The sequence below is a fragment of the Halomonas sp. 141 genome, from assembly GCF_002810305.1.
Classification (GTDB): Bacteria; Pseudomonadota; Gammaproteobacteria; order Pseudomonadales; family Halomonadaceae; genus Vreelandella; species Vreelandella stevensii.
This window is the reverse complement of record NZ_PINZ01000028.1, coordinates 1-41,397: the sequence shown is the minus strand read 5'-3', so window position 1 is coordinate 41,397 and position 41,397 is coordinate 1. Positions and strand designations below refer to the sequence as shown.

35 protein-coding genes are annotated in these 41,397 nt (G+C 61.9%); 30 read left to right on the top strand and 5 right to left on the bottom strand.

The window, feature by feature from the left end:
* Positions 1-38 precede the first annotated feature (38 nt).
* Positions 39-824, bottom strand: coding sequence for a cache domain-containing protein (locus CWI66_RS12300; protein WP_269799710.1), 786 nt, complete (start codon positions 822-824; stop codon positions 39-41).
* Between the two features lie 195 nt (positions 825-1,019).
* On the opposite strand from CWI66_RS12300, the gene CWI66_RS12295 reads away from it, so the two are divergent.
* The 7 genes from CWI66_RS12295 to CWI66_RS12265 all read left to right on the top strand — a co-directional run bounded on the left by CWI66_RS12295 (position 1,020) and on the right by CWI66_RS12265 (position 6,701).
* Entirely contained in the window at positions 1,020-1,886 is an 867-nt protein-coding gene (locus CWI66_RS12295; protein ID WP_100731835.1) for an MBL fold metallo-hydrolase, read from the top strand.
* A gap of 34 nt (positions 1,887-1,920) precedes the next feature.
* Positions 1,921-2,382, top strand: coding sequence for a YeeE/YedE family protein (locus tag CWI66_RS12290; RefSeq protein WP_100731834.1), 462 nt, complete (start codon positions 1,921-1,923; stop codon positions 2,380-2,382).
* Positions 2,379-2,801 (top strand): DUF6691 family protein, encoded by a 423-nt coding sequence (locus tag CWI66_RS12285; protein ID WP_081138184.1) that lies wholly within the window; start codon positions 2,379-2,381, stop codon positions 2,799-2,801. Before CWI66_RS12290 ends, CWI66_RS12285 begins: the two co-directional genes overlap by 4 nt.
* Positions 2,802-2,946: 145 nt before the next feature.
* Positions 2,947-3,648: a response regulator gene (locus CWI66_RS12280; protein ID WP_016913284.1), complete on the top strand. Its 702-nt coding sequence runs from the start codon at positions 2,947-2,949 to the stop codon at positions 3,646-3,648.
* A complete protein-coding gene (locus CWI66_RS12275; RefSeq protein WP_081193619.1) occupies positions 3,645-5,000 on the top strand; it encodes an ATP-binding protein in 1,356 nt (451 codons plus the stop codon). The genes CWI66_RS12280 and CWI66_RS12275 overlap by 4 nt, the downstream gene beginning before the upstream one ends.
* Before the next feature lie 22 nt (positions 5,001-5,022).
* A complete protein-coding gene (locus CWI66_RS12270) occupies positions 5,023-5,685 on the top strand; it encodes a c-type cytochrome (RefSeq protein WP_016913286.1) in 663 nt (220 codons plus the stop codon).
* Positions 5,682-6,701: a c-type cytochrome gene (locus tag CWI66_RS12265; protein ID WP_016913287.1), complete on the top strand. Its 1,020-nt coding sequence runs from the start codon at positions 5,682-5,684 to the stop codon at positions 6,699-6,701. Before CWI66_RS12270 ends, CWI66_RS12265 begins: the two co-directional genes overlap by 4 nt.
* 821 nt (positions 6,702-7,522) lie before the next feature.
* Here CWI66_RS12265 and dsbG read toward each other — a convergent pair.
* From dsbG to CWI66_RS12250, 3 genes are all read right to left on the bottom strand, one after another.
* Positions 7,523-8,305, bottom strand: coding sequence for a thiol:disulfide interchange protein DsbG (dsbG, locus tag CWI66_RS12260; protein WP_100731833.1), 783 nt, complete (start codon positions 8,303-8,305; stop codon positions 7,523-7,525).
* Positions 8,306-8,369: 64 nt separating this feature from the next.
* Positions 8,370-9,185, bottom strand: a complete 816-nt coding sequence (locus CWI66_RS12255; RefSeq protein WP_100731832.1) for a TlpA family protein disulfide reductase — start codon at positions 9,183-9,185, stop codon at positions 8,370-8,372.
* Positions 9,186-9,286: 101 nt separating this feature from the next.
* Positions 9,287-11,050, bottom strand: coding sequence for a sugar phosphorylase (locus tag CWI66_RS12250; protein ID WP_100731831.1), 1,764 nt, complete (start codon positions 11,048-11,050; stop codon positions 9,287-9,289).
* 282 nt (positions 11,051-11,332) lie between these two features.
* On the opposite strand from CWI66_RS12250, the gene nrdR reads away from it, so the two are divergent.
* The 13 genes from nrdR (at position 11,333) to CWI66_RS12185 (ending at position 28,399) form a co-directional block, all read left to right on the top strand.
* Entirely contained in the window at positions 11,333-11,845 is a 513-nt protein-coding gene (gene nrdR / locus CWI66_RS12245; protein WP_040460675.1) for a transcriptional regulator NrdR, read from the top strand.
* Entirely contained in the window at positions 11,842-12,993 is a 1,152-nt protein-coding gene (gene ribD, locus CWI66_RS12240; RefSeq protein WP_100731830.1) for a bifunctional diaminohydroxyphosphoribosylaminopyrimidine deaminase/5-amino-6-(5-phosphoribosylamino)uracil reductase RibD, read from the top strand. Before nrdR ends, ribD begins: the two co-directional genes overlap by 4 nt.
* Before the next feature lie 72 nt (positions 12,994-13,065).
* Complete coding sequence (gene ribBA, locus CWI66_RS12235) at positions 13,066-14,232, top strand: bifunctional 3,4-dihydroxy-2-butanone-4-phosphate synthase/GTP cyclohydrolase II (protein ID WP_016913293.1); 1,167 nt, start codon at positions 13,066-13,068, stop codon at positions 14,230-14,232.
* A gap of 4 nt (positions 14,233-14,236) precedes the next feature.
* Positions 14,237-14,725: a 6,7-dimethyl-8-ribityllumazine synthase gene (gene ribH, locus CWI66_RS12230; protein WP_016913294.1), complete on the top strand. Its 489-nt coding sequence runs from the start codon at positions 14,237-14,239 to the stop codon at positions 14,723-14,725.
* Complete coding sequence (gene nusB / locus CWI66_RS12225; protein WP_016913295.1) at positions 14,722-15,225, top strand: transcription antitermination factor NusB; 504 nt, start codon at positions 14,722-14,724, stop codon at positions 15,223-15,225. The genes ribH and nusB overlap by 4 nt, the downstream gene beginning before the upstream one ends.
* 34 nt (positions 15,226-15,259) lie before the next feature.
* A complete protein-coding gene (thiL, locus tag CWI66_RS12220; RefSeq protein ID WP_100731829.1) occupies positions 15,260-16,237 on the top strand; it encodes a thiamine-phosphate kinase in 978 nt (325 codons plus the stop codon).
* Complete coding sequence (locus CWI66_RS12215; protein WP_100731828.1) at positions 16,234-16,707, top strand: phosphatidylglycerophosphatase A family protein; 474 nt, start codon at positions 16,234-16,236, stop codon at positions 16,705-16,707. Before thiL ends, CWI66_RS12215 begins: the two co-directional genes overlap by 4 nt.
* Before the next feature lie 55 nt (positions 16,708-16,762).
* Entirely contained in the window at positions 16,763-18,016 is a 1,254-nt protein-coding gene (locus tag CWI66_RS12210; RefSeq protein ID WP_100731827.1) for a DUF945 family protein, read from the top strand.
* A gap of 149 nt (positions 18,017-18,165) precedes the next feature.
* Complete coding sequence (lon, locus tag CWI66_RS12205) at positions 18,166-20,637, top strand: endopeptidase La (RefSeq protein WP_100731826.1); 2,472 nt, start codon at positions 18,166-18,168, stop codon at positions 20,635-20,637.
* Between the two features lie 174 nt (positions 20,638-20,811).
* Entirely contained in the window at positions 20,812-22,953 is a 2,142-nt protein-coding gene (locus CWI66_RS12200) for a methyl-accepting chemotaxis protein (protein WP_100731825.1), read from the top strand.
* A gap of 190 nt (positions 22,954-23,143) precedes the next feature.
* The gene (locus tag CWI66_RS12195) at positions 23,144-25,294 is read left to right on the top strand and encodes a methyl-accepting chemotaxis protein (protein WP_100731824.1); all 2,151 of its coding nucleotides are present in this window, start codon (positions 23,144-23,146) and stop codon (positions 25,292-25,294) included.
* 130 nt (positions 25,295-25,424) lie between these two features.
* The gene (ilvD, locus tag CWI66_RS12190) at positions 25,425-27,269 is read left to right on the top strand and encodes a dihydroxy-acid dehydratase (protein ID WP_100731823.1); all 1,845 of its coding nucleotides are present in this window, start codon (positions 25,425-25,427) and stop codon (positions 27,267-27,269) included.
* 74 nt (positions 27,270-27,343) lie between these two features.
* The gene (locus tag CWI66_RS12185; protein WP_100731822.1) at positions 27,344-28,399 is read left to right on the top strand and encodes an oxidoreductase; all 1,056 of its coding nucleotides are present in this window, start codon (positions 27,344-27,346) and stop codon (positions 28,397-28,399) included.
* A 665-nt stretch (positions 28,400-29,064) separates the two neighbouring features.
* Here CWI66_RS12185 and nudE read toward each other — a convergent pair.
* On the bottom strand, positions 29,065-29,679 hold the full coding sequence (gene nudE, locus CWI66_RS12180; protein WP_081138206.1) for an ADP compounds hydrolase NudE: 615 nt from the start codon (positions 29,677-29,679) through the stop codon (positions 29,065-29,067).
* 70 nt (positions 29,680-29,749) lie between these two features.
* On the opposite strand from nudE, the gene yrfG reads away from it, so the two are divergent.
* From yrfG to rsd, 10 genes are all read left to right on the top strand, one after another.
* Positions 29,750-30,397 carry a GMP/IMP nucleotidase gene (yrfG, locus tag CWI66_RS12175; RefSeq protein ID WP_100731821.1) on the top strand — a complete coding sequence of 216 codons (648 nt, stop codon included), beginning with the start codon at positions 29,750-29,752 and terminating at the stop codon, positions 30,395-30,397.
* A gap of 78 nt (positions 30,398-30,475) precedes the next feature.
* A complete protein-coding gene (gene hslR / locus CWI66_RS12170; protein ID WP_016913307.1) occupies positions 30,476-30,865 on the top strand; it encodes a ribosome-associated heat shock protein Hsp15 in 390 nt (129 codons plus the stop codon).
* Positions 30,866-30,919: 54 nt separating this feature from the next.
* Entirely contained in the window at positions 30,920-31,795 is an 876-nt protein-coding gene (gene hslO / locus CWI66_RS12165; protein WP_100731820.1) for an Hsp33 family molecular chaperone HslO, read from the top strand.
* A 313-nt stretch (positions 31,796-32,108) separates the two neighbouring features.
* Positions 32,109-33,665, top strand: coding sequence for a phosphoenolpyruvate carboxykinase (locus tag CWI66_RS12160; protein WP_100731819.1), 1,557 nt, complete (start codon positions 32,109-32,111; stop codon positions 33,663-33,665).
* 264 nt (positions 33,666-33,929) lie between these two features.
* Positions 33,930-35,282: an NADP-specific glutamate dehydrogenase gene (gene gdhA, locus CWI66_RS12155; protein ID WP_100731818.1), complete on the top strand. Its 1,353-nt coding sequence runs from the start codon at positions 33,930-33,932 to the stop codon at positions 35,280-35,282.
* Positions 35,283-35,416: 134 nt separating this feature from the next.
* A complete protein-coding gene (gene rnk, locus CWI66_RS12150) occupies positions 35,417-35,830 on the top strand; it encodes a nucleoside diphosphate kinase regulator (RefSeq protein ID WP_016913314.1) in 414 nt (137 codons plus the stop codon).
* An 89-nt stretch (positions 35,831-35,919) separates the two neighbouring features.
* On the top strand, positions 35,920-38,274 hold the full coding sequence (locus tag CWI66_RS12145; RefSeq protein WP_100731817.1) for a Tex family protein: 2,355 nt from the start codon (positions 35,920-35,922) through the stop codon (positions 38,272-38,274).
* Positions 38,275-38,413: 139 nt separating this feature from the next.
* Positions 38,414-40,054, top strand: a complete 1,641-nt coding sequence (gshA, locus tag CWI66_RS12140) for a glutamate--cysteine ligase (protein ID WP_100731816.1) — start codon at positions 38,414-38,416, stop codon at positions 40,052-40,054.
* Positions 40,051-40,572: a disulfide bond formation protein B gene (locus CWI66_RS12135; RefSeq protein ID WP_081138231.1), complete on the top strand. Its 522-nt coding sequence runs from the start codon at positions 40,051-40,053 to the stop codon at positions 40,570-40,572. Before gshA ends, CWI66_RS12135 begins: the two co-directional genes overlap by 4 nt.
* A 114-nt stretch (positions 40,573-40,686) precedes the next feature.
* Entirely contained in the window at positions 40,687-41,175 is a 489-nt protein-coding gene (gene rsd, locus CWI66_RS12130; protein ID WP_016913318.1) for a sigma D regulator, read from the top strand.
* The last annotated feature ends 222 nt before the right edge of the window (positions 41,176-41,397 follow it).

Sequence of the window (41,397 nt, the reverse complement as noted above, 5' to 3'; positions counted from 1 at the left end):
GGAAGGCAACAACCAGGGAATCCCCTTCCTTTCCGTCGTCAGACGGCAGCGCAAGCTGAGGGAGGGGAGGAGGTCAAGTCGAACAGCAGGCTGCTGTGGTCACTGCTTTTCAGCGTGGCGGCCTGGGTCAGGTCGCCATCGGCAATATGACGCACTACGCTGGCGGCATAGCGTGGGTCACCGCCCAGCCGACCCGCCACATCCCTGATCACCCAGCCCATCAGCAGCGTCACGGGTAGACCAATGATCAGCAGAATGACCGCCGAACGCACCAGCCCAGTGACAAAGGCAGCATCGATATCGTCCACATAAACACCCGCCGCCATGGACCAGCCCCATTCGGGTAAGTGGGCCACATAGCTCACCTTGGGCGATTGCTCTTCCCCCGAGATGCGTCGCGAGTAGTAGTCCACGTGGCCACCGCCCGCCTGGGCCACGTCACGCAGTACGCTGTAAAGGCGCATACCACTGGCGTCCTGGAAGTTGGTCATGTCTTCGCCACGGGGGCGGTTGGGGTGTGACACGATGGCCAGCTGGTTGTCGAACGCAAACACGTACTCGCCGTCACCAAAGCGTACGCTGGCAAGGTTGTCGATGGCCCGCTGCTGCGCTTCATCGACGCTCAGTTCACCGCTGGCGGCACGGGCCTGCAGATCGGCGAGCTGACCGTGAACGCTGTTGACGATGTACTGGATGCTGTCGCGGCGTTCATTGGCGATGGTCTGGCGGTTTTCCCACGCCAGCCAGCCCACCAAAAGCAGCATGGCCACCCAGATGATGCCCAGCGTGCTCCAGAGTTTCTGTGTTGTGGTCAGGTTGTTCATGGCGTCCTTATATCAAACGAGTTCAGTGAGTAAGCCTTCACTTTTATCGGCCATGGTGCATGCAACCTTAGTAGAAAATCTTCATTTCACTAAATTTTACAATTGATAATTCTAAAAGGTAATAAACATATAATATTTTGTGCGCTACACTGGGTGAAATGCCTAACGCATGCGGTCAACTGCTGGAGGTCCATCATGCAACGCCCCGTCGTCACGCCCTTTTTCGATGAGCCAACCAACACGTTCAGTTACGTGGTGAGAGACCCCGATGGCACCGCCTGCGCCATCATCGACTCCGTACTCGATTTTGATTACGCCGCTGGGCGAACCGATACCCGTTCAGCGGAGCAGATCATCTCGTTCGTGCGCCGTGAAGGGCTAAACGTGGCCTGGATACTGGAAACCCACGTCCATGCCGACCACCTTTCGGCGGCCCCCTATTTGCACGCCCAGTTGGGCGGCAAGACCGGCATTGGAGCGCACATCGTCGAGGTACAGGAGATCTTCGGCAAGGCCTTCAATGCGGGCACCGAGTTTGCTCGGGACGGTAGCCAGTTCGACGCGCTGTTCCAGGAGGGTGATACCTTCATGATTGGAGCCCTGGAGGCCAGCGTGCTGCATACGCCTGGCCACACGCCCGCCTGTTTGACCTATGTGGTGGGGAATGCCGCGTTTGTCGGCGATACGCTGTTCATGCCCGACTACGGCACCGCCCGCTGTGATTTTCCCGGTGGCGATGCCCGCACTCTCTATCGTTCGATTCAGAAAGTGCTGGCCCTGCCTGACACGACACGGCTGTTTTTGTGCCACGACTACAAGGCCCCGGGGCGTGACGTGTACCAGCACGAAACCAGCGTTGCCGAGCAGCGCCAGGCCAACGTTCATGTGCATGAGGGCATTAGTGAAGACGCCTTCGTGCGTATGCGCACCGAGCGAGATGCCACCCTGGGCATGCCTCGGCTGATCATCCCGTCGGTGCAGGTCAACATGCGGGCTGGGGAGCTGCCCCCCGAGGAAGACAACGGTCAGGTGTATCTCAAGGTGCCGCTCAATCGTTTCTGAATCTTTTCAACCCACGTAATACGAGGAGCAGACGGTGGACGTAATGGCAAGCCTGCAAGGGCTGGTGGGGGGCGTGTTGATTGGGCTCTCCGCCGTTTGGTTGATGGGGGCGCTGGGGCGTGTTGCCGGCATCAGCGGGATCATTGGAGGGCTGGTGCTTCAGCGGCCCAAGGGCGATAGCGCCTGGCGGGTGGCTTTTTTGGCGGGCCTGGTCAGCGGCCCGCTGCTGGTCATGGCGCTGGGCGGAGGCCTGGGCAATGTGGCTGGCAACCCCGGTGCAGTGATTGGCGCGCCTGCCGGTGGCGTCTCGTTGATGCTGTTGGCGGGCCTGCTGGTGGGGCTGGGCACCGGGCTGGGCAGCGGCTGCACTAGTGGCCACGGCGTATGTGGTTTGGCGCGCTTGGCGCCGCGTTCCATGGCGGCCACGGGCATGTTTCTGGTGACCGCCATCGCCACGGTGTATGTGGTTCGTCATGTCATTGGGGGTGGCGTATGAGCCGGGCCGCGTTGAAAACGGCAGCGGGCTACGTGGCCGGGCTGCTGTTTGGGTTAGGGCTGGCTATTTCCGGCATGACCGACCCAGCGAGGGTGCTGGGGTTTCTGGACATCGCGGGCGCCTGGGACCCCACGCTGATGTTCGTGCTGGGGGGCGCGGTGTGCACCACGTTTGTCGGTTACCGGCTGGTGTTTGCTCGGGGGCAGCCGCTGTTGGCCGGTGGCTTTCAACTGCCCACGCGCCAGGAGCTGGATGGCAAGCTGCTGGGCGGTGCGGCGCTGTTTGGAGTGGGTTGGGGGCTGTCCGGCTACTGCCCAGGGCCTGCCATTGCTTCTTTGGGCGGCGTCACGCTGCCGTTACTGGCCATGTTGGCGGCCATGATGTTGGGCTGGTGGGGGGCTGCACGCCTGTCTCGCTAGCACCACCGAACCAACGCGGCATGTTGTCGCCCTTGCCTCTGTCGGCAGGGGCGTTTTTTTTGATCTGCGGCAAGGGTTTTCGACCGGCGCTTAACGCTCGGTTAATACGCTTTTGTCATGCTGCTTCCATAACAAGGAAACCGCTATGCACGTCCTATTGATTGAAGATGACCCGCTGGTGGCGTCGGGTATTCGCGCCGGACTGATGATGTATCACTTTGTGGTCGAGCACGTGACGTCGTTACAGGCAGCGCGGCAGGCCATGCAGAGTGTCGCCAGCGACGTGGTCATCCTCGACCGTGGGTTACCGGATGGCGATGGCTTGACCCTGCTGCAAGCCTGGCGTGACGAGGGGGTCACCACGCCGGTGCTGGTGCTTACGGCCAGAGATGCCGTGCGTGACCGGGTGGATGGGCTGCAAACCGGTGCCGACGACTACCTGATCAAACCCTTCGACCTGGATGAGCTGGTCGCGCGCCTGCATGCGCTGTTGCGGCGTGTGGCAGGACGCAGCCAGGGCTTGACCGTGCACGGCACCCTGACCCTGGACCCGGCTGCCCGAGAAGTGAGAGTGGCCGATCACCTGGTTGCCCTGTCGCGTCGTGAACTGGTGCTGCTGGAAGCTTTCCTGCATGCGCCGCGCAGCGTGCTTTCCGCCGACCAGCTCAAGGATAGCCTGTATGGCTTGAGCGACGATGTCGAAAGCAACGCGCTCAATGTGCACATTCACCACCTGCGGCGCAAATTGGGCAGCGGCATCATCGAAACCGTGCGTGGGTTGGGGTATCGGTTGGGCAAGCCCGAGGCGGTCCAGGTGCCCGGCCAGCGGCCCAAGGGGCAGCGATGAGCCTGCGCGCACGGCTACTGTTGACGCTGGGCATCACGCTGGTGCTGCTCTGGGGCGTGGCTGCCGCGTGGCTGTTGAACGATTTGCAGGCGTCTTTCGTGCGCACCCTCGACCAGCGGCTGGCCCAGTCGGCGCGCATGGTGGCTGGGCTGGTTCATCAGCTGCCGCCAGAGGTGTGGGAGCAGAACATGACTGCCGCGCTTTCCATTCCACCCATTGAAGGGCTGGCCTGCCAGGTGCACTCGCCACGTGGAGAGATCATTGCACGGACCCACGCCAATATGGAGGCCGTGTTGGCTCCCGGTCAGCACGGCCATAGCTACCGTCAGGAAGGGGAGACCACCTGGCGTGTGTTCACCTACGAGCGAGGTGGGCTGATCATCACCACGGCAGACCGCATGGATGAGCGCAACCTGCTGCTGGGCGGCATCGTGCGGGTGGCTGTGGTGCCGTTCGTGGTGGCGCTGGTGGGTAGCCTGGTCGCCCTGTGGATTGGGGTATGGCGTGGGCTGGCGCCACTGTCACGTTTGCGCGCCTCCCTGGCCAGCCGCCATCCGGAAGCGCTGGCGCCGGTGTCTACCTATGGTGTGCCCAAGGAGATCAAGCCGCTGATCGACACGCTCAATGGGCTGTTGGTGCGCGTTCAACAGACGCTGGTGCGCGAGCAGCGCTTCACCAACGATGCCGCCCATGAGCTGCGTACGCCGCTAACGGCTATCAAGACCCACCTTCAAGTGGCGCAGCGGGCAGAAGGCCCGCTGGCACGCGAAGCCTTGAGCCACGCCGAAGAAGGCGTGGTGCGGCTGGCCGATACGCTGGATCAGCTGCTCACCCTGGCCCGGGTGGAAGGGCGCATGCGTTTCGACGATGGCGAACCCTGCAGCGTCGTTCCGGTGGTCGAGCTGGCCGTCACCGATAGCGTGGTCGACCCAGCACAGTGCCGCGTGCCTGAGGCATTACCCGATGTGCAGCTGGCCATGCCTCGTGAGCTGGCGATTACCGCGCTGCGCAATCTGCTGGACAACGCTGTACGCCATGGGCCTGCCAACGCGCTGATTCACCTGAGCGTGCAGCGTTTGGGTGGTCGGGTCACGTTCACCGTGGCCGACGAGGGGCCAGGGGTGGATGACGCCACGCTGAAACAGCTAACGCAACGATTCTGGCGGGCCAGCAAGCACCAGGGCAGTGGCCTGGGGTTGGCCATCGTGGCCGCCATCGCCGAGCGCTTTGGCGGCAGCGTTCACTTTGCCAATGCACCCACCGGAGGTTTCCTGGCCCACCTCACGGTGCCCGAAGTGCTACCACCACACGCGTCATCACCAACGACGACATTACTGCAAGACCCAACATAACAAGCAATGCCAAGGGGGAAGAATGCCATACATCCAATCGACGCACGTCGGCCTGCTGGCGGGGGCCTGCTTGCTGGCAAGTGCTGCCATGGCCCAGGCGGGAGACCCGGAACGGGGGCAAACCGCCGCCGCCACCTGTGTTGCCTGCCACCAGGCAGACGGCAGCGGCATGAACATTCCGGGCGGCGAGTCCTGGCCGCGCCTGGCGGGGCTGGATGCCGACTATCTGGCCAAGCAACTGCACGACTATCAGTCCGGTGAGCGGCAAAACGCCACCATGCTGACCTTTGCCAACATGCTCAATGACCAGCAAATCGCCGATGTGGCTGCCTACTACAGCCAACTGCCCGCGACACCAGGCCAAGGCGGCGACGTGGAAGACAGCTTGCTGGCGCGTGGCCAGCAGCTGGCCGAACGTGGCGACTGGAATGCCTACATCGTGTCGTGTCAAAGCTGCCATGGGCCCGGCGGCTACGGAGTGGGCAGCGACTTTCCCGGGATTGCCGGGCAGCATGCAGGCTATATCAGCGCCCAATTGCACGCATGGAAAAACGATACCCGTCATAACGATCCACAACACCTGATGGGCGCCGTGGCCAAGCGCATGAACGATGACGACATTGCCGCCGTCTCGGCCTGGTACGCCGCTCAACCCCCTCAACGCGACCAGGAGGCTAGCCAATGATGACGCGTCCAACGACCTTGACGTTCACCTTGTCGGGCGGCCTTCTGGCCTCGGCAGCCGCGCTGGCGCTCTATGCAGGCGCGGTGTCGGCCCAGCAGCCGCGTGCCGATGACGCCCTGGACATGCTGGTCCACGAGCCGCCCACCATGGACGACCTGGAAGCCTCCGATCTGCACCCGGAGCTCAAGAAAGTCATTCGCTACGGCTACGACCTGTTCACGGATACCCAGCAGCTGCGCGGTGAGTACGTGTACAACGATATGAACTGCTCCAGCTGCCACCTGGGAGAAGGGCGCGTGCCGTTCAGCGCGCCGGTATGGGCCGCCGCCATCACGCTACCGGATTTTCGTGGCAAGAATCAGCACGTCAACAATCTGGAAGAGCGCATTGCCGGATGTTTTGCCTACTCCATGAACGGCACACCGCCGGCGTACGGCAGCGATGAAATGCTGGCGTTGAGCGCCTACCACCAGTGGCTGGCCACGGGGGCGCCCATGTACCCCGACAAGCCCATCTATGGGCGAGGCTTTCCAGCCCCCGAGCATGAAGAAGCGCCCAGCTATGCCCGAGGGGAAACGGCCTACCTGGAAAATTGCGCTCTGTGCCATCAGTCCGACGGCTCAGGCCACTACGAAAACGGGGAATACGTCTTTCCACCGCCCTGGGGCGATGGCTCCAACAACTGGGGGGCCGGCATTGTTCGGGTAGAAACCATGGCAGGCTTCATCTATCAGAATATGCCGCTGGGCCAGCCACGCTCGCTCACCGGCCAGCAAGCCTGGGACATCGCCTACTACATCAATAGCCAAGAGCGCCCCCAGGACCCACGCTACACCGGCGATATCGCCGAAACCGCCGAGCGCTTCGGCCCCACCTTCCACAACCGTTCGCTCTACGGCCACACCCGTGAGCATGACGGCCACGTCCTCGGCGACCACGACAACTACGGCGAAAACGGTAACATCCAACCCTGGAACGTCGGCGCCCCGCGTTTTCAGCACCTTTCGGAGGAGTAGCAGCTGTGGGGTGGGCGGCGGCTGCCCGTAACGATGAGGCCGCCGCCACGTTCGGTGGCCCCATCGGCAACGCTGGCGCGTTGCTTCGCGGGTGCGCTCCGCTTACGCCGCGCTACGGGTACATCGCCAACATCACTCCCAATACGTCACTACGTCAAATCGCGGCACCTCTGTAGCGCGGCGTAACGATTGAGCGAGAGCAACGAGCGAAAGAGGCACCCGCGGAGGCGGCGCCAGCCGCCCTGATGGTGCCACAGCACCCACAGCATCCTCGAATGACAACATGCCACCGCCACCCCCGGTGCCTTCATCGGCAACGCTCTCCGCGTTGCTTCGCGGGTGCGCTCCGCTTACGCCGCGCTACGGTATGTCGCCAGCATCACCCCCAATACGTCACACGTCAAATCGCGGCACCCCCGTAGCGCGGCGTAACGACTGAGCGAGAGCAACGAGCGAAAGAGGCACCCGCGGAGGCGGCGCCAGCCGCCCTGATGGTGCCACAGCACCCACAGCATCCTCGAATGACAACATGCCACCGCCACCCCCGGTGCCCTCATCGGCAACCCTTTCCGCGTTGCTTCGCGGGTGCGCTCCGCTTACACCGCGCTACGGTATGTCGCCAACATCAATCCCAATACGTCACCACGTCAAATCGCGGCACCCCTGTAGCGCGGCGTAACGATTGAGCGAGAGCAACGAGCGAAAGAGGCACCCGCGGAGGCGGCGTCAGCCGCCCCGGTGGCGCCGGAGTCATTACCCCAACACGATATCTCTAAAAGCCACAGCCACCTTGGGCGTGGTGGCTAGTCTGGCCTCCATGCTTACGGTGCTTCGCTGCCCATCATGTCCAGAAGGCGGGCTTCGTTGGGCATGCCCTGGATGCGGTCGATGCGTAGCAGGCCTGTGTCGGTTTCGCGTTGGTAGGCGCTGGTGGGGGTGGCGTATAGGCCCAGTTCGTCGAAAAGCTGGTTATTGGCATAGACCTGCTCTTCGATATCGCGAGGTTGCGCACTGGCGCTCAGGGATTCGCCTTCGCTATGGCGGTGCAGGGCCTCGGCGGGGTCGTCGGCACCGAGGAGGGTGGCGGCGAGGGCGGGGCTGTTTGGCGCCAGAATGCCTACCATGATGTGGCGTAACTGAACTTCACCGGCTTCCACCCAAGGGCGAGCTTGTTGCCATAGCTGGCGGCAGTAAGGGCAGTTGGCGTCGGTGAAGGTGTAAATCACGCGGGGGGCGTCCGGGTTGCCGTCTTGAATCCAGTGGCTCTCTTCCAGCAGTTGCCAGGTTTCGGCTTCGAGCGGGACGCGCACATGTTCGTCCAGCTGCGCTTCGGTCAGGTCATTGCCCGCGCTGTCCATCAGTGTGCCGACAATGGCGTGTTCGCCGTCGGCGGTCAGGTAGATGGCCATATCCTGGCCTTGCACGCTGGCGCCGTAGCCGCGCATACCGCCGGGGGCCTCGAACTGCCCGTGAATGCTGATGCCCTGGTCGGCCAGGGCTTGCACCGGGGCGGGTAGAGCATCGGCCTGGCTGGTAATGGCAAAGCCGCTCAGCGCAGCCAGCATGGTCAGACGGCCCGTCTGAATGGGAAACATCCGTTGCATCACTTTATCCTCAAATAGGCCGCACTCGCGGCAGCGGGTAACTCATGATTACGCTGTAGAAGGCTTAACGAATACGTGATAGCCCATCGTTCAGGGTGGCTCGGGAAAGCTCGCCAAAGTGGGTGCTGACCAATTGGCCCTGGGCATCATAATAAAGCGTGGTGGGCATGGCGTGGGCACCTGTCACTTGACCCAGCGCATTGCGCGGGTCTTGCCAGACGTTGTCGAGCTGAAAGCCATGTTCTGCCATGAAGCGGTTGATCTGTGGAAGACTCTCCCCCTGATTGATGAACACGAACGTCACGTCCTGCTCCTGCTGCTGAGCCGCTTCGAAGACCGGCATTTCGCGAATGCAGGGCGGGCACCAGCTGGCCCACAGGTTCACTACCATGGGTTGGCCCTGTTGCTGAGCCAGCTCCGGGAGGCTGATGGGGGTGTCTTCCAGGGTGCTGAGCGGGGTGGTGGGCAGCGGCCGGGTCTGCTGTTCGATGAGCAGGGTGCTGCCCAGCGTGACGCCCCACACCAGACCGCCGGTGAGCATGGCCGCGCCCAGCGGCGCGCGTTGACGCGGCGAGCGCCACAGTGCCCAGACGCCATACCCTATCCCGGCCAATGCACCGGCCAGCAGATCAAAGCCACCGTCACGAATATCCAGCCGCGCGAGCAGGCCGTCGTATTCCCCCCAGTAACGCACGACGAATACCAGCCTGGCCGCCAGCAGGGCGACCATCAGCAGGGTAAACAGGGTATCGCTGACCGAAACCTGCTGGCGCCTGCCCAGCAGGGCGCCTACCAACAGGGCGAGTAAGAAGGCAAAACCGATGATCAACTGATGCAGGCTGAACCCCATGGGGCCAATGGCCAGGCTTTGTTGCAACATAAACGCTCACGTATCCACCGTCGAATTGGATGGACAGTGTCGCAGGAAAGGATTATTAAAGGATTATCTTGTTCTGTCCTGAGACGTTATGTCGCAAGGCGTCAGGCGTTAGCCACCAGCCAGAGCACGGCATAGGGAGGCAGGGATGCCGGCGGGTGAAGCGAAGACGAGGTATCCAGCGGCTGCCAGGCGTGCTGCTGCAGTCGCTGAGTCAATGCCTCGCCGCCCTGGTCGAGGGCTATGCGGCGGTCGGTGACGTTGAACAGGGCCAGCAAGCGTCGGCCATTGGCCAGCGGACCGCGCTCGATGGCCAGCAGCTCTGCTGGCGTGCTGATGACCTGCTGGGGCACGTTGGGGTGAAAGCAGGGCTCCTGACGGCGAAGGTCCAGCAGCCGACGCAGGGCATGGAAGACATCGTGGGTGGGGGTGGAGGGGCTTTCCAGCAGCAGCTCCAGTTCGTCCAGCGGCCAGCGACGCCGGTTGATGGAGCGCAGCCGACCGCTGCGCTCGACACCTTCGACATCGTTGAGCGTGCCGGTCAAGGTGTGCAGGTAAAGCGCAGGAATGCCTTGCAGGCTGAGCATGATGGCCTGACTGCACAGGAAGCGCGCAATTTGCCAAGGGTCGGGGCCGCGCCGGGTGCCGCGCATGGCCTCGAACCAGGTAATGTTGATTTCGTAGGGTGTGTCGCTGCCGTCCGGGTTGCTGCGCATGCTGACGAAGCCACCGAAGCGGTGCATCAGCTCCAGCAGGGCGTCCCGTTCGTGGTCCGGCAGCAGGCCCTCCAGCGGGCGTACCCCGATGCCGTCGTGGCTAGCGGTAAAGTTGAGGTAAGTGCAGTGTTCAGGCAGCACCGGCAGGCTGGCTAGCCAGCCTTGCAGGGTGCTGGCCTCCCCACGGGTGAGGGTGTGCAGCAGCAGCGGGGGCAGCGCGAACTGGTATACCATGTGCGCTTCGTCCGGCGGGCCTTCCGCCAGGCGTTCGAGGCCGAAATAGCTGATGTTTTCGGCGTGGGGCACGTTGGTTTCGGTGATGATCAAGGTGCCGGGGGCGATCTCATCGACGATGGCGCGTAGCAGGCGCACCACGGTATGGGTTTCGGGCAGGTGAATACAGGCCGTGCCCAGCCGCTTCCACAAGAATGCCACGGCATCGAGGCGGATGATCCTCACTCCCTGCTGCAGATAAAACAGCAGGATGCCGACGAATTCCAGCAGGACATCCGGGTTCTCGAAATTCAGGTCGATCTGGTCTTCCGAAAACGTGGCCCACAGGTGGCGTGTGCCCCGGCGGGTGGAGACAGGCACGAGCAGCGGGCTACTGCGTGGCCGCGTGACCTGAGAAACATCGGTGTCAGGGTCCACCTCGATAAAGTAGTCCCGCCCCGGCAGGCTGCCGGTCAGGTAATCCACGAACCACAGCGATTCACGGGAAACGTGGTTGAGCACCAGGTCGCCCATCACGTCATAGTGGCTGGCCAGGTCACGGATATGCGACCAGTCTCCCAGTTCGGGGTTGACCTCCCGGTAATGGATGACCGAAAAACCGTCGTCGCTGCTCCAGGGGAAGAAGGGCAGCACGTGCACCCCGCTGATCGTCTCGCCCAGGTGGCGCTGCAGAAAGTGGTTCAGTACGCCCAGTGGGGGCGTGCCGTCTGCCACGATGGAGTCACCATAGCTGATGACCCACTGATCCTTTTCGCTCCATGTTGGTGCAATGCCGCTCTGCTCAGCAGATAAAGGCGCCGCTGGAAGCAGCGGTCGGAAGTGTGCCAAATGCTGTTCGAGGCGCCGCTGTACTTCCCCTGCGCGCTCGCCGTACAGGTGGGTCAAGTAACGCTGTAGCCTGAGCTCAAATGCCGTCATGGGTGCCTCCTTTCAATCAACCTTCGACAAACGCTGCAGCTTGTGTGCCAAATCGTTACAATATAGGAGAATACTGTGCGAAATGACGTACAAGTCATGAGTACGCCTGCTTTTGCAGGCACGACAAGCGGTAGTGGGATGGTTTACCCAACGATCCTTGAAGAGTTCTTAAAATAGCTTACAAAACAAGAGATAGCAGGCGGCCCGTTGGCACGGCTGGTATCTACGGGGCTGACACGCTGAGCGCACTTGAGGGTGCGTGCCGACAATAGGTTGACTGCCATGCATTGTCCTTTTTGTGGTGCAAACGATACGCGAGTAACGGATTCACGCCTGGTGGCCGACGGTGACCAGGTGCGTCGCCGTCGCCAGTGTGCAAGCTGCCATGAGCGCTTCACGACCTATGAAACGGCGGAGCTGATCATGCCCAGGGTGGTGAAGTCGGATGGCTCGCGGGAGACCTTCAGCGAGGCTAAATTACGAGCTGGCATGCTGCGGGCGTTGGAAAAGCGCCCGGTCAGCGCGGAAGCCATCGAAGCCGCCGTGGAGCGTATCCGCCAATCCCTGCGCGCCCGCGGTGACCGCGAGGTGAATGCCCGTGACGTGGGCGAGGCCGTCATGCAGGCGCTACGCAGCCTGGATCAGGTGGCGTATATTCGCTTTGCGTCGGTGTATCGTAAGTTTCAGGATCTGGACGAGTTTCGGGCTGAAATCGACCGGCTGTCTCAGGAACCTGCTCAAGAGCCTGGCGATGACGCTGCCAGTGGGCCCGCGTCGAAAGAGGCTGAAGGATGAGCCTGTTCTCTGTTGCAGACCACCGTTTCATGGCCCGCGCCCTGAAACTGGCCCGCCAGGGCCTGTATACCACGGACCCCAATCCCCGCGTGGGGTGCGTCATCGTCCGCTACGATCGTTCGGCCGAAGGGCAGGTCGTGGGCGAAGGCTACCACTTACGCGCCGGTGAGCCGCATGCCGAAGTGCATGCGTTGGCAGCCGCAGGGGAACAGGCCCGTGGCGCCACGGCCTATGTGACGCTGGAGCCCTGTTCCCATACCGGGCGTACCGGCCCCTGTGCCGTGGCGCTGGCCAATGCCGGTGTAGGGCGCGTGGTAGTGGCCATGGGGGACCCCAATCCGCAAGTGAGTGGGCGGGGGATAGAGCATTTGAGAGCTGCCGGTATCGAGGTTCACGTGGGCCTGCTTGAGCAGGATGCACGGGCGCTCAATCCCGGGTTCGTGTTGCGCATGCAGTCACGGCGTCCGTTCGTGCGCTTGAAAATGGCGATGAGCCTGGATGGTCGAACGGCCATGGGCTCAGGGGAGTCGCAGTGGATCACTGGCCCGCAGGCGCGCACCCAAGTGCAGCGCCTGCGGGCACGCTCCAGCGCGATTCTCAGTGGCGTGGAGTCCATGATCATGGACGATGCGCGGCTGACGTTGCGGCCCGAACAGCTGGCGCTACCCCAGGCCGAAGAGATCGTACGGCGCCAGCCGCTGCGGATCATTCTGGATTCTCGGTTGCGGCTGCCGCTGGCGGCGGCCTGCCTGCGTGAGCCGGGGCGCACGCTGATCATCACCACCGACCAGCACAGCCCCGACAAGCGTCAGCGACTGGAGGCGGCTGGTGCCGAGATTCAGGTGTTGCCCAGCGACGCCGGCGGGCGCGTCGAGCTTGCTGACATGCTGCGCTGGTTAGCCGATAATGAGCAGGTAAACGAACTACTGGTAGAGACCGGTGCGACGCTGGCCGGGGCACTGCTGGACGCGCAGCTGGTCGATGAGTTGCAGCTGTTCGTCGCTCCTACACTACTCGGGGGCGATGCCCGGCCGCTGTTCGAGTTGCCGGGGATCACCCGAATGGCGGATCAAAAGCGCCTGGTGATCAAGGAGTTTCGCCAGGTAGGCCAGGACTGGCAGATTATCGCGACCCCCCGGGTCGACTAGCGCAAGCGGCCATAGCAAGGTACCCTGACGCCCGAAATCGCATCCCATGCGACCACTTTTTTTGGAGATTCCATGGCGCACTCCGCTTCTGAGGGCCTGTCCCCTATCGCCGAGCTGGTGGAAGACATTCGCCAGGGCAAAATGGTGATCCTCATGGACGATGAGGATCGCGAAAACGAAGGCGATATCATCATGGCGGCCGAACTGGTCAAGCCAGAGCATATCAACTTCATGGCGCGCTACGCCTGCGGTCTGATCTGCATGCCCATGACCCGAGAACGCTGCGAGCAGCTTAACCTGCCGCTCATGGTGCGCGACAACGGGTCCGGTTTTGGCACCAAGTTCACGCTGTCCATCGAGGCAACCGAAGGCGTGACCACCGGCATCTCTGCCGCTGACCGCGCACGCACGGTGCAGGCCGCCGCCGCACCCAATGCCAAGCCCACGGATATCGTGCAGCCCGGCCATATCTTCCCGCTGATGGCCGAGCCGGGTGGCGTACTGCGCCGGGCAGGCCACACCGAAGCGGCTTGCGACCTGGCGGCGCTGGCAGGGCTCGACCCCAGCGGCGTGATCTGTGAAATCATGAACGACGATGGCAGCATGGCGCGCCGCCCCGAGCTGGAAGCCTTCGCCAAGGCCCACGGTATCAAGATCGGCACCATTGCCGATTTGATCCACTACCGGATCGTCAACGAACAGACTGTCGACGCCATCGAGACCAGTCGTGTGTCCACGGTGCATGGCGAGCTGGCGCTGCATGTGTTCCGTGACCGTATCCAGGGGGCTCACCACCTGGCGCTGGTGAAAGGCCAGCCCACCGCCGAGCAGCCCACCACGGTTCGTGTACACTTGGCCGATACGCTGCGCGACGTGCTGGGGCTGATGAAAGGCGAGCAGTGCCGCTGGGATGCCCACCGTGCCCTGCGTGAAATCGCCGAAGCGCCCGCCGGTGTGTTCGTCCTGATCGATGACGGGCGCCCACATCAGGATCTGAAAGACCAGCTGGACATCTTCCTGGATCGGGTACGCCAGCCGCGTACCAACGATTCGGACGGTGCCGGCAACTATTTAACCATTGGTACGGGTTCGCAAATTCTGCGCCATCTGGGCGTCGGCAAGATGCGGCTACTCAGCTCCCCGTGGAAATTCTCGGCGCTTTCCGGGTTCGATCTTGAAGTGGTCGAGCGTCTGGGGCCCAATGACACGGCGTATGAGCCCACTACTCAGCAGGAATAAATCGATGCAATCCCTTTCGCAAGTTGAAGGCACTTTTGTCGACGTCGATGGCCGTTATGTCATCGTGGTGGGGCGATTCAACCATCACGTGGTCGATAGCCTGGTAGAAGGCGCGGTGGATAGCCTGACCCGCCACGGCGTCGATGCCGAGCAAATCCATATCGTTCACGTGCCGGGTGCCTGGGAACTGCCGTTGGCGGTCAAGCGTGTGCTCAGCGTCATGAAGCCGGATGCCGTCATCGCGCTGGGCGCGGTCATTCGTGGCGGCACGCCGCATTTCGAGTACGTGGCGGGCGGCTGCAACACGGCCATCAATCACCTGCAGCTGGAGTTCGACACGCCGGTCGCCAATGGCGTGCTGACCGTGGAATCCATTGAACAGGCCATCGAACGAGCGGGCACCAAAGCAGGCAATAAAGGCACCGAAGCCGCCATGGCCGCCATGGAAATGGTGTCGCTGCTGCGCGCGCTGCCCGCAGGAGATACCCAATGAGCGAGCGACGTGAGCGCAAGTCCTCTGCGGCACAGCAGGGACGCCACGCCGCAAGGGAGTTGGCGGTACAAGGGTTATATCAATGGCACATGACCGGCAAGTCGATCTCGACCATCGAAGCCGAGTTTCGTAGCCAGAAGGCGGACGACGACCTGGAAGACCACGAGAACTGGGTCAAGGTCATGGAAATCGCCGACAAAGCGCTGTTTCATGAGCTGCTGCACAACACGGTGCGCTTCAAAGCCGAGCTGGATCGTGACATTGCACCGCTGCTGGATCGTCGTCTGGAAGACCTGGACGCGGTAGAGCTGGCCATTCTGCGGCTGGGCGCTTACGAGCTCTCGCGCCGCATGGAAGTGCCTTACCGCGTGGTCATTAACGAAGGCGTTGAGCTGGCAAAATCGTTTGGCGCCACCGACGGCCATAAGTACGTGAATGGCATTCTCGACAAGCTGGCCAACCGCTTGCGAAGTGCCGAAGTCAGCGCCCGCCGCTTGTAAGCGGGCGACCTGATCAAGCGTTTAAGGGGCCTTTGTGCTTGCCGAATTTGATTTGATTCGACGTTTCTTCATGTCGCCGCAGGAGGCGAAAGCGACGGATGGCGTTGCCCTGGGATGCGGCGATGACGCCACCTTACTGCTGCCCCAAGCGGGGCAGCAGCTCGTGGTCAGTGTGGACACCTCCGTGGTGGACGTGCATTTTCCCCATGATGCGCCTGCTCATGCGGTCGGCCATCGCGCCTTGGCCGTGGCGCTCAGCGACCTGGCGGCCATGGGGGCACGCTCCCGCTGGTGCTTGATGGCGCTGACCCTCGACCAGCGTGCGTTCCCCGGCAGTGCGGCCGCCGAGGCGTGGCTATCGGGCTATGCCGATGGCTTTCATGACCTGTGCTGTCGGCACGAGACTACGCTGGCGGGGGGCGATGTCACTGCAGGAGCGCTAAGCATTGCCGTGACGGTGATGGGCGAAGTGCCCTCCGGTGAAGCATTGACCCGCTCCGGGGCTCGTGTCGGCGATGTGATTGCCGTCACGGGCGCGCTGGGCGGTGGTGCGGGCGGGCTAGCGCTGTGGCAACAGGGTGAAAGAGACATGCAGCACCCGTTGCTCCAGCGCTATCTGTTGCCCCAGCCGCGCCTGGCAGCAGGCATGGCCCTGCGTGGCCTGGCCAGCGCGGCGCTGGATATCTCCGATGGCCTGCTGGCGGATCTCACGCATCTTTGTGAAGCTTCCCAGGTGGGGGCTGCGCTGGAGGCAGAGCAACTACCGCTGGCGGAAGGGCTGGAAGCCTTTCTGGGCGCGCAAGCAGCCCAGCGCGCAGCGCTTTCCGGAGGCGACGACTACGAGCTGCTGGTCACGCTCCCCCCGTCGCACGTTTCCCAGGCCAGGCAACGGCTGGCAGAGCAGGGGATCGCGCTCAGTGTGATTGGCCAGTGCACCGATGCGCCTGGCATTACCGGCGTGGCGCCGGTGGCCGAGTCTGGCTGGCAGCACTTTCGTGGGGGTGTCCAATGAACCGCGCACCGGCTAGCGTCTGGCGACGCCCCACCCACTTCTTCGCCTTTGGCTTGGGGAGTGGCACGGTGCCCTGGGCGCCGGGCACCTTCGGTACGCTGGCGGCAATTCCCTTCTATTGGATGATGGCGGACCTGCCGCTGGTCTGGTATCTCAGTATCGTGTTCGTGGCCTTCATCGTCGGTGTCTGGCTATGCGATAAAACTTCCCATGATCTAGGGGTGCACGACCACTCCGGCATCGTGTGGGACGAGTTCGTCGGTTACTGGATCACCATGGCCGCGGTGCCCTTTTCCTGGGAAGCTGCCCTCTGGGGGTTCATCGTCTTTCGTATTTTCGATGTGTTCAAGCCCTGGCCCATCCGTTGGGCCGACCGCCGAGTGGCGGGGGGCTTTGGCATCATGATCGACGACGTCATGGCAGGCATCTACGCCTGGAGTACCATGCACTTATGGTTCTGGCTCCACTAGTCGACGCCCGATAGCAGGCGCTGCGCTTTGTCAGGAGGCCATACAAGGAGATAGCATGCGCAAGGAACGTTTAATCGTGCCTATCCTCTCGGTGATTGCCGTGATATGGATGGTCGCGCAACTGCTATCGAGCATCCTGTTCGAACGGAGCCTGCGTCAGGGGCTGGAAGACCTGGAAGCCCGAGGTGAATGGCGGGTAGAGCGCCTGGATAGCCGTCAGGGCTGGTTGACATCACGCGGGCAACTGGTGCTGTCGCCCTTATTGGGCCGCCCTTGGCAGTTGGAGCTGACCTACGACGCCCGCCATGGATTGCTGTCTACCGATGTGCAGGGCACTCTGCTACCCCGGCTGGACAATGTGCTGCAAAAGGCCGTGGGCGATGTGTCTGCCCCCTCCGTGCCGCGTTGGCAGGGTCGCTATCAGACGCTGAGTGGTCGCACCGAGCTGCGGCTGGCGCTGGCCCCCTTCGTGATTCAGCAGAATGGCCGTGAGTTGGAGGTGCGGGGGGCTCGCGTGCGCCTGGAGGGCATGTTTGGCGACTGGCGCTTGCGGGGGTTGTTCGATCAGTTGACGCTGACCGATGGCTTGTCCCAATTGACGCTGGGGCCCACCACCCTGGAAAGCCGCTACACCTACATCGACGATGCCTACCACTTCACCCAGCGTGACCACCTGCGCATCGACCGCCTGTCGATGCACTACCCCGCCTACGATATCCAGATCACCCCGCTGGATCTCTACAGCCAGATGACGCTGGATGAAACCGAGCTGAGCATTCAGGGAGAGCTGGTGCTGGGCGAGGTGCTGGTGCCTAGCGAAGCGCCGGAGACACCGCTGCTGAGCGGTCGTGTCGCGGCCGAACTGTCGCGGCTGAACGGTGATGCCATGCGTCAGGTGATTCGTCGGCTGCGCCAGGAAGCTGCCTGGGGGGATACCGCGCTGCCCATGGCCGAAGGCCTGCTGGCGCGGCTGGAACCTGATCTGCTGCAAGTATTGAGCGACTCTCCACGGCTCGATGTCACCACCATCGAACTCGATAGCCCGCTGCTCGGCCTGCAAGTTGCCGCAGACGGTGCGCTGTTTTTCGATGGCCGACAGTTGGATAGATTGCGCGTCGTGTCGCTGGACAAACCTGAAGAGCAGGCGCGCTGGCGGGCACGTATCGACGGCGACTTCATCTGGCATGACGCGCCCACCGTGGCAGCGCTATGGCTGGGGCTGCCCCTCGGCACCCGGGAGCTGCAGTTCGACGTGGTACGTGGCGTTTGGCGCGTCAATGGCCGCCCCATGCCGTCCCTGTGGCCCTGATGTTTAGCCAATAAGTACGCTGTTAAATGGCGTTCAGGGTTGAAGTTTTCGCTGGCTGCCCACATCCCATTAACCATACGAAGCGGCGACAGTGACGGGCAAGCCCCTTGCTGGTCATTGCTGCTGGTTACTGTTGATGGGGAGGGCGCATGAGCGACCAGGATTACGACCGCGATCACGAACACCTCGATTGGCTCGCTGCAGGCGAGCATTCGGACCGTCACCAAGAACACCACGCAGAACACCAGAACGAAAACGATCACCGCTCGGATGGTGAGCGCACCCATTCACTGGTGCCTGCCAGCGATATGCTGCCCGAGCGTATCTATCTGCTGCCAATTCACAACCGCCCGTTCTTTCCCGCCCAGGTACAGCCTCTGGTGATCAATCGTGAGCGCTGGGAAGAGACCATGCGCCGCGTTGGCAACACGCCACATCACACCATTGGGGTAGCGTTCGTCGGAGAACAAGGGGTGCACTCCCTGGATCATGACGGCTTCCCCGAGATCGGAACGGCCGTCAAGGTGCACAAGCTGAAAAACGAAGAGCAGCAGATTCAGTTCATTGCCCAGGGTTTGCAGCGTTTCAAGATTCAGCGCTGGCTCTCCAAGGAACCGCCCTATCTGGTGGAAGTGACCTACCCGAAAGAGCCGGTCAATGCCGAGGATGAGGAGACCCGGGCCTACGCCATGGCGATCATCAACGGCATCAAGGAGCTGCTGCCCATCAACCCGCTGTACGGGGAGGAGTTGAAGCACTACCTCAACCGGTTCAGCCCCCATCAGCCTGGGCCGCTCACCGATTTTGCCGCTGCCATCACCTCGGCGAAAGGCCCTGAACTGCAGGACGTGCTGGCCACGCTGCCCGTAGCGGAGCGTATGCACAAGGTGTTGCCGCTACTGCGCAAGGAGATCGACGTTGCCCAGCTGCAAAGCGAAATCAGTGAGCAGGTCAACGCGCAGATGCAGGAGCGCCAGCGTGAATTCTTCTTGCGTGAACAGTTGAAGGTGATACAGCGCGAGCTGGGTATTTCCAAGGGCGACCGCGAAAACGACGTGGATACGTTCAGGAATCGCCTGGCGTCACTGGTGGTGCCGGAGCGTGTTCAGGCCCGCATCGACGAAGAGCTCAACAAGCTCAGCGTGCTGGAGACCGGCTCGCCGGAGTATGGCACCACGCGCAACTATCTGGACTGGCTGACATCGCTGCCCTGGGGTGTCACCAGCCAGGACAAGCTGGACCTTGGCCATGCCCGCGCGGTGCTGGACCGAGACCACGATGGCCTGAAAGACGTCAAGGAGCGCATCATCGAGTTCCTGGCTGAAGGCACGTTCAAAGGCGATGTGGGGGGCTCCATCGTGCTGCTAGTGGGGCCGCCGGGGGTGGGCAAGACCTCCATCGGCCGCTCCATTGCCGAGGCGCTGGGGCGTGAGTTCTATCGTTTCTCGGTAGGCGGCATGCGCGACGAAGCCGAGATCAAGGGCCACCGACGCACCTACATCGGTGCCATGCCCGGCAAGCTGGTGCAGGCGTTCAAGGAAGTGGAAGTTGAAAACCCGGTCATCATGCTCGATGAGATCGACAAGCTGGGCCAATCCTTCCAGGGGGACCCGGCCTCGGCACTGCTCGAAGTGCTGGACCCCGAGCAGAACGTGGATTTCCTGGACCACTACCTGGACGTGCGCATGGACCTTTCCAAGGTGCTGTTCGTATGTACGGCCAATACTCTGGACAGCATCCCTGGCCCGCTGCTGGACCGCATGGAGCAGATCCGCCTGTCCGGCTATATCGCCGAAGAGAAGCTGGAGATCGCCAAACACCACCTGTGGCCCAAGCTGCTGAAGCGCGACAACCTGCCGAAAAAACGCATCAACCTGACCGATGCCGCCCTCAAGCAGGTCATCGATGGCTACGCCCGCGAGGCGGGGGTGCGCCAGTTGGAAAAACAGCTGCACCGCATCGTGCGCAAGGCGGCGGTCAAGTTGCTGGAAGAGCAGGTGGAAACGGTCAAGATTTCGGTCAATAACCTGGAAGAGTTCCTGGGCGCGCCGCTCTTCCGCAAGGAGAAAGTACTCAAGGGTGAAGGGGTCGTGACCGGCCTGGCCTGGACCTCCATGGGGGGCGCTACGCTGCCCATCGAGGCGGGCAAGATCCATTCTCTGGACCGCGGCTTCAAGCTCACCGGCAAGCTGGGTGAGGTCATGAAAGAGTCGGCCAATATCGCCTACAGCTACACTCTGGGGCATTTGGCCGAGTTCGGTGCCGATGCCGACTTCTTCGACTCCGCGTTCGTGCACCTGCACGTACCAGAAGGGGCAACACCCAAGGATGGCCCATCGGCGGGGGTCACCATGACCACGGCGCTGCTGTCGCTGGCCAAGCACCAGGCCATCAATCGCCCGCTGGCCATGACTGGGGAGCTAACCCTGACCGGGCAGGTTCTGCCAGTGGGCGGGATACGCGAAAAAGTCATTGCTGCCCGGCGCAGCGACATTTTCGAAGTGATCCTGCCGGAAGCCAACCGCCGTGATTACGATGAGCTGCCGGAGTACCTGAAAGAAGGCATGACCGTACACTTCGCCAGCCGCTACCGGGATGTGGCCAATGTAGTGTTCCGGTAACCTGGAATATGGCTATGTAATGACTTGGTGTGTCACGTGACGTCAAACCTTGCGATTAGCGCCGCTCTTTGAAGAGCGGCGTTTTTTATGTGGCTATTCAACGATTAATCACGATTGAGTAGGGTAGATAATGAAATCACTAAAAAAATATTGAATCACCCCTGGGGAGCAGCGATGCGTAACAACCAGCCTGTGACACAGCGCGAATACGTGCTGGATGAAGAAACCGTGCTGATTTCTCGTACGGACCTGAAAGGCAACGTGACCTACGCCAATGCGGCCTTTGTGGAGGTCAGTGGCTACAGCCGTGAGGAGTTGGTGGGCGCGCCCCACAACATGATCCGACACCCGGACATGCCCGAGGCCGCCTACGCCGACTTCTGGAAAACCATTCAGGCCGGCGGTACCTGGCAGGGCACGGTCAAGAACCGCCGCAAGAACGGCGACCACTACTGGGTCATTGCTACCGTGGCGCCGCTGCGCGACGGCGAGCGGATCGTGGGCTACACCTCGCTGCGCCGCAAGGCGTCTGCCAAGCGTATCGCCCGGGCCGAGCAGGTATATGCCGAGATTCGTGCCAAGGGCAAGTCACGCCGCTACCGCTTACACCAGGGGGCACTGATTCGGCGTGGCCTGGGTGGGCTCCTTGCTCGCTTTCAGTTCAGTAGTTTAAAAGCCAAGCTGACGGGGATGGTCATTACCGCGCTATTGTTGCTGGGCATGGCGGGTGGGCTTGGCGTCTATGGGCTGATGGTGTCGGGAGGGCGGTTGGATACGCTGAACCGCTCGGGACTCGAAGCGATTGCCAATCTGCAGCTGATGGAGCGCCAGGTGGGGCTCGCCGTCGAACAGCTGGAACCCGCAGTGCGCAACCCGCGCCGAGTAAGTCTGGAGGTACTCGACGCACGCCTTCAGGAAATCATGCAGTCGGTTCAGGACCTTTGGGAGGATTACTCGACCGATAGCGCAGCGGCTGCCGAGGTGTTGGAAGCCGCCGAGCAATCTCTCGACGTCTGGGCCTCTGGCGTGACCAGCGCCATGACAGCCGTTAGCCAGGCCAATGGCTTCGCGGCGTTCGAGGCCTTCAATGAAGCCGTGCAGCCCGCCACTGAGCAGTTGCGACAGTTGAGCGATCAGCTCGTCGATGCCGAACGGGAAGGCGCCCATGCGCTGGTGGCTCAGGCGCATCAGGGGCGCCAGCAGATGCTGGTGGCGCAACTGGTGCTGATGGCCGTAGGACTACTGGTGATGATCGGCTTGAGCGTGATGATCCTGCGCTCGGTGATGCGCAGCCTGGCGGGCGCGCGCTATATGACCTTCCAGATTGCCGCAGGTAACCTGGCCGCCCGCGAACGCCGACAAAGCAACGATGAGCTGGGAGAGCTGCTATATTCGCTGGACACCATGCGTTTCAGCCTTTCCAGTATCGTCAGCGAGGTCGAAAACCGAGTGGCGGTGGTGACGCCCGCGATTCAGCAAATCGCTGCTGAAAACGAAGAACTGGCGTCACGCACTGAACAACAGGCCTCCTCGCTGCAGCAAACGGCCTCCAGCATGGAAGAGATGACCTCTACCGTGCAGCAGAATACCGACAACGCGCGCCAGGCCACCGAACTGGCTCAGCAAAACGCCAGCAGCACTCAGGAAACCCGCCAGCAAATGGAGCAGCTGGTAGAGCGTATGCAGCGTATTGCCCAGCGCGCCGAGAAGATGACCGAAATGATCGGCGTGATTGATGGCATTGCCTTCCAGACCAATATTCTGGCGCTGAACGCCTCCGTCGAGGCCGCCCGGGCCGGAGAGCATGGTCGCGGCTTTGCCGTGGTGGCCAGTGAAGTGCGCACCCTGGCCAGCCGCAGTGCTGATGCTGCCCAGGAAATCCGCAAGATGATCGACAGCACCACTCAGGAAGTCAGCGGTGGGCGCAATGCCGTGGAGCAAGCCGAAAGCGCCATCGAGAACGTCGTCCGCCAGGTCAACCAGGTGAGCGAGCTGATGGCCTCGATCAGCACCGCTTCCAGCGAGCAGAGCAGTGGAATCGGCCAGATCAATTCGGCGATTGCGGAGATGGACAACGTCACACAGCAAAACGCTACCAAGGTGCAGTCCATTGCTGCCTCCGCAGACAACCTGACCCTGGAAGCGTTCGAGCTGGCCAACGTGGTCGATGCGTTCCGCCTGGAAGGTGCCCAGGAAGAGAGTATTGCGGCAGCGCGGGAAAAACTGGCACGTGTGAAGAAAGCCGTTCCTCAGCAGCCTGATGCGTCGGCACGCCATGCGCTGCCCCACCAGGACGAGCCTTGGGAAACCTTCTGACGGAGTGCTGTGCTCAGCATCAATGAAAACCCACGATGTGTTTTGCCTATGCCACCCCCGGGTGGCATATTTTTTGCCTGTTTTTCATAACGACGGCTGCATATCAATGCGCGTCACCAGGTCGGCTTGGTAAAAGGAAGCGCTGGGTCATCAGGCGAAACATGCCTTTCAAAAAAATACAGGGGACTTCATGAGCACATCTAGCCAGGCAACCCTTGAGCTGACAGACGATCAGGTGCTGATTTCACGCTCCGACCGCCAGGGTAATATCACCTACGTCAATCAGACGTTCATTGAAGTAAGCGGCTATTCACAGGCTGAGCTACTGGGCGAACCCCATCGTATTTTCCGTGATCCCGAGATGCCTGCCCAGGTCTTCAAGAACATGTGGGCCACCATCGAGCAAGGCAACACCTGGCAGGGGGTGGTCAAGAACCGCTGTAAGAACGGCGATACTTATTGGGTGCATACCACCGTGGCGCCACTGCTGGACGGTGAGCGGGTGGCGGGTTACACCGCCATTCGCCGCCGGGCATCGCACAAGGCCGTCACACGTGCTGCCAAAGGTTATAGCGCCATGCAGCAGGGGCGTGCCAGAGGGTTTATGCTCCATCGTGGTGCATTACGTCGCACCGGGGTGCGTGGTTGGGTGCAACGCTTCAGTTTCAGTAGCATGCAGGCCAAATTGATGGGCATGGTCGTCGCTGCGATTCTACTGCTGACGGTGGCAGGGGCCGCCGGTGTCTATGGCTTGACCAGTTCTGCCGAGCGGCTACGCACCCTCAACCAGACCGGCCTGGAAGGCATCGCCGACTTGCAACAGATCGAGCAGCGTAGCGCCCAGTTACTGCAGGTGTTGGAGCCTGCCGTGCGTAACCCTCGCCGCGTGGACCTCACTCAGCTCGATGAGCAGCTGGCATCCCTTCAGGAGCAAATCGAGCAAACCTGGCAAGGCTTTACCGAACAGCGTCAGCAGGCCAGCGGTGTGCAGCAAGGGTTGACCGCCCATTTGGCGACGTTTCTTGGTGGCTCGACCACCGCCATGACGGCGATTCGCGAGGGCAATGGCTTTGCGGCCTTCGAAGCCTTTAACGATGTCGTCAGGCCCACTTCCGAGAGTATCAGTGCCACCATCAATCTGCTGGTCGATAACGAGCGCGCGGCAGCTCACAGCCTGATGGCCGATGCCGAGCGGCAGCAGCAATGGCTGCTATGGGGGCAAGTGGGCGTGCTGCTGTTCGGTATTGCGCTCATGGTCGGGCTCAGCGTGGCGGTGTTGAAATCACTGCTGAAGTCGCTCAGCGAGGCGCGGCGTGTCACCTTTCAAATCGCTGCGGGCAACCTGGCCAACCGTGTCACCTTGAAGCGGGACGACGAACTGGGCGAACTGCTGGCCTCGCTGGAAACCATGCGGGCCAGCCTCTCAGGGCTGATTACCGAAGTGGGCAACAAGGTCGAAGTGGTCACGCCTGCGTCCGAGCAGATCAAGCAGGAAAACGAAGACCTCGCCTCACGTACCGAGCAGCAGGCTTCGTCGCTGCAGCAGACGGCGTCCAGCATGGATCAGATCACCGCCACGGTGCAGCAGAATACCGAAAATGCCCGCCAGGCCAACCAACTGGCCATGCAGAATGCTGCCACCAGCCGTGAAACCGGCGAGCACATGCAGGCGCTGGTGAAACGCATGGAGCGCATTGCGGCCAGCGCCGACAAGATGAACGACATCATCAGCGTCATCGATAGTATTGCCTTCCAGACCAATATTCTGGCGCTGAATGCCTCGGTGGAGGCCGCCCGTGCCGGAGAGCAGGGGCGTGGTTTTGCCGTCGTGGCCAACGAGGTGCGCAATCTGGCGGGCCGCAGCGCCGACGCAGCAGGCGAAATTCGCCGCTTGATCGACACCTCTACCCAGGAAATCGCGGGTGGGACCAGTGCGGTAAAGCAGGCCGAGCAGGCCATCGAACAGGTGGTCAGTCAGGTCATGCGCGTCAGCGATATCATGGAAGAGATCAGCACCGCGTCCGACGAGCAGAGCAGCGGTATTGCCCAGATCAACATGGCCGTCTCCGAGATGGATCACGTGACCCAGCAAAATGCCACCAAGGTGCAGTCCATTTCCAGCGCTGCTCAGCGGTTGACCAATGAAGCCTTGGACCTTGCCAACGTGATCGCGGCTTTCCGCCTGGAAGGGGCCGAGGAGGAGAGTAGCGAAATGGCGCGGATTCGTGTGGCGCGTGCTGGGCAGTCGGCCAGCTTGCCGTCACCCTCGGCCACTCCGTCAGCGCCGCTCAAGCGTCCGGTGGCGAAGGCCCGTGCCGAGGAGGAGTGGGCAACCTTTTAAAGCGTGTCCGGTATTGGTTGTTCTCTACGTCTAGTCTAAGCGGGTCGCTCATGCCACAATCGAAAGCCGCTGGACTTACCCGCCTGCTGCCTCGCATGTGGCAGGCCATGATAAAGATGTAGAGGACACCATGCCCCAGTACCGCTCCCGTACCACTACCGCTGGCCGCAACATGGCAGGCGCTCGTGCCCTTTGGCGTGCCACCGGCATGAAGGATGACGACTTTCACAAACCGATCATCGCGGTAGCCAACTCGTTCACCCAGTTCGTGCCGGGCCATGTGCACCTCAAGGACATGGGCCAGCTGGTCGCCCGCGAAATCGAAAAAGCGGGCGGCGTCGCCAAAGAGTTCAATACCATCGCCGTAGATGACGGTATCGCCATGGGCCACGACGGCATGCTCTACTCGCTGCCTAGCCGCGATATCATTGCCGACAGCGTCGAGTATATGTGCAACGCCCACTGTGCCGATGCGCTGGTGTGCATTTCCAACTGCGACAAGATCACCCCCGGAATGCTGATGGCCGCCATGCGGCTCAATATTCCCGTCATTTTCGTCTCCGGCGGCCCCATGGAAGCTGGCAAGACCAAGCTGCTGAATCACGGCCTGGATCTGGTCGATGCCATGGTCATGGCCGCAGACGACAGCGTCGACGACGAGACCCTGGCAGAAGTCGAGCGCAGTGCATGCCCCACCTGTGGCAGCTGCTCGGGCATGTTCACCGCCAACTCCATGAACTGTTTGATGGAGGCGCTGGGCCTGGCACTTCCCGGTAACGGCACCGTGCTGGCCACCCACGCCGATCGCCGTCGCCTGTTCGAAACGGCGGGCCATCGTATCGTCGAGCTGGCCAAGCGCTACTACGAAGGCGAAGAGGCACACCTGCTGCCCCGCGCTATTGGCAACAAGGCCGCCTTCAAGAATGCCATGACTCTGGATATCGCCATGGGCGGTTCCACCAATACCATCCTGCACCTGCTGGCGGCGGCTCAAGAGGCAGAAGTCGACTTCACCATGGCGGATATCGACCGCCTTTCTCGTGAAGTGCCCCAGCTGTGCAAAGTGGCGCCCAATACTCAGAAATACCATATCGAAGACGTGCACCGCGCGGGTGGCATCATGGCCATTCTGGGCGAGCTGGACCGGGCGGGAGTATTGGATACCTCGGTGCCCACTGTATACGGTGACAGCCTGAAAGCCGCGCTGGACGAGTGGGATATCATGCGCTCGCCCAGTTCAGAAGTGGTCGAGTTCTTCAAGGCCGGCCCGGGGGGCATTCCGACCCAAACCGCGTTCTCCCAGAGCGCCCGTTGGCCAAGCCTGGACGGCGACCGTGCCACCGGCTGTATCCGCGACCTGGAGCACGCCTTCTCCCGTGAGGGTGGCCTTGCCGTGCTCTACGGCAACATCGCCCTGGATGGCTGTGTGGTCAAGACCGCCGGTGTAGACGACTCCATCCTGGTATTCGAGGGCAAGGCTCACGTGGTGGAGTCCCAGGATCAGGCAGTGGCCAACGTGCTGGATGGCAAAGTCAAAGAGGGCGACGTGGTGGTCATCCGCTACGAAGGCCCCAAAGGTGGCCCCGGTATGCAAGAGATGCTGTACCCTACCTCCTACCTGAAATCCAAAGGGTTGGGCAAGGCGTGCGCGCTGCTGACCGACGGCCGTTTCTCCGGGGGTACCTCGGGTCTGTCGATTGGTCACGTATCACCTGAGGCCGCCGCCGGGGGCGCCATCGGGCTGGTCGAGCAGGGCGATACCATTCTGATCGACATCCCCAACCGCACCATCAACGTACAGCTGAGCGATGCCGAGCTGGCCAAACGTCGCGAGGCCATGGAGTCGCGTGGCAAGGACGCCTGGAAGCCCGTCGAGCAGCGCCCACGCAAGGTGACGCCTGCCCTCAAGGCCTATGCCCTGCTGGCCACCTCCGCCGACAAGGGCGCAGTACGCGACCTCTCCAAACTGGATTGATCGGCGTATCTCACAGCCCGCGCAAGCGGGCTGTTTTTTTGTGGTATATCACCCAACACCTATCGAGGAGCGTCATGAAGGCGACGATCAATGTGGGCCTGGTCGGCTATGGTTTTGCGAGTAAAACGTTTCATGCGCCGCTGATTCAGGCGGTACCGGGGTTGGAGCTGGTGGCGGTATCTTCCAGCGATGCCAGCAAGGTGACTGCCGACTTTCCCCAAGTGGCGGTCGAGCGCGAGGCCCTGGCGCTGTGTCAGCGCAAGGATCTGGATCTGATCGTCATCCCAACGCCCAATGATACTCACTTTCCCCTGGCCAAGGCTGCGCTGGCGGCGGGCAAGCATGTGGTGGTCGACAAGCCCTTCACCGTCACGCTGTCGGAGGCCAGGCAGCTCAAGGCCCTGGCGGCGGATAAAGAGTGCCTGCTCTCGGTGTTTCACAACCGACGTTGGGACAGTGACTTCCTGACCGTCAAGGCACTGCTGGCCGAAGGCACGCTGGGGCGAGTGACGGGCTTCGAATCCCGCTTCGATCGTTTTCGTCCGGAGGTGCGCGACCGCTGGCGTGAAAAAGCCGCGCCTGGAGGCGGCATCTGGTACGACCTGGGGCCTCACCTGCTGGACCAGGCCTGCGAGCTGTTTGGCATGCCCCACGCCATCCTGCTGGAGATCGGCGCGCGCCGAGACGCCGCCCATGCCGACGATGACTTCCTGGCCCTGCTGGAGTACGACGACTGCCGTGTTAGCCTGAGTGCAGGCACCCTGGTGGCCGAACCCACTCCCCGCTACCGCCTGCATGGCACGCTGGGCAGCTATGTGAAGATGGGGCTCGACCCACAGGAAGCGCGCTTGAAAGCAGGCGAGACCCCCACGCCGCACTGGGGGCAGGACATTCCCGGCACACTCACCCTACGCGAAGGGCAAGGTGAAGATGCCCCGCTGGTCAGCCACGAACACCCCACGCTACCCGGCGACTACCTCGCCTATTACCAGGGCGTTGCCGACGCCATCCGCCAACAAGCCCCCCTCCCGGTTTCCGTCGAGGACGCCCTGCGCAGCATGACCTTGCTCGAAGCCGGCCTCGACAGCCACCGCCAACGCCGCTGGATATCGTTGAAGCCGCACGCATAAAGCTGCCCGTGTATTAAATGCCTGCCTGAATGTGGAGCGGCAGGGTGGTTTCGTGGCCTCACCGGGGCGGCTGGTGCCGCCTCCGCGGGTGCCTCATTTGCTCGTTGCTCTCGCTCAATCGTTACGCCGCGCTACGGGAGGCTGCATGTGCTTGGGGGCGGTATAACCGTAGCGCGGCGTAAGCGGAGCGCACCCGCGAAGCAGCGCGGAGAGCGCTGCCGGTGTGGCCACATGGGTGGGCGGTGACATGGTGGGTAATGGTGGCCTCATCGGGGCGGCTGGCGCCGCCTCTGCGGGTACCTCATTTGCTCGTGCCTCGCAAGATTCGTTACGCCGCGCTACGGGAGGCTGCATGTGCTTGGGGGGCGGTATAACCGTAGCGCGGCGTAAGCGAAGCGCACCCGCGAAGCAGCGCGGAGAGCGCTGCCGGTGGGGGCTCGGGGGTGGGCGGTGGCGCGGTTGGTGGTGGTGGCATGATCGGGGCGGCTGGCGCCGCCCTCCGCGGGTGCCTCATTTGCTCGTGCCTCGCAAGATTCGTTACGCCGCGCTACGGGAGGCTGCATGTGCTTGGAGGCGGTATAACCGTAGCGCGGCGTAAGCGAAGCGCACCCGCGAAGCAGCGCGGAGAGCGCTGCTGATAACGGCGCAGGAGTGGTTGAACGGCACTAGAGCAAATCAATGCCGTTGCTGCGCTGCTCTTCGCGTAATCGGTCACGTGCGATGTAGAGGGCGGCGATGGCGCGTGCTTCGTGGAAGTCGTCCCTTAGCAGCAGCGCGGGGAGCTCTTCGATGGCGTGGGTTTCCACGATCAGGGGCTCGGGCTCGTCGCCGGGCAGGCGTTTGGGGTAGAGGTCGGTGGCGATCAATACCTGCATGCGGTGTCGCATGTAGTTGGGGGCCAGCGAGAGTTCCACCAGCGGCTCGATGCGGTGGGCGCCAAAGCCGCACTCTTCCATGAGTTCACGGTTGGCAGCGGCCACGACATCCTCGCCGGGGTCTACCAGGCCTTTGGGCAGGGTGAGTACGTAGTCTTCGAAACCGGCCGCATACTCACGAATCAGCAATACGTGTTCCGGGTCCGGCATGGCGATGATCATTACGGCGCCACGGTCGGCACCGGTGAGGCGCTCGAACTGGCGCTCCTCTCCGTTTGAAAAGCGCAGGTCCAGCGCCTCGATCTGGAACAAGCGGCTTTGGGCCACGGGGTGGCGAGCCAGAATCGTGGGCTTGCGCGGGTAGCGCTCTGTGGCGTCGCTGGTGGTGGAATCGTCGCGGTCCATCATGCCTCCGTGGCTGCAAAAAACGGGTTACGCTACAATAGCACGCTTACTCTCAAAGACTGGAGTGGCCATGATTGATTGGCGCGAGATCGACACGGTGCTGTTGGACATGGATGGCACGCTGCTGGACCTTCACTTCGACAGCCACTTCTGGCTGGAGCATCTGCCACGCCGCTACGTCGAGCTGCACCAACTGGATCAAGCCAGTCAGGAAGCGCTGAAGAGCCGCATCATCGGTGAGCAGGGCACTCTGAACTGGTACAGCCTGGCCTATTGGAGCCGCGAGCTGAACGTCGATATTGTGGCCCTCAAGCGTGAAGTACAGCACCTGATTGGGTTACGTGGCGATGCACTGGATTTCCTTGGTTGGCTCAAGCAGGCCCATCCTCGTGTGGTGCTGGCCACCAACGCCGACCGCGCCAGTCTTGCACTGAAATTACCGCTCACCGGGTTGGAAAACTACCTGGATGCCATCATCTCCTCGGAAGACGTTGGCGCTGCCAAGGAGGAGCAGGCCTTCTGGTTCGCGCTGCAGGAGCGAGAACCCTTCGACCCCGCACGCACCCTGTTCATCGACGACAACGCTCGGGTGCTTGAAAGTGCCAGAGAGTTCGGAATCAAGTACTTGCTAGGCATCAAGCAGCCCGATAGCCAGCGGCCCGAAAAAGAGCTGCAGGAGTTCGTGGCCCTGGACCGATTTGCCCAACTGTTGCCATGAGTGCGGCCTGGGCATCGGCCACTGAGTGATCCGCCAGTGGCGGCCTTCAGGGGCAGCCAATAGATGAGGAGAGTGCCAATGAGCGACAGCGTTCGCCTGGACAAGTGGCTATGGGCTGCACGGTTTTTCAAGACCCGCGCCTTGGCCAAGAAAGCGATAGAAGGCGGCAAGGTTCACTACAACGGTGAGCGTGCCAAGACCAGCAAGAACGTCGAACTGGGGGCGCTGATTCGCGTGCCCCAGGGCTGGGACATTTACGAGGTGGAAGTCACGGCGCTTTCAGACCAGCGCAGGGGCGCACCTGAAGCACGCACTCTGTACGCCGAAACCGAGGCCAGCGCCCAGCGTCGTGCCAAGGAAGCCGAGGCGCGTCGGCTCACCAACGAAGCGATGCAGCATCCCCTCAAGCGCCCCGATAAGAAGCAGCGCCGCGATATACACCGATTTCAACGCCAGCAGGGCGAGTAGCGTCGCTGACGCCTGCCTTGCCGACGTTCCCCTTTCTCACTTCATGGTTTCACTATGTCTGATCAGATCCAGCGTTTCCTGTTTGACCAAACCAACGTGCGTGGCGAAATCGTCACGTTGAGCACCGCCTATCAGGAAGTGCTCGACCGTCATGCCTACCCACCTGCGGTCAATGCCCTGCTGGGCGAGCTGCTGGCAGCGGTGGCCCTGCTGACCGATACGGTCAAGCTGGACGGCACGCTCAGCATCGAAGTGCGCGGCCAGGGCGCGCTGGCGCTGTTGATGGCAGAATCCAACCCGGGCGGTGAGCTGCGCGCCATTGCGCGTATCGCCGAAGAGGCCGCGCTGCCCAGCGAGCAGGCAAGCTTCCGTGAGCTGGTCGGTGACGGCCAGATCATGATCACCCTGGACCCTCAGGAAGGGCACCGCTACCAGGGCATCGTGGCACTGGATCACGATACCCTGGGGGGCTGCCTGGAAGCCTATTTCGGCCAGTCCGAGCAGTTACCTACTCGGCTGTGGTTGGCCGCCGATGGTCAGCGAGCGGGTGGGCTGCTGCTGCAGCGCTTGCCGGATGCCTCGCAAAACCAGGACGTGGATGCCTGGGAGCGCAGCGTGCACCTTGCCGAAACGATCAAGAACGAAGAGCTGCTGGGGCTGGAGCAGCGTGAGGTGCTGTATCGGCTCTATCACGAAGAGACCGTCAGGGTCTTCGAACCCAAGGCGTTGCGCTTTGGCTGCACCTGTTCCCGGGAGCGTATGAGCCATGCGCTGTACACCCTGGGCAAGGAAGAGCTGATGGATATTCTCCAGGAGCAGGGTGCCATCGACACCCAATGCCACTTTTGCCACACGAAATATCACTACACCGCCGCAGATATTGAAATTTTGTTGGAAGACCCGGGCGCACCACCGCCGGTCATTCACTGATTGTGTAGTCGGCTGCTGATGGGGTGGGCTTCCAGGCCGCCTGGCGCCACCCCAGAGGAGACAATGCGCTCGGCGCACCCAGCAAACGGTTGTTTGAAAATATACTGCGCTGCAACACAAAATGTAGTGTCATTGTAGTAGTTTAACTACAAGATATTTGCGAGAAGCCCCCGTTTCCCGGGGGCTTTCTTTTTGCCATAATGCGCCGGACTTCAGCGCGCCCAGCCCGTTCGCGAGTGGTTGGGATGACTTTTAAAGGCGTCGTACGACGCCCGGTAAACGAGATAAACGGCCGCAAGGCCCAGGAATCGACATGACCACGACTCAAGCCGCTCCTCAAGCCCACGTCAATCTCAGCAGCGCCGAACTGATCGAGCGCGCCGTGGCCCGTGGTGAAGGTCGCCTCTCGGCGAACGGAGCCCTGGTAGTCAACACCGGCGTACGCACCGGGCGTTCACCGAAAGACCGTTTTATCGTCGATGAGCCCTCTACTCGTGACAGCATCGATTGGGGCAGCGTCAACCGCCCGTTCGACGCCGAGAAGTTCTCGGCGCTGTGGGCGCGTGTCGAAGACTACCTGGAAAGCCGTGAGCGCTTCGTGGCCGAGCTGCACGTGGGCAGCGACAACACCCACTACCTGCCGGTACGTGTCACCACGGAAACGGCTTGGCAAAACCTCTTTGGCCGCACCATGTTCGTGCGCCCGCTGGCCTACAACCAGGCCGCCAAGGAAGAGTGGACCATCCTCAACGCTGCAGGCTTCGAGTGCGACCCGAACCGTGATGGCACCAACTCCGACGGCTGCGTAATCATCAACTTTGCCGAGCGCAAGGTGCTGATCGCTGGCATGCGTTACGCCGGTGAAATGAAGAAAGCCATGTTCTCGGTGCAGAACTACCTGCTGCCCGCCGCCGACGTGCTGCCGATGCACTGTTCTGCCAACGTGGGTGAAGATGGCGAAACCTGCCTGTTCTTCGGCCTCTCCGGCACCGGCAAGACCACGCTCTCCGCGGATCAGGCGCGCTTCTTGATTGGTGACGACGAGCACGCCTGGGGCGACGGCATTGTCTTCAACATGGAAGGCGGCTGCTACGCCAAGTGCATCGACCTTTCCGAGAAGAACGAGCCGGTCATCTGGAACGCCATCAAGTTTGGCACCGTGCTGGAAAACGTCGTGCTGGATGACCGCCGCGAGCCGGACTACGCCGACGACAGCCTGACCCAGAACTCCCGTGCCGCCTACCCGCTGGAGCACGTCGAGAAGCGCGTGGCCGAAAACCTGGCGGGTGAGCCCAACGCCATCGTATTCCTGACCTGCGACATGTCGGGCGTACTGCCGCCGGTGTCCATCCTGTCCAAGGAAGCCGCGGCCTACCACTTCCTGTCGGGCTACACCGCCAAGGTCGGCTCCACGGAAATGGGCTCTTCCGAAGGTCTGGCGGCAACGTTCTCTACCTGCTTTGGCGCGCCGTTCTTCCCGCGTCCGGCCCGTGAATACGCCGACCTGCTGATCAAGCGTGTCGAAAAGAAAGACGCCCAGGTGTACCTGGTGAATACTGGCTGGACCGGTGGTGCCTACGGTGAAGGCGGCTCGCGCTTCTCGATCCCCACCACGCGCGCCATCATCAGCGCGATTCAGTCAGGCATCCTGCGTGATGTCGAGACCAGGCACATCGACGGCCTGAACCTGCAAGTGCCGCTGGCCGTGCCGGGCGTGGACTCCAGCCTGCTGGACCCCCGCGACACCTGGACCGACCGCGACGCCTACGACCGTCACCTGCAAGACCTGGCCACCAAGTTCGTGGACAACTTCAAGAAGTTCGAAGGCGTCAACGAAGCGATCATCAAGGCTGGCCCGCAGCTGACCTGATACTCGCTGTTTCATCGCTTCAAGGGAGGATGCCTGGCATCCTCCCTTTTTTTATTGTGCGCCGCTATTCGTTAAAAAATCGTTTATCAAACTTGGTTAATGTACCAATAGTGGGCAAAAAAAGTGCGACTTTAGTCGAGTTGTCGTCGGTTTTTTGCCCATACCGAACCGGCATAGGGTATGCAGAAAAACGCCGTCACAGTTAAATACCGTCATGCGCTGGCCAGCATAACGACAGTCTCATTACGGTAACGGTACGACGCCATGCCCTACGTTCATGACACCCTTGCGGGGCTTGCCAAGAGTAGCCCTGCTCAAACCGAGTTCTATCAAGCCACCGAGGAAGTGCTCGAGTGCTTGCGCCCCCTGTTCGAGCGTTCGCCGCATTATCACCAGCACAGTATCATCGAGCGTATGATCGAGCCTGAACGGCAGATCATGTTCCGCGTCAGCTGGCTGGATGACAAGGGTCGGGTACAGGTCAACAAAGGGTATCGAGTGCAGTTCAACTCGGCCCTGGGGCCTTATAAAGGGGGGCTGCGGTTTCATCCCAGCGTGACCGCAGGCACCATCAAGTTTCTGGGGTTCGAGCAAATCTTCAAGAACGCGCTGACCGGCCTGGCGATTGGCGGCGGCAAGGGCGGCGCGGACTTCGACCCCAAGGGCAAGTCGGACAACGAGATCATGCGCTTCTGCCAGTCGTTCATGACCGAGCTGTACCGCCACGTGGGGCCCCATAGCGATGTGCCCGCCGGCGATATCGGCGTGGGCGCCCGCGAGATTGGCTATCTGTTTGGCCAGTACAAGCGGCTGACAGGGCGTTACGAAGGCGTGCTGACCGGCAAAGGGCTGAATTGGGGCGGCTCGCTCGGGCGCAAGGAGGCCACCGGCTACGGCGCGGTCTACTTTGCCCAGAACATGCTGGCCGCGCGGGGGGAGAGTCTGGCAGGCAAGACTTGCCTGGTGTCCGGCGCGGGCAACGTTGCCATCTATACCATCGAAAAGCTGCTGGAACTCGGTGCACTACCGGTGACCTGCAGTGATTCCAGGGGCATGATTCATGACCCTCGTGGCATCGACCTGGGGCTGCTCAAGCGTCTGAAGGAAGTGGAGCGTGTTTCCCTGGAGGCTTACCTTCACGAGCATCCTGAGGCACACTATGTGGCGGCACGGGATTACCCCGCCGATGGCCATGCCGTATGGCGGCTACCGGCGCAGGTAGCGTTTCCATGTGCCACTCAGAACGAATTGACCGAACAGGATGCCCAGGCGCTCATCGCCAACGGGGTGAGCTGTATCAGTGAAGGGGCCAACATGCCCTCTACCAAGGCGGCAGTGGAGCGCTTTATTGCCGCCAGGCTCGCCTACGGCCCCGGCAAGGCCGCCAACGCCGGTGGCGTGGCCACGAGCCAGCTGGAAATGGCCCAGAACAGCAGCATGGAGCAGTGGTCGCTAGAGAAAGTCGATGAAAAACTCAAGCGCATCATGGCCGATATCTATCAGCAGTGTGCTGACACGGCAGAAGAGTTCGGCGAACCCGGTAACCTGGTGCTCGGTGCCAACATCGCAGGCTTCCGCAAGGTCGCCGATGCCATGATCGAGCAGGGCGTTACCTGATCATGTCAGTGGCCTGGTTCAGTGAGTTACCGGGCCACTTTAAATAAGTTATCCTGCGTATGGCAGATATCCACAGTCCTTTCCCTTTGGGGAAGGGCTGTTTTTTATGGTCGGTATCATCAAGGAGAGAGACCATGGGGCAACGTCCTCCAATCATCATCAACCGTCTCGATGCAGAGCGTCTGCAGCGACTGATCGATCAAGCACCGGAAAAGGATCAGATGGTGGCGGAATTGCTTGAAGAAGAGCTGCTGCGCGGCGAGGTGCTCGACCCGCAGGACATTCCCGATAGCGTCGTGAGCATGAATAGCCAGATCCGTTTCACCGACCTGACCCGAGGTCGGCAAATGATCCGCACGCTGGTCTATCCCCATGCGCTGGCCAGCGTGGAAGACGGTATTTCCGTCATGGCGCCGATCGGGGCCGCGCTGATTGGCCTGAAAGTGGGCGATGTCATCGAATGGCCGCTGCCCAATGCCACCGAAGTGAAACTGCGGGTGGATGCCATCTTCTGGCAGCCCGAGCGGGAGAAGCAGTTCCACCGCTAGGGCGGTCTCGGGCGCGCAAGCCATGCCAGCACAGGTGCTTTGTGGTACCGTGTCGGCACCTCGAAGGCTGCATGAGCTGGTTGCACGTTATGGATGTCAAACAACGGATTATTGCGCGCCTGGCGTCAGAGCTGGGCGTACGACCTGAACAAGTCCTGGCCACGGTGGAATTGCTGGATGGCGGCGCCACCGTGCCTTTCATCGCCCGCTACCGCAAGGAAGTGACCGGCGCGCTGGACGATACTCAACTGCGCCAGTTGGATGAGCGCCTGCGTTACCTGCGCGAACTGGAAGAGCGGCGCGAAGCCGTGCTGGCGGCCATCGATGAACAAGGCAAGCTGGACCCCGCGCTCAAGGCCATCATCGAGGCTGCCGACACCAAGCAGCGCCTGGAAGACCTCTACCTCCCGTTCAAGAAAAAGCGCCGCACCAAAGCCCAGATTGCCCGGGAAGCCGGTCTCGAACCTCTGGCGGATGCGCTGCTGGCCGACCCCACCCTCGACCCGGAAAACGAAGCGGCACGCTACCTGCGCCCGGCAGAAGGGGAAGTACCCGCCATCGAAGATGCCAAGGCCGCCCTCGACGGTGCCAAGCAGATTCTGATGGAGCGCTTTGCCGAAGACCCCGAGCTGATCGGCCAGCTGCGTGAGCGGCTCTGGCAGGAAGGCGAGCTGAGCGCCCGGGTGCTGGAAGGCAAGCAGCAGGAGGGCGCCAAGTTTTCGGATTACTTCGAGCACGACGAAAAACTCGCCAGGGTACCCTCGCACCGTGCGCTGGCCATGTTCCGTGGCCGCAACGAAGGGATTCTGGGGCTGGCCATTCGTTTGCCCGGTGAAGAAGACGCCCCGGTGCATCCTGCCCAGGTGGCCATTGCCCGTCAGGTCGGTATTCGTGATGAAGGGCGCCCGGCCGACAAGTGGCTGGGGGAAGTGGTGCGCTGGACCTGGCGTGTCAAACTCTACACCGCACTGGAAACCGAGCTGCTGGGCCGCCTGCGCGAACAGGCCGAGCAGACCGCCATCGATGTCTTTGCCGCCAACCTGAAAGACCTGCTGCTGGCGGCCCCGGCGGGGCAGAAAGTCACCCTGGCGCTGGACCCCGGCCTGCGTACCGGCTGCAAGGTAGCGGTCATCGATGCCACTGGTCAGTTCATCGACCAGGCCACCATTTACCCCCACGCTCCCCAGAACCGCTGGAACGAATCGCTGGAGGTGCTGGCGCGGCTGGTCAAGCAGCATCGTGTGCAGCTGATTGCCGTGGGCAACGGAACCGCCAGCCGTGAAACCGACAAGCTGGCCGGGGAGCTGGTGAAGGCGCTGGCGCCCGCGCAGCCGCTGAGCAAGGTCATGGTGTCGGAGGCTGGGGCATCGGTGTACTCGGCGTCGGAATACGCGGCCCGTGAGCTGCCCGACCTCGACGTCACCATCCGGGGGGCGGTCTCGATTGCCCGCCGCCTGCAGGACCCGCTAGCCGAGCTGGTGAAGATCGAGCCCAAATCCATCGGGGTAGGCCAGTATCAGCACGACGTCTCTCAGGTGCAGCTCTCGCGCAGCCTGGAAGCCGTCATCGAAGATTGTGTGAACGCGGTGGGCGTGGACCTCAACACGGCCTCCAGCGCATTGCTCTCCCGAGTGGCTGGCTTGAGCGCTGCGATGGCCGAAAACATCGTCGCGCAGCGCAACCTGCAGGGTGCCTTCAAAAGCCGCAAGGAGCTGCTCGGCGTCAGCCGTCTGGGGCCCAAGACGTTCGAACAGTGCGCCGGTTTCCTGCGCATCAGCAATGGCGACAACCCGCTGGATGCCAGCGCCGTCCACCCAGAGGCCTATAGCCTGGTCGAGCGCATCGCCAAGCAGAGCGGGCGTGACCTCAAGGGCCTGATTGGCGACAGCGCCACCCTCAAGGCGCTGAAGCCCGCCGATTTCGCCGATGAGCGCTTCGGGGTGCCCACCGTCAGCGACATTCTCAAGGAGCTGGACAAGCCAGGCCGAGACCCGCGCCCGGAGTTCAAGGCGGCGGAGTTCCGCGAAGGCGTGGAAACGCTCAAGGACCTCACCCTGGGCATGGTGCTGGAGGGCACGGTGACCAACGTGACGCACTTCGGCGCGTTCGTGGATATCGGGGTTCATCAGGATGGTCTGGTGCATATCTCGGCCTTGTCCGAGCGGTTCATCGACGACCCGCGCAGCGTGGTCAAGGCGGGCGACATCGTCACCGTCAAGGTGATGAGCGTCGATATTCCCCGCAAGCGAGTCGGGCTTTCCATGCGTCTCAGCGATGAACCAGAGCAGCCCGAACAAAGCGGTAGCCGCGCCGCTCAGGAGCCGCGCAAGCCTGCGCGCAGCAACCGGCAATCGGGCCAGCGCCAGGGGCAACAGCAGGGCAATACACCGGCGGCCATGGGCGCCCTGGGTGCCGCGTTGTTGAAGGCCAAGCGGGGCAAATAGTCGCGTGTCTTGAAAAACACAGGGCTGTCGCCATATCCTGCCCACTATTCCCTATCAGGTAGGATACAGTTCATGGTCACGCCCGCCGGTTTCCACAAGGTCTGCGTCATGCAGGCCTTATCAACAAGGAGTGTTCACCTTGTCTGAACCACTCACGGTGCCTACGTCGCTGACTGCTCAGGTCGAGCGCCTGCTCCCCAGTGCCCGTTTGGGGCGTTTGGGGCGGCTGCGTCGCGGGCTAGAAAAAGAGGGGCTGAGGGTCGATGCGCAGGGCCATATCGCACAGACCCCACACCCCCAGGCGCTGGGCTCCAAGCTGACCCACCCACACATCACCACCGACTACTCCGAAGCGCTGCTGGAGTACATCACCCCGGTGTATTCGGAACCCAGGGAGGCGCTGGCCTTCCTGTCCGATCTGCATACCTTTACCTACCATCATCTCGATAACGAGTGGATCTGGCCTGGCAGCATGCCTTCTCGGCTCTCCGGTAACGACAGCGTGCCGATTGCCGACTACGGCAGCTCCAACGTGGGCACCATGAAGCACGTTTACCGCAAAGGGCTGGACGTGCGCTACGGGCGGATCATGCAAGCCATTGCCGGTGTGCACTACAACGTCTCACTGCCTGAAGACATGTGGTACGCCCTGCGCGAGATGGAAAAAGCCACCCACGTACCGTTCAACGACTACCGTTCGACGCGCTACTTTGGCTTGATTCGTCACTTCCGTCGCCATAGCTGGCTGCTGCTCTATCTGTTTGGTGCGTCTCCCGCCGTGGACAAGAGCTTCCTGCCCAATGGGCAAGTGCCGAGCAAGCTGCAGCCGCTCGGTGACGATACTTATATCGCCCCCTACGCTACCACGCTGCGCATGTCCGACCTGGGGTATCAGAACAAGGTCCAGTCGCAGCTGAAAATCTGCTTCAACTCGCTCTCCAACTACGTCAACACTCTGCGCCATGCGATTTCCACACCGTGGCCCGATTATGAAGCGCTGGGCGTTCGGCAAGGCGATGAGTGGCAGCAGCTCAATGCCAATATCCTGCAGATCGAGAACGAGTACTACAGCGATATTCGCCCCAAACGCGTGGCTCGGCACAACGAAACCCCGAGCCAGGCACTCGAAGCCCGTGGCGTCGAGTACATCGAAGTGCGCTGTCTTGACCTCAACCCCTTCGATCCGTTGGGCGTCACGGAAGTGCAGATGCGCTTCGTCGATACTTTCCTGATGTGGTGCCTGCTCAGCGACAGCCCCTGGATTTCCGATGAAGAGTGTGACCGCCTGGATGACAACCGTCGCCTGGTGGTGGAGCGTGGGCGTGACCCCGAGCTGCGTCTCGTGCGTCAAGGGGAATCGGTGACGCTACCCGAGTGGGGCGAGCAAATCTTCGCGGAAATGGCCGAGGTCGCTCGGCTGCTGGACGCCGTGGAAGACGACGCCCCCCATGCGGCCGCACTGGCAGAACTGCAGCCACGCTTGCGACAGCCTGAATTGACGCCCTCTGCGCAACTGCTGGATAAACTGCAATCAAGCAATGGCTCGCTCAGCAAAATGCTGCTGGGTATGGCTCAGGAGCAGGCGGATGCCTTGAAGAGCACTCCCATGCTGCGCTCACGGGAAGCACTGCTGGCACAGCTCATCGACACCTCGCACCAGCAGCAGCGCGATATCGAAGCGGCAGATCACGAAAGCTTCAGCACCTTCCTGGAAAACTACTTCACCAAGGCGCGTGAATCGCGAGCACTATCGGCCATTACACCTGAGGATGGGCAATGACCTCATCCGCTATTCGTCCGGTCGCGCTACTCGGCGTCGCCTTTTGTATCCTGATGATGGCCGTGGCGTTAGGACTGGAGCACATTGGCGGGCTGGAGCCTTGCCCGCTGTGTGTTTTCCAGCGCGTCGCGGTCATCGCCGCTGGGCTGGTGCTGGCCGTGGCTGCCATTCATAACCCCCGCGGCCGTTTCGGCAAGGGGTTATATGGCGTGCTCAGCCTGGCGGCGGTAGGTATCGGGGCATTCATTGCCGGCCGCCATGTCTGGCTGCAGGGCCTGCCCGAAGATGAGGTGCCCAGCTGTGGCCCAGGGCTGGACTATATGATGGATATTCTGCCCATGCAGGAAGTCGTGGCCATGGTGCTCACCGGCTCCGGTGAGTGCGCGGAAATCGATTTCATGCTGCTGGGGCTGTCGCTGCCTGGCTGGACGCTGGTCGGGTTCGTCATTCTCGCCCTGGTGCCGTTACGTATGTTATGGCTAGCCGTGACGGGGCAGGGTACGTTAGCCAAGCGTTGATTATCAAGGCACTCACCTCAGTATCAAGGAAATCGTGCCCGCCTGAATTGACAGGGCTGGAAGGAACAGCGAGTCTAGCCCTGATGAAGGCGGCTATCAGCAAGGAGAAGCCCCATGCTCGAAGATTGCAAAAATGCCCTGGAGCGCTGGGGGGGCGTACACAGCCTGATCGACCGCTGGTTGGATCAGCGTCGCGCACTACTGGTCAGCTTCATTGAGCTCAAGGAAGCCTGTGATGCCGAGCTCGAAGCCGTTAGCAAGGCGCGCATCGACACCTTCAGCGAGCTGCTGATGGATTACATCAGCGCGGGTCACTTCGAGATTTACCCGCAGCTGGCCGAAGAGGCCAAGGCATTCAACGACGAAAGCGCTCTGCACATTGCGGCCCGATTGCTGGAACGGTTGGAGATGTCCACCGCCATGGTGCTGGAGTTCGACGAAGACTTCGCCAGCCCGGTACGCTGCCAGCAAAACCTGGCCAGGCTGCCCGCCTGGATCGACCGGCTCGCCAAAGGGCTCACCGAACGCTTCGCCCTGGAGGACCAGCTCATCGCACGCCTCCACGCAGCCCACAGCCCCCAGCAGATCAAATCTCCCGCTTAATGCCGCGCCCCCCGTAGCGCGGCGTAACGAAAGAGCGAGAGCAACGAGCGAAAGAGGCACCCGCGAAGGCGGCGCCAGCCGCCCCGATAGCGTCACCGAACCACAAACGTGCCCTCGCAACACAAAACGGCACCGCCACCCCCGGTGCCCTCATCGGCAACGCTCTGCGCGTTGCTTCGCGGGTGCGCTCCGCTTACGCCGCGCTACGGTATGTCGCCCACA

Coding starts and splice junctions, on each gene's coding strand:
- CWI66_RS12135 (WP_081138231.1), top strand. CDS start 40,051: ATGACCTCATCCGCTATTCGTCCGGTCGCGCTACTCGGCGTCGCCTTT.
- CWI66_RS12275 (WP_081193619.1), top strand. CDS start 3,645: ATGAGCCTGCGCGCACGGCTACTGTTGACGCTGGGCATCACGCTGGTG.
- dsbG (WP_100731833.1), bottom strand. CDS start 8,305: ATGCAACGGATGTTTCCCATTCAGACGGGCCGTCTGACCATGCTGGCT.
- CWI66_RS12200 (WP_100731825.1), top strand. CDS start 20,812: ATGCGTAACAACCAGCCTGTGACACAGCGCGAATACGTGCTGGATGAA.
- CWI66_RS12255 (WP_100731832.1), bottom strand. CDS start 9,185: ATGTTGCAACAAAGCCTGGCCATTGGCCCCATGGGGTTCAGCCTGCAT.
- CWI66_RS12295 (WP_100731835.1), top strand. CDS start 1,020: ATGCAACGCCCCGTCGTCACGCCCTTTTTCGATGAGCCAACCAACACG.
- ribBA (WP_016913293.1), top strand. CDS start 13,066: ATGGCGCACTCCGCTTCTGAGGGCCTGTCCCCTATCGCCGAGCTGGTG.
- ribD (WP_100731830.1), top strand. CDS start 11,842: ATGAGCCTGTTCTCTGTTGCAGACCACCGTTTCATGGCCCGCGCCCTG.
- ilvD (WP_100731823.1), top strand. CDS start 25,425: ATGCCCCAGTACCGCTCCCGTACCACTACCGCTGGCCGCAACATGGCA.
- CWI66_RS12300 (WP_269799710.1), bottom strand. CDS start 824: ATGAACAACCTGACCACAACACAGAAACTCTGGAGCACGCTGGGCATC.
- CWI66_RS12210 (WP_100731827.1), top strand. CDS start 16,763: ATGCGCAAGGAACGTTTAATCGTGCCTATCCTCTCGGTGATTGCCGTG.
- rnk (WP_016913314.1), top strand. CDS start 35,417: ATGGGGCAACGTCCTCCAATCATCATCAACCGTCTCGATGCAGAGCGT.
- CWI66_RS12160 (WP_100731819.1), top strand. CDS start 32,109: ATGACCACGACTCAAGCCGCTCCTCAAGCCCACGTCAATCTCAGCAGC.
- CWI66_RS12285 (WP_081138184.1), top strand. CDS start 2,379: ATGAGCCGGGCCGCGTTGAAAACGGCAGCGGGCTACGTGGCCGGGCTG.
- nudE (WP_081138206.1), bottom strand. CDS start 29,679: ATGGACCGCGACGATTCCACCACCAGCGACGCCACAGAGCGCTACCCG.
- CWI66_RS12185 (WP_100731822.1), top strand. CDS start 27,344: ATGAAGGCGACGATCAATGTGGGCCTGGTCGGCTATGGTTTTGCGAGT.
- yrfG (WP_100731821.1), top strand. CDS start 29,750: ATGATTGATTGGCGCGAGATCGACACGGTGCTGTTGGACATGGATGGC.
- CWI66_RS12265 (WP_016913287.1), top strand. CDS start 5,682: ATGATGACGCGTCCAACGACCTTGACGTTCACCTTGTCGGGCGGCCTT.
- hslR (WP_016913307.1), top strand. CDS start 30,476: ATGAGCGACAGCGTTCGCCTGGACAAGTGGCTATGGGCTGCACGGTTT.
- CWI66_RS12270 (WP_016913286.1), top strand. CDS start 5,023: ATGCCATACATCCAATCGACGCACGTCGGCCTGCTGGCGGGGGCCTGC.
- ribH (WP_016913294.1), top strand. CDS start 14,237: ATGCAATCCCTTTCGCAAGTTGAAGGCACTTTTGTCGACGTCGATGGC.
- CWI66_RS12195 (WP_100731824.1), top strand. CDS start 23,144: ATGAGCACATCTAGCCAGGCAACCCTTGAGCTGACAGACGATCAGGTG.
- hslO (WP_100731820.1), top strand. CDS start 30,920: ATGTCTGATCAGATCCAGCGTTTCCTGTTTGACCAAACCAACGTGCGT.
- lon (WP_100731826.1), top strand. CDS start 18,166: ATGAGCGACCAGGATTACGACCGCGATCACGAACACCTCGATTGGCTC.
- CWI66_RS12250 (WP_100731831.1), bottom strand. CDS start 11,050: ATGACGGCATTTGAGCTCAGGCTACAGCGTTACTTGACCCACCTGTAC.
- nusB (WP_016913295.1), top strand. CDS start 14,722: ATGAGCGAGCGACGTGAGCGCAAGTCCTCTGCGGCACAGCAGGGACGC.
- CWI66_RS12145 (WP_100731817.1), top strand. CDS start 35,920: ATGGATGTCAAACAACGGATTATTGCGCGCCTGGCGTCAGAGCTGGGC.
- CWI66_RS12215 (WP_100731828.1), top strand. CDS start 16,234: ATGAACCGCGCACCGGCTAGCGTCTGGCGACGCCCCACCCACTTCTTC.
- nrdR (WP_040460675.1), top strand. CDS start 11,333: ATGCATTGTCCTTTTTGTGGTGCAAACGATACGCGAGTAACGGATTCA.
- CWI66_RS12280 (WP_016913284.1), top strand. CDS start 2,947: ATGCACGTCCTATTGATTGAAGATGACCCGCTGGTGGCGTCGGGTATT.
- gdhA (WP_100731818.1), top strand. CDS start 33,930: ATGCCCTACGTTCATGACACCCTTGCGGGGCTTGCCAAGAGTAGCCCT.
- rsd (WP_016913318.1), top strand. CDS start 40,687: ATGCTCGAAGATTGCAAAAATGCCCTGGAGCGCTGGGGGGGCGTACAC.